The organism is Amycolatopsis sp. NPDC088138 (assembly GCF_044741685.1).
Lineage (GTDB): Bacteria > Actinomycetota > Actinomycetes > Mycobacteriales > Pseudonocardiaceae > Amycolatopsis.
The window spans coordinates 726,898-784,568 of sequence record NZ_JBIUTB010000008.1 but is presented as its reverse complement, the minus strand read 5'-3'; the positions used below and the strand labels follow the sequence as shown (position 1 = coordinate 784,568).

The window sequence follows — 57,671 nt, the reverse complement described above, 5'->3', positions numbered from 1 at the left end:
GGACCGGTGAGCGTTGCCGCGTCGGCGTTTCCGACCCGATCGGCGACGTCGGTGCCGGGCGGGCGTCCGGCGCCTCTCCCACCACCCCGCGGCTTTCGAAGTCCGCCAGCGTCCGGAGCACCGACTCGGTCGTCACGCCGGCGTACTCGCCGGCGAGATCGTCAACGATCTCCCCGACTGACCGCCGGGTGTCGCAGCGCCACAGCACCGCCGCCGCGGTCTGGTTGAGCAGGAGCACTCCTTCGGGGAACAGCAGCACCGGACGGCCGCGCACGGCGTCGAACTCCAGCCGCACCCCGCGACGCAATCCGAGCCTGCTGCCGGCGGTCACGCTCATGGCATCCTCGCGTAGTCCACCGCGTCCAGCACGGCCCACAACACGTCGCACTTGAAGGTCAGCGCGCGGATCGCGGCATCCTGCTGCTCGGCGGTGACGCAGTGGTCGAGCACGAGCCGGAGGGTCATGGCGCTGTCCTCGCGTGCCGCGGGGATCCGGCGGTCGAAGTAGGCGAAGCCCTCCAGCCGGATCCAGTCGTAGTGTTCGCGCCACGCGTTCACGCGGTCGGTCATGTGCCCCGGCGAGAACAGTTCGGTGCAGGCGGCCGCGACGCTTTCGATCCACGGCTTCGTGCGGCAGAAGTGCAGGTACCCGTCGACGGCGAACCGCACGCCAGGCAGCACGTGCCGCTCGTCGAGGACCTCGGCCCTGCTCAGCCCGACAGCCTCCGCCAGGACCAGCCACTGCTCCATGCCCCCTTCGCCCGCGCTCGCCCCGTCGTGGAAGACGATCCGGTCGACCCAGGCGCGGCGCACCTCGGGCAGCGGGCACGCCGCGACGATCGCGGCGTTCTTCTGCGGCAGGCACTTCTGGTAGTACCAGCGGTTGGCCACCCACCGGCGCAGATCCGCCTCGGTGCACCCACCTTCGTGCAGCCGGAGGTGGAACGGGTGGTGGGCCCAGTAGCGCTTCTCGAGGCGGAGCAGGGCGTCGGTCAGCTCCGCCTGGCTCAGCGGCCTCGCCACGGCCCGCTCTCGCCGGCGTACGCGGTGACTTCAGGGCGGGTCTCGTAGCACTCGATCACCGGGTCGGTCCACTGGGGAAGGATTCGATCATCCCCCTGCAGCACAACGGTTTCCATCAATACAGGCATACCGGCACTCCTCTTCGAGTAACAGGCTTATGGTCCACGCAGCGGTCCTACTGGTCCGCCTAGTGTTCCGCGACCGTACCTCCACCGGGGCGCGTCGAACAAGAGGCGAACACTCTTGTCACCCCCACGACCCCGCCTTAGACTCAACCGTCGAGCGGTCCAAGAGTACCACTAGATGGACCTACCTCTATTTAGATCATTTCGCCGCCGCGCTTTCCTCAACGAAGAGAGGGCCCAACCGATGGATCGACGCAAATTCCTGACCGGCGCGACGGGAGCCGCCGTGGCGGGGACCGTGCTCGCCGCCACGCCCGCCGTCGCGGCGCCCGCCACGGTGGACACCCCACGCCAGCCCGACGCCTTCGGCCGGCCGGGACGCGACTTCACCAAGGTCGGCGGCGACCTCGGCAACCAGAACCACACGCCCCTGCACCAGATCACCCGGCAGAACGTCAACCGCCTGGGCGGCACCTGGCACGTCAACCTCGAAGGCGGGGACACCTCCCGCGCGCAGCAGAGCACGATCGTCGCCCAGAACGGTGTCCTCTACGTCCAGACCACCCAGCAAAACGTCTTCGCCGTCGACGGCCGCACCGGCGCGGTGCGCTGGAAGACGAACCTCGGCACCGAAACCACCAACATGCGCGGGGTGGCGCTGGGGCAGGGCAAGGTGTTCTCGACCTCGGGCGCCAACATCCTGTACGCGCTCGACCAGAAGACCGGCGCCGTCGCCTGGAAGACCCAGTTGCTGACCGAGGACGCCTCGCAGGGCACTCCCGAGCCGTGCGATCCGGCGAACGGCCAGTGCGGTGGCAGCATCGGCAGCCTCGCCGGCGCGGTCGTCTACTCCGACGGGCTCATCTACGTCGGCATGCAGGGCAGCACCGCCGGGGCCCGCGGCCGGGCCTACGCCCTCGACGCCGCCACCGGAAAGATCGCCTGGACCTTCTGGGCCGTCCCCGGTCCGGGCGAATTCGGCCACGACACCTGGGAAGGCGAATCCTGGAAGACCGGCGGCGCCGTGCCGTGGATCCACCCCGCGGTCGACCCCGAACTGGGCCTCGTCTACTGGACCTTCGGGAACCCCTACCCCCGCACCAACGGCTCGACCCGCGGCGGTGACAACCTCTTCGCCAACACGATCGTCGCGATCGACGCGAAGACCGGAAAGCGGCGTTGGCACTTCCAGTCCGTGCACCACGACATCTGGGACTACGACAACGTCATGGCGCCGGTCCTGATCGACCTGCGCATCGACGGCAGGTTGCGCAAGGTCGTGGTCTACGGCAGCAAGGTCGGCATGTACTACATCCTCGACCGCACCAACGGCAAACCGGTTCAGGGCGTGACCGAACGCCCGGTGCCGCAGGACCCGCGGCACAAGACGTCGCCCACGCAGCCCTTCCCCGCCGGCGATGCGTTCGTCCCGCAGGAACCTCGGCTGGACAACGCGACGCGGCCGGTGCCCTTCTACCCCACCGGCGGTCTGTTCGCGACGCACTGGGACCGTGCGACGATCATCTTCCCCGGCGCCGGTGGCGGCGCCGACTGGGCCCACGTCTCGTTCAACCCCGCGACCGGCTGGGTGTACGTCGGCTACGGCCTCATCAACTCCGCTTACTCGAACACCACCGGCGGGCGCGTCAACACCGCCCGCCCGTACGGCGAGTACTTCGCGGGCGGCATCGCCGCCGTCGATCCGCGCACCAACAAACTGGTGTGGAGCAAGGACAGCGAGTGGTCCCTGGCCCATGGCAACGGCATCCTGACCACCGACGGCGGCGTGATGTTCCAGGGCGGCCCGGACGGCAACCTGGTGGCGATGAACGACGTCGACGGCCGCGAGCTGTGGCGCTTCCAGTGTGGCGCGGGCGTCCACACCAGCCCGATCAGCTATGAGATCGACGGCGACCAGTACCTGGCGGTCTTCGCCGGCGGCAACGGGCTGCCCTACCCCGACATCCCCAAGGGCGACCACCTGTGGGCGTTCAAGCTCGGCGGCAAAGTGGGCCCGGCCCCGACACCCACGCCGCCGTCGAAGCGCAACCAGATTCGCGTTGCCGCGGTGGCCGCCGCGGCCGCGAAGAACACGGTGACACTCGGCCGGATCTGGGACACCGCCGCAGGCGCTCCCGGCGCGGCCGAAAACACGGTGGCGCAGAACGCGATGTCACCGCAGAACCTGACGGTCCCGGTGGGCACGGAGATCACGTTCGTGAACCCTCAGGGCAATGCTTTCGCACACGGCGCGGTCTCGTTCTTCGAGTACGAGTTCGACACCGGCACGCTGATGCCCGGCCAGTCGGCCAAGCACACGTTCACGAAGACGGGCGAGTTCTTCTACAACGATCCGATCTTCCCCCAAAACACGGGCAAGATCGTCGTGGTCTAGCTGTCGGGTACCCATCCACCGCAGCACGTCGCCCTCTCCACCGGAGTGGGCGACGTGCTGCGGTGACGAAGCTCGGTTATCAACGAGTGTGGTCCCGGCGGCGGAAACCGGTCGCGACCCACGCCGCTGTCGCGCGCACATTCGGGACCCTCGACGAAGCAGTTTCCGCATGAGGATCGCGGACGCCACGTCCCGGGGTTGCTCAGGGTCGTGGGCATTCGCGCCCAATACGTCCTGTGCCGAACTAGGACTCCAGTCCGGAATAATGCTTGGCGTTGCGATGCCAGGAATTAGCGGTCTTGCCGCCGTCCCGCCGCCGGCAGAGCGCCATCGCGAACGGGGATCACCCCGGAGCCAGTACCGGCTCCGCCCTGCACACCGTGGTCCTCGCCGGTATCCGGACCGGAGGCGTGGTCCTGACCACCGTGCGCGAGGCGGCGGATCGCGACTACGTGATCTACGTCCTCGAAGACGCCAGCGCGGACGTCGACGCCGAAGTCCACGACGTCCTCACCCGGAAAGTCTTCCCCCAGCAGGGTTACGTCGTCTCGGTCGACGAGTTCGAGGACCTGCTCCCCCAGGGTCAGCGGTCGGCGCGCATGTCCAGCAGCCGGGCCAGGAACCCCGGCGCCTCGGCACCGAGGTGGCGGTGCGCGGCTTGGACGTACTCCGGCACGAGACCGCGACCACGGAGGTGGCCAGGCCGTCCGCGCGAATCTCACCGTCAACCGATGGGGACTCCGCTCGCGACCTTCCCGAGGTCGGTCCAGCCGCCGTGGCCGTCACCGCCCTGCCAGGCGTACACCGTCGCGGCGTTCGTGGCCGGGTCGGCCAGGACGTAGTCCGCGTTGCCGCCGCCGGTGAAGTCGGCGAACGCCACGCGGTCGGCCGTCGTGGTCAGGCCCGTGGCGACCTGGCCGTAGGACAGCCAACCGCCGTGGCCGTCACCGCCCCGGTTCAAGTACACCGACACAGCCCCGGAGGCGGCGACCACCGCGTAGTCGGCGGCGCCGTCACCGTCGAAGTCGGCGAACCGGACCTGAGACGGGTCGGTGGTGGTCCCCGTCGCCACCTGGCCCAGGCCCAGCCAGCCGCCGTGCCCGTCACCACCCCGGTTCAGGATCGCCGACACCGCGCCGTTGCTCCCGATCGTCAGATAGTCCGTCCGGCCGTCACCGTCGAAATCCGCGAACCGGACCCGCGCCGGATCCGTTGTGGTGCCGGTCGCCACCTGTCCCAAGACCGACCAGCCCCCGTGCCCGTCCCCACCGCGGTTCAGGATCGCCGAGACCGCGCCGTTGCTCGCGATCGTCAGATAGTCCGCTCGGCCGTCACCGTCGAAGTCCGCGAACCTCGCCCGCGTGGCACCCGTCGTCGTGCCGCTCGCGATCTGCCCCAGGACCGACCAGCCACCACGGCCGTCGCCGCCCCGGTTCAGGTACGCCGACACCGCACCAGTGCTCGCCACCGTCAGGTAATCCGCGCGGCCGTCACCGTCGAAGTCCGCCCAGCGCACCTTGCCGGAACCGCCGGCTTCGGTGGCCGCGCCGAGCGCGGGGCGGGACGCGATCCAGCCGTCCGTGTACGCCTGGTCCAGCGGCCCGTACAGGCTCTGCGCCATCCGCTGGTAGCCCGCGTCGTTCGGGTGCAGGTTGTCCGCCATCTCCGCCGACGTCAACGCCGGCGGGTCGACGTAGCGGAACCGGTGCCCCGCCTGCTGTTCACTCCCCTGCATCGCCTTCACGCTGCTGTTGAACGACGCCGTCGCGCTCTCCAGGCCCGGCGTGGTCGGGATCAGGCCCAGGAACAGCAGCGCCACGCCGGGCCGGTCCGCGAAGATCCGGTCGGCGAGCGTCCGCAACCGTTGCGGCGCACCGGCGACGTCGATACCGCGGGCCAGGTCGTTGATCCCGACGTGCAGCAGCACGACGTCCGGGCGGTCGAACGCGAGCCAGCCGTCGATCCCCGCCGTCAGCTGGTCGATCGTGTAGCCGCTGTGGCCCTCGTTGGCCGGACCGGGCAGGCTTCCCGACGCCTGCGTCCCGACGAACCGCGCCGAATACCGCGACTGCGCGGCCAGCAGCCGCGACAGCGGCGCCCGGTAGGACGACGTGGTCGCACTGCCCACGCCCCAGGTGATCGAGTCGCCGAGCGGCATGACCCGCACCGCGGGACCGAGTGCGGCGGCGGACGCCGCGGGCACCAGGACGACAGCGGAGGCGAGCAGGGCGAGGACGACGAAGAGACGGCGTAACAAGGGAAACCTCCAGAATCGACAGGGCTTCGCGAGGCGCCGCCGCGCCGTGGGAATTCCGGAAGCACGCTGAGTGCGTTTCAGGTTGAGCAGTTCCGCGTGCCGTGTCAACAGCCGTGACAAATCTTGTCTGGACAACTTGCGATTCCGCTGTCGGCACTGGTCTTTGCGGGGTAACCACAGGGACTCGCAACGGAAAACGTGAGAAGATGGGGCATCCCGGACCACGAGGAAAGGGAACGAGAATGCGGAATACCGTCAAGTCCTTCGGCGTGCTGGCTGCCGCGGTCATGCTTTCCTCCGCGGCCACCGGCACAGCTTGGGCCGACATCCCGTTCGACCAGCCGATCACCGGCAACGCCACCTACTACACCGACGTCGGCTACGGCGCCTGCGGCACGCAGATCGACGCCTCGGCGCAACTGCTGGCCGCTGCGCCGGCCGCGTACTGGACCACGGCCAACCCGAACAACGACCCGCTGTGCCAGGGCGTTTCCGTCCAGGTGTCCTACAACGGCCGGAGCATCACCGTGCCGGTCGTCGACAAGTGCCCGAGCTGTGACAGCACACACGTGGACCTCAGTGCTCCGGCGTTCTCCCGGCTGGCCGACACCGGCCTGGGGACCATCCCGGTGACCTGGTCGTTCGTGCGCTCTTGACCTGGAGGACCCCATGCGTCTCAGGAAGATCCTCGTCACCGCGGCGGTCGTCGTCGCCGCGCTCGGCGGCCTGGCCACGCCGGCGACCGCCGCCGGCACCAAGAAGGGCGTCAGCGCCGCCTCCTTTTCCGGCGTGACGACGGCGTTGAGCGACGTCGGCGCGAAGTGGTTCTACACCTGGGCTTCCGACAAGCAGGGCATCACCGCGCCGGCCGGCACCGAGTTCGTCCCGATGATCTGGGGCAGCGGATCCGTGACCGCGGCGCAGCTCGCGCAGGCGAAGGCGAACGGCACGACGTTGCTTGGCTTCAACGAGCCGGACCTGGCCGGGCAGGCGGCCATGCCCATCGACACCGCGCTGAACCTGTGGCCCCAGCTGCAGAACACCGGGATGCGCCTGGGCGCGCCGGCGGTGGCGTACGGCGGCGACGTCGCCGGCGGCTGGCTCGACCGGTTCATGAGCGGCGTGAAGGCACGCGGCTACCGCGTCGACTTCATCCCGCTGCACTGGTACGGCGGCGACTTCTCGACGGCCGCCGCCGGGCAGCTGCAGTCCTACGTCCAGGCCGTCTACAACCGTTACCACCTCCCGATCTGGGTCACCGAATACGCCCTCATCGACTTCTCCGGCTCGACCCCGCGGTACCCGTCTTCGGCCCAGCAGGCCGACTTCGTCAGCCACTCGACGGCGATGCTCAACGGCCTGTCGTTCGTCGAGCGCTACGCCTGGTTCTCGCTGTCGACGTCGACCACGCCGACCGGGCTCTACACCGGCACCACTCCGAACGCGAGCGGCGTCGCCTACCGGGCCGCCTGAACCGAGGAGGATCATGCTTCCCGTTGCGGTCAAACGTCTTCTGCTGGTCGCCGTGGTGCTCTCGGCGACGCTGACGGCCGGCCCCGCCGTCGCGGCGAGCGACCACACCGTCACCTTCGTCAACCGGTCCGGGCAGACGCTCTGGGTGGGCAGCAGCGTGAACGCCGACGGGTCGGTGAACTTCACCGGCCTGCCCACGCTGGCCGACGGCCAGTCGGCGACGGTGACGATTCCGGAGTCAGCCGAACCGGGTCACTGGCGGGGGAAGTTCTTCGGCCGCCAACGCTGCACAGGTACGTCCGGCCAGGACTTCCACTGCCTCGTCGGCGATTGCGGGACCTACCCCGACCACTGCGCGACCGGCGAACAGCCGGCCAGCCTCGCCGAGTTCAACTTCGATCCCGGCGACGCCCTCGCGCCCTGGTACGACGTCAGCTACGTCAACTCCTTCTCCCTGCCGATCACCATCGAACCCGTCGACGCGACCGTGCCGCCCGGCTCGTCGTCGTGCGGCACCGCCGGCTGCGTGGACGACCTCCTGCCGTTCTGTCCCGCCGCCGATCTCCGGCACGGCCCCGACGGCGCTCCCGTCAACTGTGTCAACCCGAACCGTGACGCGCCGACGAGCTACAGCGACACGATCAAGGCCCACTGCCCAAAGGCCTACGCCTGGTCCAAACAGGACACCGAACCCGGGACCAGACCATGTACCAGTGCGGCTCCTGTCGCGGGTTCACCGTGACCTTCCACAGCGGTCAGTGACCGGGCACGGTCACCGGGCGAAGCGGGAGGTCGCCGATGACGTCGGCGAGCCCGTCCCGGCCGGGAACACCGAGCTTGTCGTAGACGCGCGAAAGCGTGTACTCCACCGTACGCACGCTGACGAACAGGCGTGCGGCGATCTCCTTGTTGGTGCAGTCGGCGTACGCGAGCTGCGCCGCCTCGAGTTCCCGGTCGGTCAACGCGGGCCGCTCCGTTGTGCGCAACCGCCGCAACGTGGCGTCGATCCGGTCCACACGCGGCACATTGCGCAGCGCCTCGAACTGCACGCGAGCCCGTGCCAGCTCGCGCCGGGCTTTCCCGTCTTCACCCGCGTCGGCGTGGCGCGAACCGAGCAGGAGCCGCGCTTCGGCGAGGTCGGCCGGCGCCCACGATGGTTCCAGCAGCTCGACGGCGTCGGCCAGCAGCCCGGGATCGGGTCCGCCGGCGGCGACGGTCGCCGACACCAGCGTCGCCTGCCCCAGGGCCCGCAACGATCCCCAGCACGCCGCCGCGGCGTGCGCATCGTGTGCCGTGCGGCGGGCGGCTTCGCTCCGCCCGGCGGCGTGCGCGGCCAATGCGGCCTGACCTTGCCAGCGGAGGATCGCCGGGTTCACGATCCCCCGGTCGGCCAGCTCCCGCCCGCAAGCGAGAAACGCCCGTTCCGCGGCGTCGAAGTCACCGTCGGCCATCGCCAGCGCGCCCAGCGCGTCGAAGAGCAACGGCCGGTACCGCGAGTCGGTGGCGGCACCGGCGGCAAGTCCGGCGCGCCACGCCATACTTCGCGCCTGGTCGACGGCGCCGCGGCCGAGCCGGACGCGGACCCCGACGGCCGTCGCCCCCAGCCGGGCGTCGTTCCCGGCGGTGCCTTCCAGCACGTGCCGGCTCAGCTCCCACGCCCGGTCGAGGCCGCCGCAGAGCAGCGCACTGTAGGCGCGTACCAGGCCGAACTGGTCGGCCACGTGCTGATCGCCTCGGGCGGCGACTTCGGCGGCGACACCGGTCACGGCGTCGGCCGCCACCAGCTCGCCCGCATACACGAGCACCCACAGCGCCCGCAGGACGCACCGGGCATCACGTCGGCAGGGCGCCGAGACCACCGCGGCTTCCGCTTCCTGGACCGCGAGCGTCCACTCGACCCCGGCGCTCATCCTGGTGAATGCCCGGTCCGCCTCGCAATCGTGGTGCGTCTTCGCGGTCACAGCACCAGTCCCTGCAGGACGCCGAGTTCGCGCCGGCCGCGGATGCCGAGTTTGCGGTACGCGCTCGTGAGGTGGAACTCGACGGTCCGCAGCGTCACGGACTCGGTCTGCGCGATCTGCCGGTTGCTGCGGCCGGCGCGTGCCAGCGCCGCTATCTTCCGTTCCTGCGGGGTCAGCGTCCCGGTGGCCCACGTCCCGCCGATGCAGCCGGCCTGTGCGGCCAGGCGCGTGTACCCCGCCGACCGGGCGGCCCGGCCGACCTCGGCCAGCGCGGTGCGGGCCGCGGCGGGCTTGCCGGCCGCCTCGAGTGCCAGGGCCAGGTCGTACCTGACCCGCAGCAGCTCCCCGGTCGCCTCGGCGTGCCGCAGGTGCGTGGTCGCGGCGAGCAGGGCGCCGGGATCGCGACCGCCGGTGACGGCGACCGCGTGCGCCGCGACTCCCACGGCACGGGCGCTGCCCCAGCGCCGGGCCGCCGCGAACTCCTGGTTCGCGAGCGCGGACGCGATCTCGGGGCGGCCGAGTTCGTGTTCGCAGATCGCTTGGCGCGACCGCCACGGGAGCACGGCGGGGTTGACGACGCCGAACTCCGCGAGGAGCCGGCCGCACTCCCGGAAGTCGTCACGGGCGAAGGTGTACTTCCCGGTGGCGATGTGCAGTTCGCCGCGCGCCATCAGCAGTTCGGGGCCGTCCGCGGCGTCCGCCAGGGGGCCGCCGAACCCGTTGCCGAACAGCACGGACCGCGCACCCTCCAGGTCCCCGAGGTCGATCATCGCCGCCACCCGCCACGCGACCGTGACGCCCGTCAGCTGCGGATAGACACCACGTTCGCTCACCTCGGCCAGCGTGGTCGCGGCCTCCGCCGGCGCGCCGCTCAGCCAGGTGAGCCGCGCTCGCAGGACGGTCAGCGCGTCGCGGTGGCGGGCCACGGCATCCGGCCTGCACGACCGCAACGCCTGCCGGGCTTCCGCCACGGCCCGGCCGGTCTCACCGGCGTAGGCCAAGGCCAGGAGCGAGTACCAGAGGGATCCGGTCTCTTCCCGGCCAGGCGAGGCGAGCAGGGTGTTCGCCAGCCGGACGGCCTCCTCGCGGTCGACGCCTCGGTTCGCGAGCTGGATCGCGGCCATGGCGTGCCGGCGCTGTACGGGCAGCTTCTGCCGTTCGAGACCGGCGCAGACCGGGGTGTCGGCCCGCGGCCCGCCCGCGGCGTAGACGAGGTCACCGAGCTCCGGACCGGTGGCGCCGGTGCTCTGGTCGAGGGCGGCCTCGGTGGCGGTCCGGACGGTCTCGTCCGCCTCACGCCACCGCCCTTGCCCGAGCAGCCGGCGCCGCCGATGGCGCACGGCGCCCAGCTGTTCCGGGCCGGACTTCGAGGTCTCGGCTACGCCCATCACGCGACTCATTTCGTCACACAACGCACATCGACGGACACCGAACGTCCGCTCCGGGACTCTAAGCGCAGGTCAACGGGCTGTCAACGATGTCGAGCCCGGCTGATTCCGATCATCCGGCCCGCTCAGGACGCCGCGTTGACGAGGTCCAGCGCGCTCTGCTGGCGAGCGGCGTCGATCTTGTCCACCGGGCCGGACCACCGCAGGCCGTACTGGTCGAGAGCGTTGCGATCGGACGAGTACGCCCGGTCGGCCTGCCGGTGCAGGTAGGTCGTGTACGGGTGATCGCTCAACGCCGCGTTCAGCGCCGCCAGCCCGCGGACGTCGGCGCCCTTGAACGACGGGCCGTCGCCGCCGCAGTCCCCGCTCTCGCACGGGTCGCGCAGGATGCCGTCCGCCGTGTTGAGCGACGTCGACGTGGTGTTGGCGTCGCCCAGCCGGCGCGCGGTCGAGAGCACCCCGGCGTCGCCGGTCGCGCGGTTCAGCTCGGTCAGTGCGTTGATCAGCACACCCTGGTTGTACGACCAGACCGTACTGCCGTTGTTGCGGCAGGTCCCCATGTCGATCCCGTCGTTGACCAGCGACGAGCCGTTCACCAGGCCGGTGCCCTGGAACCACGTCCACCCGCTCTTCGCCCGGTTCAGATACGTGCTGTCGCCGCCGATCCGGTTGTGCAGCGCGGCGTTGAGCTGGATGTAGAGCGAGTTCGGGATGGCGTTCTTGGTCTTGCGCGCGGTGTTCCACCAGACACCGCCTCCGCACGTGCTGTCCCAGTAGGACGCCATGTGGTCCGCGTCGGCGCGGGCGGTGGACAGATAACGGCTGTCGCCGGTCAGGTCGTAGGCCGCCACCCACGCCAGGCCCCACCACCCCGTATCGTCGAGGTAGTCGTTGCGGAACTGGCCCTGGGCCGCGTTGACGTTCTTGTCGTAGGTGCGCCCGATCGCGTACCGGTAGCTGCCCAAGCCGGTGACCTGGGCGTTGCGGATCAGGGCCGTGAGCGCGTTCGCCGCGTTCCACCAGCCGGTGGTGTCGAACAGGCCGGTCGTGTTGTTGTAGAACATCATCTGGGCGGTGGCCGCGGCGGTCCGGCGGTCGGCCGCGTTCCAGGTGGTCCGGGCCCACGCCGTGCAGCCGATGTCGGCTCGGTCCCCCGCCTTCCCGCACGCCCGCAGCGCGCCGACGCCGGAGTTGTTCCAGTCGTCCACGTTGTACATGAAGGTGCGCCAGCCGGCGTTGGCCGCCGGGATCTTCGTGTCGCCGAGCCTGCTGCCCGAAGCCCACGTGCGGCCGCCGTCGAAGGACCGGTCGAGCCAGACCTCGTCGCCCGCGGTCCCGTTCCCGATCGACGCCCAGCCCATCGCGTCCGAGTCGTCGAAGTGCAGGACGATCGTCCGCGAGAACAGCGTCGCCGACAACGGTTTCCGGTCGCCGGGCGAGTTCGCCGGGTCGGCGCCGTCGCAGAGTTTGTTGCAGACGGCGGCCTGCGTGGTGGCCGGCGCCGAGGGAGTCGCGGACGGCGCCGTCACCGGTGCGAGCAGGCCCGCCAGCAACGCACCGGCGGTGAGGATCGTCTTCACGTTCGTGCCTCCAGTCGCGCGTCGACAAGGCGTCCGGCCGAAGCCGCGACGAACCGCGTCGAAATCATTTCCGGCATGACGAATCGTCGCCGTCGAATGCGAATCGGCCTCGATGTGGGCCGTATTCAGATTGAGCCCTGGGCCCGGCGACTGTCAACAGATCACCGCAATTTGGTCTAGACAACTTGGGATCGCTCGGCATTGCGGTCCTACCACAGTGACAGCCGGCTCGGCCCGGAACATGATGCAGCGACGCAGACAGGAGGTTCCGTGGGCCGGATTCGCCGGGCACCGACACAGACCGACATCGCCAAGGCCGCGGGGGTCTCGCAGGCGACCGTCTCGGTCACGCTGAGCGGCAGCCGAGCGGGGGTGCACTTGTCCGAGGCGACGCGCGCCCGCGTCCTGGCGGTGGCCGAGTCGCTCGGCTACGTGCCGGATCCACCCGTGGCGAAATCGGCGGAAACGCGCAACAGCCTTTTCGGCATCTACACCTTCGCCCCGACCTTTCCCGTCCGGTTCTCCGACGCCTACCGCCCCATTCTTTCCGGAATCGAAGAGGCCGCGACCGACCTCGGACACGACCTGCTCCTGTTCACCGGTTCCGGCACCCGCGGAGCCGCGCACGCGCGCATCCGCTCCACCCGCCTCGCCGACGGCTGTCTCTTCCTCGGCCGTCACGTGCCCCCGGCGCCGGTCGCGCGGCTGATCGAGGACGGCTTCCCGCTCGTCCACATCGGACGCCGCGACGAGCTGAACGGACGGATCCCCTACGTAGGTGCCGATTACGTGTCGGCGTCGAAGGCGGTCGCCGACCGGCTCATCGGCCTGGGGCATCGCCGCTTCCGCTACGTCCGGGAGGCGGACGAGGCGCCGTCCTCCACGGATCGGGAGCGGGGTGTCCTCGAAGCCCTCGCTGCTGCCGGCCTGAACCTGCGGGACGTTGTCGTGCGCCTCGGCGACGACGGGTTGGATCCGCGACGGATCCGGCACTGGCAGGACAGCGGGGTCACCGCGGTCGTGGTCGAGGAAACCGACACGAACGCGGCCTTCACCGCCGTCGCCGACGCGCTGCGCACCGGCGGGGTGGCCGTTCCCGGAGAACTTTCGCTCGCCGTTCTCGGACGGCCACCCCGCGACACGCGTCCGGTGGTCACCGGTTTCGAGGTGCCCCGCCGGGAGATGGGCAGGCAGCGGTACGCCTGCTCACCGACCTGGCGGGCCCCGGTGCCCGCAGGTCGCCCGCCCAGGTCCTGCTCAGCTGTCCCCCGGTCGCCGGCGCGACCGTCGGCCCGGCGCCCGGCAGCACGTGACCGGTCAGCAGGTGAGGTTCCCGCCCGGGCTCACCCCGAGGACGCCGGCGAACTTCTTGTACAGGTCGACGCGGTGCTGCACCTGGGCGGGCGCCTTGCCGTCGCACTCGACGGCTCCGTTGATGGTGCGGATCGTCTGCCCGAACCCCTTGCCGTAGATGATCGCGCCGTGGGAGGTGATGGTGCTGGCACCCTTCGAGCCGTTCCAGAACCACAACGCGCTCTTCCAGCTCACCGTCGCGTTGGTCGCGACGAGGTCCGGGCTGTGCAGCAGGTCGATCTTGAGGAAGTCCCCCGCGGCCTTGTAGTCGAAGTTCCAGCTCAGCTGCAACGGGCCGCGACCGTAGTAGGCGGCGGTACCGGCCGGGCACCCGTAGGACTGGCTCGTGTCGCAGTAGTGCGGGTAGTTCGCGGTGTTCGTTTCCCTGATGTAGACGAGCCCGCCGGTTTCGTGGCTGACGTTGGCCAGAAACGCGGCCGCCTCCTGCTTCTTCACCGTGTCGGACCCGGTCGTCGCGAAGGCCGGGAACGCGCTCATCGCGCTCGTGAGCCCGCTGTAGGTGTAGAACGAGTTCCGGCTCGGGAACATCTGCTTGAACTGGCTCTCCGAGACAACGAACGTCGCGGCCGACGCCGTCACGGGCGCCACCGTGGCCGCGACAGCACCCGCGAAGACCGCGATCACCGCAGCCCGGAGAACACGACTCAGCTTCATCACACGCATTCCTTTCGGGATATTGTCCTCAGTAGACGGTCACGCCGTACGCGTTGAGCGCTTCGGTGACCGGCTGGTAGAACGACTGCCCGCCACTGGCGCAGTCGCCGCTGCCGCCCGAAGTCAGGCCCAGCGCGGTGTTCCCCGCGAACAGCGGTCCGCCGCTGTCACCGCCCTGGACGCAGACCGTCGTCGAAATCATGCCGGTGACGGTGGTGCCGTCGACGTAGTTCACCGTGACGTTCAGGGCTTTGACCGTGCCCGGTGCAGCCCGGTGGTGCTGCCGCTGCGGCCGACCGTCTGACCGACGACCGCATTGCCCGCGGTGGCGATGTCGCGCTGCGTCCCGTCGTACAGGTTCACCTCGCCGGGCCGGCTGATGCTGCTCGTGTACTGGAACAGCGAGTAGTCGTTGCCCGGGAAACTGGTTCCCACCCGGGACGCTATTACCTGGCCGCTCGAGGTGGCCCAGGTACTCGCGACGTTGCCGCAGTGACCGGCGGTCAGCAGGTAGCCGGCGCTGGAGCCGGGCTTCTTGACGTTGAAGCCGAGCGAGCAGCGGACGCCGCCACCGAGGATGGCGTCGCCACCGGCGATGGTGGTCCGGAACGAGCCGGCGACCTGCTCCAGCCGCGCCGCGTCGCCGAGGCCCGCGACCACGGTCTTCAGCCGGGCGAGCGTCGTCCCGGTCACGGTTGCGTCGGCCGACACGACCACCTGGTTGCCGACCGGGTCGATGCCCCAGGAGGTGCCGGGGATCGTCGCCTCGCGGCTCAGCGTCGCCGTGCCGGCCTCGAGCGTCGCGGCACTGTGCTTGACGACGCGAACTCGCACGCCGGCCGCCTTCGCCTTCTCAGCCGCCGCCGCGTCGGTCACCGTGACGACGAGCTGCCCGGATTCGTCCACGTAGGAGCCCGCGGTCGCGTCACCGGCGAAGGCGCCCATCCGGAAGGCATCAGGGGCGGCTTGCGCGGTGGGCCCGCAGACGACGACGCCCACCGCCAAGGCGATGATCGACGTGAGCTTGACAGCGGTGGCGGATCTTCTCATCGGGTCTCCTCACCGGCCACAACAGGTGCCGGCACTCCGCCGGAACCCGGGCCAGGGTCACCCGTTCACCATAAAAGGTCCAGACCACTAATGATATTAGTCCAGCGGACACGGGTCACCGGCCCGAACACGATCTTGGCCGTCCTGGTCCCGATCACCACCGACGCCAGGAAACCCTCGACATGAATTCGACCGCGGTTCCGAGCCGACGCCCGTCCTTCGTCGCCTCGGCAACCGTGGTCATCTCGGCGCCGGCGGTCGCAATCGGCGTGTGCGCCGCGCTGGCGGCACCCGTGACTGCCCCGGGCAGCACGCCGGCGCTGCCGTGAGTAACGCCGCTGCTGTTGTACATCAGCCCGAACAGGCCCTTAGGTAAGGGACAACCCCGAACCGAGCGGAACGACGTCAGCTTCGGCCAGGGTCGACGTCACGCTTCCCGGTCAGCAGCCGCCTCAGCCGTTCCCACTGCAAAGCTCGTGCACAGTCTCTCCAAAGCCACAGCAAACTGCTGTCGCAGCCACCCGAAGCGAAGAGCGCCCCAGCCGTTATCGCCTGCTTGGGAAAAATTGTCTTGGATGCAGCCATTCGAGTGAATACCGCACCGTGGGCCCAACCGCCTGCCCCAGCAGGCCGTGAGTGCCTCGACCGCCCCGAGACGACCATCCGACGAGAGGACCCACATCGATGACACCGACTCGACGCGCGGCTCAGCCCCTGTGACCACAAGTGCCAGGTACCGCTTCCCCGATCTGCGTCCTGGTCGTACCGAGCGTGGCTCGACGTTCGTCCGGCACCGCCCGCATCAGGCGCGAGGATTGTCTTCTTCACGCGAAGCTCACACTTACCGTATCCGCCAAGTCAACGACAAAAGCGTGAGATCCGTGCCAAAGAGCGGACCGGCCGCAGGTTTCGAAAGGAACCGATGATCAAACTTCCGATTCACCCCACAGCCGCCAGGCTCACCCCTGGATTCATCGAAACGACGGCCCTGTCGCTTGACAGTTTTATCCTCAGAACACCACGGATCTGGACTAATCCACCGATGACGCGGTCCGCCGACCGGGTGACACGGCTTGACCTTCCAACGGAAAGTCCGTTCTAATCCATATCGACCTCGGGGGAGGAGAACATGGGACCACGCGCTTGCCATTTGATGCGATCGAATAATCGCGCCAGGCAGCGATTTCAAAGTAGCTAATCGTTCGACGATGGCCAACCGTCTCACATTCAGCACGGCCGCCAACTATTCGCGACATCACGCGAAATACGTCACCGCGAGGGCCTTGAATGAATTCTTCACATGCACAAGTCGATCTTCCGTTGTCGTTCGCGCAGCGGGCAGTCTGGCATTCCACATCTTCGGAGTCCGTGCGCAGCAGGCTCGGAGAGGCCTGCCGGCTGGACATTCACGGCCACCTGAACCGGACGTCGCTCGTGCTCGCACTGCGACGCACTCTCGAAGAGACATCCGCCCTACGGGTACGCCTGGTCGCCACCGGCACCGGGCCGGCGCAGCAGATCGACCCCCTCAACCTTTGGGACCTGCCGGAAATCGATTTCAGCAGCGAGAACGCGCCGGACGAACACGTAGAAGCGTGGATCCGGGGGCGGCTCGGACGCTCCTACGACCTAGCCCAAGGCCCCCTCTTCGACTTCGCCCTCCTCCGCCTGGCGACCGAGCGGTGGACCCTCTACCTCGGCTATCACCAGCTGGCGCTCGACCCCGAGGGGGTCACGCTGTTCGCCGACCGCTGTGCCGACATCTACGCCGCACTGACCAGCGGCTCCGAGGCGGGACCGACCCCGTTCGGTTCCTTTCCGGACTTCCTGGCCGACGACGCGAATCAGGCCAGATCGACGGAATTCACCCAAGCACAGAACTATTTTTCCCGGCGCAGAACCGACCAGCCGGTTCCAGCTCGCCTGTTGCCACCCGACAACCTCGACCATTCCACCGCGCCCCGCACCCCATCGCGCACGTCCGGCGACGACTGGCACCACATCCCGCCATCGGCGGACTCGCTCTCTTCGACCGGAGCAGAAATTCCGGTTTCGGCTCTCGCGGTCTACGCAGCCCGAATGCAAAACCTCGACGAAGTGGTGGTCGGCCTGGCGGTGGACGGCCGAAGCACGCCGTTGTCACGAACTGTGCCGATGCGGGCGGCAAACATCCTTCCAGTCCGGCTGTCCATTTCGCCCGACGCCACCTGGACCGACCTTCGCACCGTTGCCGTCGACGACCTCGACGAACTCCAGACACATCGGAGTTATCGAGGAGAACACATTCCGCGTGACCCGGGTACCGGGCTGTTCCCCGGACCGGTCGTCGCGGTTCTTCCTCGGCTGTCTCGCGGCTTTACCGGCACGCGCACCTCGCTGCGTCACATCGGAACCGAGCTGACCACCGACCTCTCGCTGCGATGCCGGCCCGCTGATGACGGCGGGCTATCGTTCGCGGTCGAGGCAGGCTTCGAGCACGACGCGGCGATCGTGGCGGACCACCAGAGCAGGCTCGGCCGCCTGCTCACCGAGGCGGTCGCACACCCCGGCGACCTGGTCGGCGATGCCGCCCTGACCACCGAGCGGGACGAAGAGCGCATCATCCGAACCTGGAACGACACGGCGATGCCGTTCCCGGACCTGACCGTTCCGGAGCTGTTCGAAAAGCGAGTCGCCGAAGCACCGGACGCCGTGGCCGTCGACGCAGACACCGATACGATGTCGTACGCACAGTTGAGCCTCCGCAGCGCTCAGCTCGCCCGAAGCCTTTCCGGCGCCGGGGTGCAGCCCGGAGACGCGGTCGGTGTGCTGATGAAGCGTTCCGCCGAGCTGGTGGTGACGCTGCTCGCCGTCGCCAGGTCCGGCGCCGCCTGCGTGCCCCTGGATCTTCGTTACCCGGTGGAACGGATGCGCGCGATCCTCGACCACGTCGGCGCCGCGCTGGTGGTCGTCGACGAGACGACCGTGGCCCACGAGGTGACCTCCGGACGGCAGGTGCTCCGCGCCGGCGCCTCCGGGCACACCGGCTCCGGATCCCTTCCGGACGGAACCTCTGACCCCGGCGCACCACTGCACATCATCCACACCTCCGGCTCGACGGGGGTGCCGAAGGGGGTCCGGATCACGCACCGGAACGTCGTCAAGCTCGCCCTCGATCGAGTCTGGCGGGGCGGTACCGGCCACCGCATGCTGTTCCATTCGCCGCACGCGTGGGACGCGTGCACCTTGGAGGTGCTGGTCCCCTTGCTCGTCGGCGGACGAGTGGTGGTGCTTTCGGAAGACGTCAACGCGGTGGCGCTGAGGAGGCTCATCGGCGCGGGACGCGTCACGGTTCTCTGGCTTACCGCCGGGCTCTTCGGCGCGCTGGCTGAGGGCGATCCGTCGTGCCTGGCCGGTGCACGTGAGGTTTGGACCGGTGGCGACACGGTATCGCCGCGTGCGGTCGCGCGCGTCATGGCCGCGTGTCCCGATCTCGAGGTGTTCAACGGCTACGGCCCGGTCGAGACCACGGTTTTCGCCACACGCCACGCCATCGGGCCGAAACCGGCCGCGGGTTCCGTGCCGATCGGCACGCCGATGGACAACACGCGGGTCTACGTCCTCGACGAGCGGCTCCGCTTGGTCCCGCCGGGCGCGAGCGGGCAGCTGTACGTGGCTGGTCTCGGCGTTGCCGACGGCTACGCCGGGCAGCCCGGCCTGACCGAAGAACGCTTTCTCCCCGATCCGTTCGGCGCCACGGGCGACCGGATGTACGCCACCGGCGATCTGGCGAAGTGGGACGAGGACGGCAATCTCTCTTTCCTCGGCCGAGCCGACGGCCAGGTGAAGATCAACGGTTTCCGGATCGAGCCGGCCGAGATCGAAGCGGCACTGGAGGCGCACGCCGGCGTCGCCCGGTCCGCGGTGATCGTGCGGAAGTCCGACGACGGCGGCGGACACATCGTGGCCTGCGTCGTGGCGGAACCCACCGCAGTGCTCGACGAAGCGCCGCTCCACGAACACCTTGCCGGGCAGCTGCCGAAGTACATGCTCCCGGCCGAGATCGCGATCTTGGACACCGTCCCGCTGACCGCCCACGGGAAAGTGGACCGTCCGCTCCTGGCGGACATCGTCCTGGACCTCGAGGCCGCGCGGCGCACGGTCCGACAGCTACCGCCACAGCCGGGAACGCCGCAGTACCACGCCCTCTCGGCGGCCGTCAGGGTCACCGGGCCGGTGGACATCAGCTCGCTCCGAACCGCATTGGGCGACGTGGTCGCACGGCACCAGAGCCTGCGCATCCCGCCTGGCCACAACGGCACCCGGCTCGACGTCGTGCACACGACCGAGGCTCACCTGCCCAAGGCGCTGGCGGACGTGTCCCGCCGGAACTTCGAGCCGGAGTCCGAGCTGCCGCTGCGCGCCCACCTGCTCGAGCTGTCGGAAACCGAACACGTTCTCGTGCTGGTGCTCCGCCCAGGCGCCGGCGACCGGACGTCACTGAAGATCGTCGGCGCCGACCTGCGGACCGCCTACTCGGCGAGGCTGACCGGCCGCAGCCCTGACTGGGATCGGCCACTCGTCCGGTACTCGGACTTCCCCCGGTGGCGCACCCGGAATCTGGGCTCCGGCGACGACCCGGGAAGTGCGTTCAGCAGGCAGGTCGCCCATTGGCTCTCGGCCCTCGACGGCCTGCCGGCGGAACTTCCGCTGCCGGCCGATCATCCACGGCCGGCCACGCCGACCCACCGGGCCGGAGAGGCTCGTTTCGAGATCGGCCCCGGCCTGCACCGGGCCCTGCTGACGTTGGCGGACAGGACAGCCTCGACGCTCCCCGTGGTTCTGCAGGCCGCGGTCGCCACCCTGCTGACGCGGGTCGGCGCGGGCGCCGACATACCCCTCGGGACCGCGGTCCCCAGCCGGCCGGACAGCGCGTTCGACGAGGTCGTGGGGTGGTTCACGAACCACGTCGTCCTGCGCATCGACACGTCCGGGGATCCGCTCTTCACCGAACTCCTCGAGCGGGTGCGAACCACGCGGATCGCCGCGGCGGAAAACGCCGACGTTCCGTTACGGTTCCTGGCCGAGCGGCTCGGCAGGCGCGACCCCCTGTTCCAGGTACTGCTCGACGTCGCGGAGACCACCGACCCAGTGACTGATCTGGACGGTGCGCGGGCCGAGGCGCTGAGCGTCACCGCGGGCCACACGCCCTTCGATCTCACCTTCGCCTTCCGCGGCAAGCAATGCGACGGCGAAGCACCCGGCGGGATCAGCGGTGTGGTGGAGTTCAGCCGGGACCTGTTCACCTACGACACAGCGCGAGCCCTCGCACAGGGATCGGTTCGGCTTCTCCGAGCGGTGACCGCACAGCCGGGCTGCCACCTCAGCGAGATCGTCCTCGAGCCGGACAGCCACACCGAGCAGCCGTACGCTTCGCGGGCCGAGATCGAGCAAGGTCTGGCCGACCTCTGGACCGATCTGCTCGACGTCCCGGTGGATTCCGCCGACGCGTCGTTCTGGGAACTGGGCGGGCATTCCCTGCTCGGCGTCACACTGATCGCCCGGATCCGCGAACGGTTCGGAGTGCGCCTGCCGCTGCGCGACCTGTTCCGCCAGCCACACCTCGGCCGCCTGGCCGAATTCATCGGCGCGGCCAAGACCGAGGACGCCGCCATCGCGGTGCGCGGTGACAAGCGGCCGGAGCCTGCGGTCTCCAGTTTCCAGCAACGCATCTGGCTCGCCGAGAAGCTCCTGCCGGAAGACGGTCTCTACAACGTGCCTATGGCCTGGCGGGTGTCCGGCCGACTCGCGCCCGAACGCCTGGCGTCGGCGCTGGCCAAGGTCGTCGAACGCCACGAGGCCCTGCGGACGACCTTCGCCGAACGCGGCGGTGCGCTCCGGCAGGTCGTCGGCCGGCCGTGGAAACCGGAGATCGGTTCGCACTTCTGCGATTCCGAAGACGGCCTCGCCGACCGGCTCCGCGCCGAAGCCGACCAGCCCTTCGACCTCGCCGCCGGCCCTCTGATGAGGGTCTCGCTCGTCGAGACCCCGGACGGGCAGGTACTGGCGATCACCGTGCACCACATCGTTTTCGACGTCACCTCCGTCCAGGTGCTGCTCGACGAGCTGGATCGGCATTACCGCGACGAGCGCGGTGAGGATCCGCTCCCCCGGCAGTACCGCGACCTTCTCGCGGCCCACCCGGCGGTCGACCCCGCAGGCCTCCGGCGCCGGGTCGACCAGTTGCGTGGCGCCCCCGGCCAGCTGCGGATGGCGGTCCCGGCCCGGCCGGAGTCCCACGGGGTCATCCCCCTAGACCTGCCAGGCGACCTTCTGCGACGGATGCTGCCGGTGCAGTCCGCCATGGGGATGTCGTGGTTCATGGTGGCCGCCGCGGCACTGGCGGCCACCATGCACCGATGGACCGGGACCTGCGACGTGACCTTCGGGTTCCCCGCCGACACGCGGTCCGGTGATGAGTTCGCCGAAGTGATCGGCCCGTGCCTCAACACCGTCGTGGTGCGGTCCACCTGTGACGCCACGACCACCGTCGCCGAGCTGCTGGCCGCGGTCCGTGACGAGGTACTCGCGGCCATCGACGATCGGGACGTTCCCTTCGACGCGATCGTCGACGCGTTGAACCCGCTGCGCAGAAACGGATCTACGCCCTACCTGGACGTGGTACTCGCGCCGCGGACGGAGCCGGCGGAGCCACCGGTCGTCGGCGGCTCCAGCCTGATCCCGCTGGACCTCGTTCGCGGCACCACGGGCTCGGTCGGGAAGTTCACCGTCTCCCTGTCCCTCGTCGTCGCCGGGGACCGGATGTCCGGTGCGCTGCTGTACCGGGGCGACCGGCTTTCCGCCGAGACGGCCTCGGAGCTGGCGCAGCTGTTCGCCTCGATGTTCGACGTCGTGCTCGATGACCGAAATGCCGTGGTGGTCGAAGCCGGTCACCACCACCCGGACGAGGGCGACCGAGTCCCCGCACTGGAGGCCGAAGAGCCAGCCCGCGTACCTGGGAGCACCGTGGAGCAGCGGGTCGCGGCGATCTGGTCGTCGCTGCTGGAACTCGACCGGTGCGATCCGCACGACAACTTCTTCGACGTGGGAGGCAACTCGCTCAAGCTGGTCGCCCTGCACGCCGAACTGTGCCGGGAGTTCTCGGCCGACCTGCCGATCCAGCGGCTGTTCGAGAGCTCCACGGTCCACACCATCGCGCTGGTGCTCGAAGGATCCTCCGGTGACACGACGCGCCCGGACTCCCTCGATGCAGGCCAGCGCGGGACAGCGCGGCGCGATCGACGGCAACGCCGAGCCGGAGGGCGGTGACGGTGCCGATGGAAGACGCGGTCGCGATCATCGGCATGGCCTGCCGGCTCCCCGGCGCGCCCGATGTCCCCGGTTTCTGGACCGCACTGCGGTCGGGCGCCGAAGGCATCACCCACCACCGGCTCGATGACCTGCTGGCCCACGGCGTGGATCCGGACCTGGTCCGGGATCCGCACTTCGTCCCGGCCAGAGGGGTGCTCGCCGGGGCGTACGACTTCGACTGGACGTTCTTCGGGTACAGCCGTGCCGAAGCGGCCGGCATCGATCCGCAGCAGCGGGTCTTCCTCGAATGCGCGTCGGCGGCCATCGACGACGCGGGAATCGACCCCGCGCGCTTCCCGGGCTGGATCGGCGTCTACGCCGGGGCGGACTGGGTCAGCGGCCGGGCCGGCGAAGCCGAGTCGCTCAGCCAGGTGATCGGGCAGGACAAAGACTTCCTGACCACCAGGGTCGCCTACAAGCTCGGCTTCCGCGGACCCGCGATCACCGTGCAGACCGCGTGTTCGACCGGCCTGACCGCGGTCCACATGGCGACGCAGAGCCTGCTCGGGTACGAGTGCGACGCGGCTTTGGCCGGCGGGGTCGCCGTGGGCCCGCGGACCGAACGGGGCTACCTCTACCGCGAAGGCGGAATCCTTTCCCCCGACGGGCATTGCCGCCCCTTCGACGAACACGCGGCCGGGACCGTACCCAGCGAAGGTGTCGGCATCGTCGTCTTGAAGCGGGCTGAAGACGCGCTTCGTGACGGCGACCGGATCGCGGCGATCATCCTCGGCTCGGCCGTGAACAACGATGGCGGAGACAAGATCGGCTACACCGCTCCGGCGATTCCGGGGCAGCGCGACGTGATCCGCCTGGCGCAGAAGGTCGCGGGGGTCGACCCCGCGGACGTCGATCACGTCGAAACGCACGGCACGGCCACCCGGATGGGTGACCCCGTCGAGGTGCAGGCGCTGACCGACGTGTTCGGGCCGGCCTCGGACTCGACGGGCTGGTGCCGGCTCGGCGCGGTCAAGAGCAACATCGGCCACACCGGAGCCGCCTCCGGCGTCGCCGGCCTGATCAAGACGGTACTGATGCTGCAGCACGGCGAGCTCGTGCCGACGCTTCACTACAGCCGCCCGAACCCCATGCTGCAGCTGGAGTCGACGCCGTTCCGGGTCTGCACGGAACGGCAGCCGTGGCCGGATCGAGGCACGCCGCTCGCCGCCGTCAGCGCCTTCGGGGTGGGAGGCACCAACGCCCACGTCATCGTTCAAGGACCGCCCCGTCGTACCCGGCCGGCCTCGGCGACCACGGCGACCGTGCTCGCCGTGTCGTCCGCGTCGGCGGAGGGTCTCGTCCAGATGCGCCGGAACCTCGCGGACCACCTGCGGTCGCGAGCCGGGGTCGTGCTGCCCGAAGCTTCCCGGACGCTGGCCGGCCGCCGGCGGTTCAATCATCGGCAAGCGATCGTCGCGGCGAACGTGGACGAGGCCGCGACAGCCCTGCGAAGCGCAACGGCGGCCGCTTCGCCGGAGCCGGTCGGCCGGGTCGCGTTCCTCTTCCCGGGCCAGGGGACGTTGCGCGGCCCAGCGGGCGCCGCCGTCCACCGGCTGTTCACCGGCTTCGCGGAACCCTTCGACGAGGTTGCCGACGCGGTCCGGGAGCTGGGCGGTCCCGACCTGGCGCCGGTGGTGTCGGAGACCGGCGAATCCCCGGAGTGGTTCGCCGACACCGTGCACCAACAGCTGGGCCTGTTCGCCCTCGGCTACGCACTCGGCCGTCAGCTCGGTGCCTGGGGCATCGAACCGGCAGCCATGCTGGGCAACAGCATCGGCGAATACGCCGCGGCCGCGCTGGCCGGGTTATGGAGCCCGGCGGACGCCGTAGCGCTCGTCTACGAGCGAGCACGCGCGATGCGGGACACCGAACCCGGGCTGATGGCAGCGGTCGATGCCGGAGCCGGCGAGGTCCGTCGCCGGCTGGGTCCCGAGAGCGCGGTCACGATCGCGGTCGCCGGTCCCGGCAGGGTCGTGCTCTCCGGCGGTGAACCGGCCATGACCGGCCTCCTCGCCGGTCGTGCCTTGACCGGGCTGGAGGTCCGGTTGCTGGAAACCCGGCGGGCGTTCCACTCCCCCTCGATGGACTCCGCGGCGGCCATTGTGCGGAACGCGGCCCGGTCCGTCCCCCACGAGCGACCGGCATCCCGCATGGTGTCCGGGGTGTCCGGTACCTGGGTCGATCCTGATCACCTGGGCGAGGCGGACTACTGGGCCGACCAGGTGCGACGCCCCGTCTTGCTGGACGAAGCGATGAGCGCCCTGCTGACCGCGGAGTGCGATACCTACGTCGAGCTGGGCCCGGGCAGTTCGATGCTGGGCGGTTTTCGCAGGCACCGTGGCTGGACCGTCGGCCGGGCCGCCTTGCCGATGCTCGGCAGGTCCGCGGACGACGCCGAGAGGACGCTCCTGCGGGTCCTGGGTTTCCTGTGGGAACGCGGCATCGAGGCGCCGCTGGAGCATCTGCTCGAGGCATCGCGGCCGATCCGGTGCGCCCTGCCGCCGCATCCCTTCGCCGGCCGCGATCCGGATCCCGCCTCGCAGCCGGCGCGCACCACGACAGAGCCCCGGCCTTCCGCGGCAACCCAGGATCCGGTGCTCGAACAGCTGTGGTGCGCGGCGCTCGGCGTGCCGTCGGTGGCGGCTCAAGACGACTTCTTCGCCCTCGGCGGTGAATCGCTCATGGTGGTGAGCCTCATCCACCAGGTCCGCGAGCGCACCGGTGTCACCGTGCCGGTCACCGTCTTCACCGCGACGCCCACGTTCGGCCGGCTGGTCGAGCTGGCGTCGCGAGACGCCCCGGACCCTCCCGGGCTGGTCGAACTCCAGGCCGGTGGCCATGGCAGGCCATTGTTCTTCGTCGCGGACGCGATGGATACCGCCACGAGTTACCGGGAACTCGCGTCCCTGCTGGGCGACCGGCCCGGCTACGGGCTGGAGCCGGTGGCCCGGGCACACCGGATCGAGGACATCGCCCGCCAGCATGTCGAAACCGTCGTCCGAGCTCAGCCATCGGGGCCGTACACGCTCTGCGGCTGGTCGTTCGGTGCCGTTGTGGCGCACGAAGTCGCCTACCAGCTCACCCGGCGCGGCGACCGCGTCGACGCGCTCATCTGCCTCGACGGCTTCGTCTCGCCGAGAGGGCTGCTCCCGGATTTCCCGCTGCTCGTCGAGGGAATCCGCCTGCAGCTCCACGCGGCGCGGGGCACCGGAGCCGTCGGCGAACTCCTGGCCCGGGCGCCCGGGCTCCGCTGGGTGTTCACGGCCAACATCCGGGCCGCGCTGCGGTACCGGCCCCGGCCGGTTCCTTGCCCAGCGGTCCTGTTCGAGGCGGGAGCGCGACGGAGAACGGCGCGACGGCTGACGCGACTGTCCACTTTGTACGGTGGTGGGGTACAGCTCGGCATCGTGGGCGGCGGGCACTGGTCGATGTTGCAGGAGCCGCACGTCCAAGACCTCGCAGCGCGCCTTCGGGAAGCGTTGCCCGTACGAGAAGGAGTGCCGACCGGTGGCTGAGACCACGCTGATCTGCCTGCCGTTCAGCGGAGCGGGAGCCTCGTTCTTCCGCGGCTGGCAAGCCGGCGCGCCGGCGGGATGCACGATCCTGCCGGTGCAACTGCCGGGTCGCGAAGAGCGGTTCGTCGAACCGCTCCTCGCCGACGTCGGTCTTGCTGTCGACGACGTATGGCGCCGGCTGCACACCGACCTCCCGGGCGGGACACGTGTCGCCCTGTTCGGCCACAGCCTGGGCGCGGTGCTTGCCTACGAACTGGCCCACCGGCTCACCGGGGAACGGGAGGTCGCAGGCTTGTTCGTCAGCGGATCCCCCGATCCGTGGAACGGACGGACCGAATGCGCCACCGGACTGGCCGACGACGAGTTCGTGGCGCGGGTCGAGTCGTTCGCCGGTTACACCCACCCCGCGCTCGCCGACGCCGAGGTCCGCGAGCTGGTCCTGCCGCTGCTCCGGGCCGACGTCGAAATGCACGAGAACTACCGGCCCTCTCGCGCCGAGCCGCTCGGCGTTCCCGTCACCGTCTTCCGCGGCCGGGACGACGAACTCGTCACGCCGGAGGACAGCGCCGGGTGGCGCCGGGCCACCACCGCGCGGTTCGAGACGGCCGAGCTCGACGGCGGTCACATGTACCTGACGGAGCACCCGGGCGCACTGCTGGCGCTGATCGGCGCCCGCCTCGAGCCGGCGCGGACGCGATGACCGGGCAGCTGGCGGGGAGGACCGCGTTGATCACCGGCGCTGCTCGCGGTCTGGGCCGTGCCTGCGCCGTCGCGTTCGCACGCGAGGGCGCGGATCTGGCGCTGGTCGACGTGGCGAGGGACCTGCCCGAGGTGCCGTACCCGCTCGGGTCGGAGAGCCAGCTGGAGTTCACCGCTGAGCTCTGCCGGGACGCGGGGGCCTGTGTGCTCGTCGGGCACGCCGACGTCCGGGACTCGGCCGCGCTCGCATCCGTGGTGACCGATACCTGGGCCCGGTTCGGCGCGCTCGACGTCCTGGTCAACAACGCTGGTATCGCGGCTCCGTCGGGAAAGGCGGTCCACGAAATCGACGAGGACGAGTGGCGGGTGATGATCGACGTGGACCTGTCGGGCGCTTGGCGGGCGATCCGCGCCGTCGGCGAACACATGATCCGACGGCGATCCGGGAGCATCATCAACATCGCTTCCACCGCGGGCCAGGTGGGCTACCGGCATTTCGCGGGGTACGTGGCGGCAAAACACGGCCTGATCGGCCTCACCAAGGCCGCCGCGCTGGACTACGCGCCGCACCAGGTCCGGGTCAACGCCCTGTGCCCCGGCTCGGTCCGCGACGACCCCGAACACGAAAGCCGGATGCTGGCCGAGATCGCCCGGGCCCTGGACGTCGTGGTCGCCGAGCACGAAGCGACGTTCGTTCAGGCACAGCCCATGAACTCCCTGATCGAGCCGGCGGAGGTGGCCCGAGCCGCCGTGTGGCTCGCCGGCGCGGATTCGCGCCAGATGACCGGCGGCGTCCTGACCATCGACGGCGGCTTCACCGCCCGCTGATCTGGAGAGCGCAAACGTGCAGACTTCCCACGCCTACTGCCTGCGGCTGGCCGGCCCCGCCGACACGCAGAGCCTCGGCCGGCGATTCGACGAGGCCATCCTCCACTGGTGGGGCGCGAACCCGCAGCTCAAACCACGATTGTGGAGCGAACCGGTCCGCGGCGCGGCGGACGGAACCCTGGCCACAGCACGGCTCCGGCGCGAGCTGTACCGGCCGCTGGGCGAAGGCGTTCCGCCGCTGCGCGCGGTGGCGCTGCACTATGGCGACGGCGCCGCCGATCTTGTGCTGGTCGCGCGTCGATCGGCACTGGACTCCGGGTCGTTGCAGCTGATCGCCGAAGCGGTGACCGGAGCTGTCCCCATCGAGACGCTGAGCCCTTCCGCACCCGTCGAAGCCGTCACGCACACCGATCACGGCCACCTCGACTGGGCGGCCGGAGACGCCGGGGCCGAAGGTCGGGCGGGCGTCGTGGAGACATCCCTTCCCGGTGGTTCCGAGGCCCTCGTGCCGTACCTGGCGGCGGCGGTGAGCCTGGTCGTCAGCCGCTATCGGCACGGGCGGTCCCCTGCCATCAGCGTGCCGGCCATCACCCCGGCCGGCCCCGGCCGCCAGCTCAGCGCGTCGGCGACCGGCACGGTCGTCCAGCTCGACGTCACCCGGTCCGTCACGGAACTGCTCGCCGAGGTGGCTTCGAGCCAGGTGGCGGACGAACTTCCGGCGATCGGTATCCTCGCCGACGCCCTGGACGTGCGGCCCGGCCGGGCCGTGCCCGCGCAGTCGCCACCCTGGCCGCTGACCCTGGTACCCCGGTTGTCCGGCGAGCAGCTCGTACTCGAGGTCCACCACACGCTGAACGAGATCGACACGGCCACCGCACGCCGGTTCGCGGGCCACGTCGCCCACGTCTTCGGCCGGCTGCGAGACCGCGGGGCGGATCTGAGGAGTGACGACGTCGAGCTGCTGGACGCGGCCGAACTGAAGGAAACACTGGCGCTCGGCCGCCCCTCGACATCGGCGCCGCCGTGGCAGCCGCGCCGAATCGACGTCGCGTTCCGGGAGACGGCCACCATGCGGCCCGACGCGATCGCCCTCGCGTTCGAAGATCGGACGATGACCTACCGCGAACTCGACGAGAGCTCGGACCGGATGGCAGCCGGCCTGATCGCGTCCGGCGCGCGGCCGGGCGACCGGATCGGTGTCTGCCTGGACCGGTCGGCGGACTTGGTGGTGGCCCTGCTCGCCGTCCTGAAAGCCGACGCGGTCTACGTGCCGATGGATCCGGCGTACCCGGCCAACCGGCTCGGGTTCACCGCAGCGGACGCGGCACTCCGGCTCGTCGTCGGCGACCTGGAGACCTTCCCCGCTGCGGAGGGAACCCGGATCGTCCGGACCGGCGAACTCGCCGCGGCCGCCCGGACCGCGGTACCCGAGCCGCGGCGCGGGCCGGAGGAACCCGCCTACGTCATCTACACCTCCGGCTCGACCGGCCGCCCCAAGGGCGTCGAGGTGCCCCACCGCAACGTCCTCGCGCTGCTCGCCGCCACCCGCACGGACTTCGGGCTCGTCCCCGAGGACACGTGGACGTTGTTCCATTCCAGCGCTTTCGACTTCTCGGTCTGGGAGATCTGGGGCGCGCTCCTCACCGGCGCCCGGCTCGTCGTGGTGCCGTACTGGGTCACCAGGTCACCGGACGACTTCCACGCGCTGCTGGTCCGCGAACGCGTCACCGTCCTCAACCAGACACCCTCGGCCTTCGGCCAGCTCGCCGAGGCCGACCGGCAGCAGGATCGCAAACCGCCGTTGCGGCTGGTCGTCTTCGGTGGTGAGCAGCTGGACACCCGGACGCTGACCGGCTGGTTCGACCGCTACCCGGAGCATCGGTGCCGCCTGGTGAACATGTACGGGATCACCGAGACGACGGTCCACGTCACCGCGCAGACCGTCACCCGCCGCGAAGCGCTCGCCGGTACCCGCTCGGTCGGCAGGCCGATCCCCGGCTGGCACGTCCACGTGCTCGACGAGCGAGGGCGTCCCGTGGCGGCCGGGGTCCCCGGCGAGATCCACGTGGGCGGCGAGGGCGTGGCTCTCGGGTACGCCGGCCGGCCGGGACTCACGGCCGAGCGCTTCGCCGCCGACCCGTTCTGCGGTGGCCGGATGTACCGCAGCGGTGACGCCGGCCGCTTCCTCCCGGACGGGCGGATCGAACACCTCGGCCGGCTCGACAACCAGGTGAAACTGCGCGGATTCCGCATCGAACTCGACGAGATCCGTGCCGTGCTCCTGCAGGATCCGGCGGTCACCGCGGCGGCGGTGGTCCTGGGCGGACCGGACGGCGACGTCGCGCGAACCCGGCTTGACGCCTATGTGGTGCGCACAGGCGACCCGGGCGCCGGCTGGACGGCGGCGCTTCGCGGGCACACCGGGAGACTGCTGCCGGACCACATGATCCCCGCGACCTTCACCGCGGTCCCGGAGCTGCCCCTCACCGTCAACGGCAAGCTCGACACCGCCAGGCTGCCACCGCCGGCCCTCGACCGGGCCGGTCCGCCTTTCCCGCACCGGCCGGTCGCAGGGGAGCCGGACGACCCGGCCGCCATCCTGACCGAAGTCTGGCAGACCGTGCTCGGTGTCCCGGTCGGCTTCGATGACAACTTCTTCCGGCTCGGCGGCAACTCCCTGGCTGCGGTGCGAGTGCGCACCGCGATGCGGGCCCGCGGGCTGCCGGAGCTGGCCCTGCGCCAGCTCTACCTCACGCCGACCGTGCGATCGCTGGCCGCCGTGCTGGCGACGCCGGTCCCCGGGATCCCGACGTCCGAACCCCCGGATCTTCCGGAACGCAGTGAGGAGCATGATGTCCGCTAACCCCGTGGATTCCACCGCACCGCTCGAAGACACCAGTCCGCCGGAGAGCGTGCCGTTGCTGCGCAACGGGAATTTCCAGGCTTTGTGGATCAGCCGGACCTTCGCCGCCATCGGCAAGGAGGCGGCCGACGTCGCCTACCCGCTGCTCATCCTCGCCACCACCGGGTCGGCGATGTACGCCGGCGCGGTCGGCTCCGTCCAGGTGCTCACGGTCGGGCTCGTGTCCATCCCGGCGGGCAGCCTCGCGGACCGGTTCGACCGGCGGAAACTGCTGCTGGCCTGCGACGTCGTCCGGGCCGTTCTGCTCGCCCTGTTCGGCGTATTGATCCTTTTAGGACAGTCGAACATCTTCTTCGTCTTCACGACCGCGATCATCTCTTCGGCATGCCTCGGCATCTCGAACCCGCCGGCACTGGCGGCGATCAAACAGCTCGTGCCACCATCCCAGCTGACCCGGGCGACCGCGCAGAACCAGATCCGGCCGCTGGGCGCGACCGTCGTCGGCTCCCCCATCGGCACCTCGCTGTTCGGTCTCGGTCAGGCGATCCCGTTCCTCGGTACCGCGCTGACTTTCGTGATCTCCGCCCCGCTGCTGCTGTTCATCAAGCGTCCGATGCAACCGCCTGCCACAGCGTCCGGGTCGCGGGGCGGGATGGTCGCAGGCATCCGGCTCATCCGGCGTGAACCGATCATCTTGGTCTGGACCATTTGGATCCTGGGTGCGAACATGGCTTTCGGGCACACCGGGGCGTTCCTCGCGGTGATCGCCACCGGGAAGAGCCATGGCGCGTCGGATCCGCTGATCGGCGCGGCGTTGTCGATCGCGGGCTGCGGCGGGCTCGTGGGCGCGCTGTTCGCCACCTGGGCCATCAAGCGCCTGCGCCCGTCGACGATCCTCCTGTTCGCCGCCTGGGTGGGCCCCGTCGTCGCGATCCTGCTGATCACCCTTCCCGGCACACTCACCCAGGGCATCCTGCTCGCCGTCGTGTTCGTGCGCGGCCCGGTCGCCAATGCGCTGTTCTTCGCCTATGTCGCCGTGCTGGTCCCCGACGAGCTGCAGGGACGGGTGCTCGGTGCCGTCATGTTCGCGGCCTACATCGGGCCGACGATCGGCATCTTCGCCGTCGGCTCGCTCTTCGATCTCGGCGGCCCGACTTGGGTGTTCGTCGCGATGGGCGTCATCTCGGCGCTGGCGGCCCTGCCCACGTTGACCCGTCGCATCCGCAAGCTGCCCGCCCCGGAACAACTGGCCGCGTGACCGATCTCGAAGGAGCTGCGATGTCCGAGCCGTTGCCGACCGAATTCATCCTGAAGCCCGGGCCGGACCCCCACCCGGCCAACGCCGAGCTGCGCTCCCGTTGCCCGGTGCACAAGGTCGACTACCCGGCAGGAGCCGAGGCCTACCTGGTCATGGACTACGAGCACGTCAACAGCGCGTTCAGTGATCCCCGGCTGTCGAAACGGGTCGACAACGCGCCCGGCTGGTACCGCGAGCGCGCACTGGCCAACAGCCCGGTCATGACCCGGAATCTCCTGGTCAGCGATCCGCCCGAGCACACGCGGCTGCGGAAGCTGGTGAGCCGGGCCTTCCTCCCGCGTCGGATCGAAGCGCTGCGGCCCCGGATCCAGGAGATCACCGACGACCTCATCGACTCGTTGCCCGAATCCGGCGAAGTCGACCTGATGGACGCCTTCGCGATCCCGCTACCCCTGACGGTGATCTGCGAATCCCTCGGAGTCCCGTTCGCGGACCGGCCATTGTTCGAGGCGTGGGGCCGGGTGCTGTCCCAGTCACCCAACCAGCTGGGCGACGCAGACCGCCGGCGCAAGGAGGTCAACGACGAGGTCGACGAGTACTTCGGCCGGACGCTGCGGGAGCGACGGGCCGCGCTGGGTGACGACCTGATGAGCGACCTGATCAGGACCGCCGACGCGGACGGGAGGTACACCCCGGAGGAGCTCATCACGACGACGACGTTCCTGATCATCGCCGGCCACAAGACCACGGCCAACCTGATCGGCAACGGAACAGTGCTCCTCCTGACCCACAAGGAACAGTTCGACCTGCTCCGGTCGGACCCGGGGCTGGTGGAAACCGCGGTCGAGGAATTCCTGCGGTACGAGGGTTCGGTGGACCGGGCCTCCCTTCGCGTCACTACGGAAGACGTCCGGCTCGGTGGAGTCGACATCCCGAAACAGAGCTTCGTCCACCTGTCGGTCTGTTCCGCGGACCGCGACCCGGCCGTGTTCGAGGACCCCGACCGGTTCGACATCACCCGCACGCCCAACCACCACATGGCGTTCGGGTTCGGCGCCCACTTCTGCCCGGGTGCTCCGCTCGCCCGGCTCGAAGGGCAAGTCGCCTTCCCGACCCTGCTCCGCCGGCTGCGCGGGCTGGAGCTCACCGTCGCGCCCGAAGAGCTGGCCTGGCTGGAGGACAGTTCCACCAGCCGGGGCGTCGAGACGCTTCCGGTGCGGTTCGAGAAGAAGCTGCCGCGATGACGCGCTACCAGGTCGTGGTCAACCACGAGGAGCAGTACTCGATCTGGCCGGAGCACGAGCCACCGCCCGCCGGCTGGCGCGGTGATGGCACGACCGGCACCAAAGCCGAGTGCCTCGAGCACATCGGCACCGTTTGGACCGACATGCGGCCGCACAGCCTGCGATCCGGACCGACGGCCGACCGGTCCGTCCCGTTCCTGGGAGCCCCGTGATGAGCACCGAGGCCACCGACACGCTCGACGTGGCGGCGCTGATCTTCCGGCAGGCCGCGACGACACCGGACGCCACCGCCGTGGTGTCGGAAGGAACCCGGACGAGCTACCGGGAGTTCGCCGATCGCGCGAGCCGGCTCGCGCACCACCTCCTCGCGATCGGCGCAGGTCCCGGCTCGACTGTGGCCGTGCTCCTCGACCGCTCCGTCGACCAGCTGGTCGCGGCCCTGGCCGTGCTGACTGCGGGGAGCGCCTACCTGCCGCTGGATCCGTCGTATCCGGCACAGCGCCTGTCGATCATGCTCGACGACGCACGCACGCCGCTGCTGGTCACTCGCTCCGATCTGGCCGGCTCGATCCCCGGGCTCCCCCAGACCTCGGTCTTGCTCGACCGCGACTCCCATCTCTTCGCTTCGCAGCCCACGACACCTCCCGGAACGACAGCGGCCCCCGGCGATCTCGCCTACGTGGTCTTCACCTCTGGGTCGACCGGCCGCCCCAAGGGCGCCATGAACACCCGCCAGGGACTGCTCAACCGGCTGCTCTGGAAACAACGGACCTACCGCCTGACCGCCGAGGACGCCGTCCTGCAGAAGACCCCGGTAGGGTTCGACGTCTCGATCTGGGAGACCTTCTGGCCGCTGCTCGCCGGAGCACGCACCGTCGTCGCCCGGCCCGGTGGCCAAGCCGACGCCGGCTACCTGGCCGGGTTGATCGCGGCCGAACACGTCACGCTGGCGCACTTCGTGCCGTCCGTGCTGCGGGTGTTCCTGGACACCGCCGACCTGACGACCTGCGGTTCGCTCCGCCAGGTGCTGGTCGGTGGCGAAACGCTGACAGCCGATCTGCACCGCCGGTTCTTCTCCAGCGGCCTGCGGGCGGGCCTGGACAACCTTTACGGGCCCGCCGAGGCAGTCATCGACGTCACCCACTGGCGCTGCCGTCCGGACTGGCCCGAGCAGGCCGTGCCCATCGGCCGCCCGATCGACAACACACGGATCCATCTGCTGGACGACCGACGCCGGCCGGTACACGAGGGCACCGATGGCGAGGTGTACATCGGCGGTGTCCAGGTCGGGCGCGGCTACCTCGGACGGCCGGGCCTGACAGCGGAGAGATTCGTGCCGGATCCCTTCTCATCCGTCCCCGGCGCCCGGCTGTACCGCACGGGCGACCGCGCCCGGTCCCGGCCGGACGGCACGTACGAATTCCTCGGCAGGCTAGACGACCAGGTGAAGCTGCGCGGCGTGCGCATCGAGCCGGGCGAGGTCGAGGCGGCGCTGACCGCGCAACCGGACGTCCAGGCGTCGGCCGTTAAAGTCCACGGCGTCGGCGAAGACGCCAAACTCATCGCCTACTACGTCGGCGACGCGAACCCGGCGAAGCTGCGCGCGCGGCTGGCGGAAACCCTGCCCGCGCACACAGTTCCGGCGATGTGCGTCCCGATCTCGGAGCTACCGTTGTCGGTGCACGGGAAGCTGGACCGCGGGGCCCTCCCCGAACCGGTGCTCGCGGTCTCCGGCGAGGCGGCCCGGGTCGGACTCGAAGCTGGCTTGGCCGCGATGTGGGGGCAGGTCCTCGGTCTCGACGCGATCGGCCGTGACGTCGACGTCGTCCAGCTCGGCGGGAACTCGTTGCACGCCGCCCGGGTCCTCGCCCGGATCCGGGCCCGCTACGGAACGGACCTGTCGCTGCGGGAGCTGTTCGCCGCTGGGACCGTCCGCGCACTCGCCCGCTTGGTCGACGGACGACGTGCACCCGGATCTGCTCCGGTCCGCGTCCGTGCGGACCCCGAAACGGACGCCACCCTGCTGTCACCGGGGCAGCGGCGGTTGTGGTTCTTGGACCACTTGAGCCCCGCCGCCGGAGTCGCCTACAACGTGCCGGTAACCACTCGGATCCGGGGCCGGCTGGACCTGGCCGCGCTGCAGGGAGCCGTAACTGATGTCGTGCTGCACCACGAACAGCTCCGGACGTCCTTCGTCCTCGACGGGACCAGGCTTCGCACACGGGTCGAAAACCGCGCGCCGACCGTGAGGGTCGTCGACCTCGGCGCCGCCCCGGACGCGGAGCAGGAAGCCCTGCGCCAGGCCGCCGGCCTGGCTCGCGAGCACTTCGACCTCGGGCACGCTCCGCTGGTGCGCTGCGCGATCTTCCGGCTGGGCCCCGAAGACCACCTCATGACGACCGTGCTCCACCACATGGTCGCCGATGGGTGGACAGTCGGCATCTTCGATCGTGAGCTGGCCGGCGCCTACCGGGCGCGGGTCGACAGCACGCGGACCGAACCGGCCGGGCACCCGCTCGGCTACCGCGATTTCGCGCAGTGGCACCGGGAGTTCACGGAATCGGTGGCCGGCGAGGCCGCGCTGGAACACTGGACCGGGCAGCTGGCCGGCGCCCCGGCGGTGCTGGACCTGCCGGCCGATCACGTCCGGCCCGCCGTGCGAAGCCACCGAGGCCGACGTCTCACCCGGACCGCCCCCGCAGGGCTTTCGGAAGCGATCCGAGAGCTGGCCGCCGAAACCCGGACCACGCACTACGCGGTCTGCCTCGCGGCCTTCGGCACCCTGCTGCGGGAAGTGACCGGCAAATCGGACCTCGTGGTCGCTTCCCCCTCGGCCGGACGGCCGGCTCCGGAACTGGAGGACGTGGCGGGGTTCTTCGCCAACACCGTCCTGCTCCGGCTCCGCCCGGACGGAGCCGGCACTTTCCGGGATCTGGTCAGGGCAGTACACCGCACGACACTGGACGCCCTTGAGCACCAGTACGTCCCCTTCGAGGACCTGGTAGGCCGGTTCGCTCCGGCCGGGGACCTTTCCCGGCCACCGCTGGCCCAGGTCGCGTTCGTCCACCAAGGACCGCGACGGCCTCATGCGGCCCTCGCGGGCCTGACCGTCGCCCCCGTGCCGCTGGACAACGGCACCGCGAAGTTCGACCTGACCATCGAAGTCGCCGAAGCCGGCGACGACGTCGAGGTGACCGTCGAGTACTGCACGGACCTGTTCGAGCCCGTCCGTGCCGGAGCTTTGCTCGACCGGTTCGTGACGGTGCTGACGGCGGCCGTCGGCGATCCTGCCCCGGCCGACCGGCAGGTTCTCCCCGCCGAGCCCGCACCGGACCCGCGCTGCCTGCACGAGGTCTTCGCGGACACCGCCGCGCGGTGGCCGGACCGGATCGCGGTCACCGACGGCACCCGGAGCCTGACCTACGCCGAGCTGGACCGCGCAGCCAACTACCTCGCCCACCGGCTGCGCGGCCTGGGAGCCGGACCGGAGCAGCTCGTCGGGCTGTGCGCGGAACGCCGGGCCGAGCTGGTCGTCGGTGTGCTCGCCGTCCTCAAGGCCAGCGCCGCGTACCTGCCCCTGGACCCCCGGCACCCGCCGGCTCGCCTCGACGGGACGCTGACCGACGCGGGATGCCGGCTCCTGCTGGGTGACGCCGAGCTCTGCGCGCCCCTGGTGCGCACCGGACGGGTACTGGTCCCGCTGGATGAGCCCCCGGCCGAGGAACCCAGCGACGCGCCGGCCTCGGACGCGCGTCCCGGCAACGCCGCCTACGTGATCTACACCTCGGGTTCGACCGGCAAGCCCAAAGGCGTGGTCGTGACCCACGCCAATGCCGTCCGGCTGTTCACCGCCACCGAAGCCTCGTTCGCGTTCGGGTCCGGCGACGTGTGGACGCTCTTCCACTCGATCGCTTTCGACTTCTCGGTGTGGGAGCTCTGGGGAGCGCTGCTGTCCGGCGCCCGGCTTGTCGTGGTCTCCCACCTGACCAGCCGGGACCCGGTCGCCTTCCTCGAACTGCTGCAGGCGGAGCGGGTCACCGTGCTCAACCAGACACCGACCGCCTTCCGGCAGCTCGCGAGCGCCGCGGCGGAAGCCGGCCATCCGCCGCTCGCCCTGCGTACCGTCGTCTTCGGTGGTGAAGCCCTCGAACCGGCGACGCTGCGCGGGTGGTTCGAGGGCTACGGCGCCACCCGGCCACGTCTGGTCAACATGTACGGGATCACCGAGACCACCGTGCACGTGACCGTGCGGCCGCTCGGCTTCGACGACCTCACGGGGTCCGGCAGCCCGATCGGCCGGCCGATCGGCGACCTCCGCGTCCACGTCCTCGACGACACCATGGCGGAGCGGCCATCCGGCGTCGAAGGCGAGATGTACGTCGGTGGCCGCGGGGTGTCACGCGGCTACCTGCACCGGGCCGCATTGTCCGCGGAGCGGTTCGTGCCGGACCCGTTCGGTCCACCAGGGGCCCGGCTGTACCGGACCGGGGACCTCGCGGTGCGGCATCCGGACGGCGAGCTGGAGTTCCGCGGCCGGGCGGACGACCAGGTCAAGCTGCACGGTTTCCGCATCGAGCTGGGAGAGATCGAGCGTCTGCTGCTGGACCAGCCGGGCGTCCGTGACGCGGCGTGCGTGCTTCGTGAAGACAGTCTTGGAGCGCCACGGCTCGTCGCGTACCTGGTGCCAGTCCCCGACGGCCCGGCGGACCCGGTCGACGTCCGAGCCGCCCTGCAGAAGTGGCTTCCTGGCCACATGGTCCCGGCGTCCTTCGAGGAGCTGCCGAGTCTTCCGCTCTCCGCCAACGGAAAGCTCGACCGGGCGCGGCTGCCCGTCCCGTCCGGCCAGGGCACTCCTCGCGCCGGATCACGGACCCGGCCGCGGACTCCGGCGGAGCATGCGCTCGCCGAGGTGTGGTCAGAGGTGCTCGGGATCGACGAGCCGGACGTGGGGGACAACTTCTTCGCGGCCGGGGGCGATTCGATCATCGCCATCCGCCTGGGCGTCATGGCCAGGGCCGCGGGGCTGCCGGTCACCATCGAACGGCTCTTCCTGCACCCGACCATCGCCGAGCTCGCCGCCGCCTGCGACCAGGTGCAGGAGGACCCGGTGCCGGCCGTTGAACACACGTTGACGACTTCGCTGCCGGATCTCGATCCGGCCGCAGTGCCGCCCGGCATCGTCGACGCCTATCCCACCGCTGCGATGCAGCTGGGCATCTTGTTCGAGTGCGAGCTCGCCGAAATGACCGGGCTGTACCACGACCTGAGCAGCGTCCACCTGGCCGGGCAGTTCGCCCCGGACGCGCTCGACCGGGCTCTGGCCGCGCTGTGCGCCCGGCACGAGATCCTCCGGACCTCTTTCGACATCGGGGCGTTCCGAGAGCCGATGCAGTTCGTACACCGCGAAGTCCGGGTGCCGGTCACGGTCGAACACCCCGCCGGTGTCCTCGACGAAGAGGGTTACCAGGCGGCGCTTGAGGCGTGGTGGCGCCGAGAGCTCGCCGACCCGTTCGACCTCGGCCGACCGCCGCTCATCCGCTGTCACGTGCTCCTCCGGGAGGACGAGTCCTTCCACCTCTCCGTCTCGGTGCACCACATCGTCATGGACGGCTGGAGTTTCGCGCAGCTGATGACCGACCTGCTACTGGACTACGACCGCGAAGCCGGCGGCTCGTCCGCGGTGCCGGCCGCGCCCGCGGCCCGTTACCGGGACTTCGTCGCCGCCGAGCAAGCCGCCGCCGGCAGCGCCGCCGCCCGCGACTTCTGGCAGGAGCAGATCGGCTCGGCGCCCACCTGCCCGCTCCCGGAGCCGTACGCCGCCGGGACCGGTGACGAGCCGGACTTCACCGCCGTGCTCCCCGCCGAGCTCGAGTCCGGTCTGCGCCGCGTGGCCACGGAACTCGGCCTCCCGCTCAAGAGCGTCTTCTTCGCCGCTCACATGTGGGCGTTGCGGGAGCTCAGCGGCGACCCCGGCGTCACCAGCGGAATGCAGGTCAACGGCCGGCCCGAACGGGAAGGCGCGGACCGGCTGCTGGGCCTGCTGCTGAACATCGTGCCGATCAAGCTTCCCCCGGCCGCGGGCACTTGGGCGGATCTGGTCCGAGCCGGCTTCGCGGCGGAACGGCGGATCCAGCCGTACCGCCGATGCCCGCTCGCCCGGATCCAGGTACTCGCGGGCCGCGATCGGACGCTGTTCGACGTGGTCTTCAACTACACGGACTTCCACGTCTTCGACGACCTCGGCCGGCTGGAAAAGGTGCAGCCGCTCGAATGGTGGTTCTCCGACCGGCACAGCTTCCCGCTCATGGTCGAGGTAACACGTTCACCGCGATCCGGCAGCCGCACCGTCAAGGTGACGGCGAGCGTCGGCAGCCCCGCCGCGGGACTGGGGCCCCGTCTCGGCGAACTCGTTCTCCACGCACTGCGTCAGATCGCCGCCGCGCCGCAGGCGACCGCCCCGGCAGCCGGAAGCAGTGTGGCGGAGCCTTCCGGCCTGAGCCGATCCGAGAGGTGATCCGCGATCGACACGACAACACTGAACTCCTGGTTCCCCCTAGCCAGCGGCACGCCGACCAGCGTCGTCCAGCTGTTTTGCCTGCCGCACGCGGGCGTCGGCGCGAGTACCTACCGGCCGTGGGCCGGCCGGTTTCCCCCCGAGGTGGCAGCCGTTCCCGTCCAGTTTCCCGGACGGGAGGCGCGGTTCGCGGAGCCCGCGGTGCCGTCCGCGGTCGAGCTCGTCGGCCTGCTTCTCGAACCACTGCTCGCCCGCGCCGACCGCCCCTTCGCCCTGTTCGGGCATAGCATGGGCGCGCTGCTGGCGTTCGAACTGGCCCATGCCGCCGCCCGGCGAACGCGACCCCCGGTACACCTGTTCGTCTCCGGGTTCGGCGCACCGCACCTGCCGCCGTCACCGGATCTCCCGCACGTGCACCTGCTGCCCGATCCCGAGCTGACGTCGCACCTCGGCGAACTCGCGGGCACACCGGCCGAGGTGCTCGATCGGCCGGATCTGATGAAGGTGCTCCTCCCCACCATGCGCGCGGACTTCGCGGTGTGCGAGACCTACCGCTGGTCCGGCCGGCCTCCCCTGCCCGTGCCGATCACGGCGCTCGGGGGCGTCGACGACACCACGGCTACCGCCGAACGGCTCGGGGCGTGGGCGGAACTGACCAGCCGGGCCTTCTCCGCACGGCGCTTCTCCGGCGGCCACTTCTACCTGCTGGAGCACACGGACGAGGTCATCCGCACCGTGGCCACCGACCTGATGACGTCCCTCGCGGAAAGGACCTTCCAGTGAACCGTCCTTCGACAGTCCCGGAGACCGGGATCCCTGGTTTCGGCGAAGCCTTCACCGACCACATGGTCACCCTCAGCTGGGCCGCCGACACCGGCTGGACCACTCCGAAAGTGCGTCCGTACGGCGACCTCACCGTGAACCCCGCCATGGTGGGACTCCACTACGGCCAAGTCGTCTTCGAAGGCCTCAAGGCACACCGGCAGACCGACGGATCGATCGCGCTCTTCCGACCGGGAATGCACGCGCACCGCTTCCAGCGCTCCGCCCGTCGCCTGGCGATGCCCGAACTGCCGGAAGACCTGTTCCGGCGCGCTGCCGAGGATCTCGTCCGCGAAGACGGCCACCACCTGCCCGACGATCCCGCGCTCAGCTTGTACCTGCGTCCGGTGCTGTTCGCGGCCGAACCCTGCCTCGCGCTGCGCCCGGCGCGGGAGTACCAGTTCGTGCTGCTCGCCTTCGTCACCGGCGGGTTCTTCGGAACCCGCCCGGAGCCGGTGCCGGTCATGGTCAGCCGGCGCTACAGCCGCGCCGCGCCCGGCGGAACCGGGCATGCCAAGAGCGCGGGCAACTACGCTGCTTCGTATCTCGCGCAGCTCGAGGCCGAAGCCGCCGGCTGCAAGCAGGTCGTCTGGCTCGACGCGGCCGAGCGACGCTGGGTCGAGGAACTGGGTGCGACGAACCTCTTCTTCGTCCGCGGATCGGGACCGGACGCCACGGTCGTCACGCCCACCTTGACCGGCACACTGCTGCCCGGCATCACCAGGGACTCCTTGCTGGTCCTCGCCACGGACCTCGGGTACGCACCAGCGGAAGAGCGGGTTTCCCTCGACCAGTGGCGAACCGAATGCCGCTCGGGCGTCATGACGGAATCGTTCGCCTGCGGCACAGCCGCCGTGGTGACGCCGGTCGGCCGGGTCCACGACGAGGAAGGTGATTGGACCGTCGGAAATGGTGAACCAGGCGACGTCACGGTCGCGCTTCGCGACGCCCTCGTGGCCATTCAGCGAGGTCAAGCACCCGACTTGCACCACTGGATGTCGACTGTCGGGTGAACGAAAGAACGAAAGAACGAAAAGGAGATGAACCATGTCGGATTCACGCACGAAGGACAGCGAGCCCATCGCCAGGGAAGACTCGGTGCGGCACTACTACCGACTGGTGGACCGCGGCGACGTGGAGGGCCTGATCGCACTGTTCGACACCGACGCCGTCTACCACCGGCCGGGGTACCAGCCGTTGCACGGACACGAGGAACTACGCCACTTCTACCTGGAAGACCGCGTGATCCGGGATGGACGCCACGATCTCGACACGGTGATCGCCTCGGACGACGAAGTCGCGGTGCACGGGTCGTTCCGCGGGATGCTCCACGACGGGAACGAGGTCGACGTGCGCTTCGCCGACTTCTTCACTTTCCAGTCCGACGGCAGTTTCTCCCGCCGGGACACATTCTTTTTCGCACCATTGGTGTGATACCGTGAATATATGCTGGTACGCACCATCGGGGACGAACGCCTGCGGTTGACCGTCAGCGGCCTCTGCCTGGGCACGATGAATTTCGGGACCCGTACCGACGAGGCGACTTCACTCGCCATCCTCGACCGGTTCCGTGACGCTGGCGGAACTTTTCTCGACACCGCGAACAACTACAACCAGTGGCTCGACAACGGGGACGGCGGGGAGAGCGAGGCCCTGATCGGGCGCTGGCTCTGCTCACGTAAGGCCGTGAACTCCACGGTGGTCGCCACGAAAGCAGGCGCGCGCACGACCGTATCCGGCGACGTCGGCCGGGAGCATTGGGAGGGGCTCACCTCCGCCGCGATCCGCAAGGCGGCGGAGGGTTCCCTGCATCGGCTGGGCACCGAGCGACTGGACCTCTACTACGCTCACATCGACGAACGCGGAGTGCCGCTCGAAGAGTCCGCCGGCTCGTTCGCCGAACTCGCCGCCGAGGGCGTCGCCGGACTCATCGGCGCCAGCAACATCACCGCGTGGCGGCTCGCCGAAGCACGCCAACTCGCCGTAGGACGCGGTTGGGCGCCGTACACCTGCGTGCAGCAGATGCATACCTACCTGTGGCCACGCCCCGGGCTCGAACAACTGTACGTCGTCGGCGACGAAATGGTGGACTACGTCGGCGCCCACGCCGATGTGACCTTGCTCGGCTACTCTCCCTTGTTCGCGGGCTACTACTCACGCCGGAACCAGCCGCCGTCACACGCGACGAATTTCATCTCGAACTGGCGCCGCCTCGAGGTGGCCGGCACCGCATGGGACCACGAATCAAGCTGGCGGCGTCTGGCCGTGCTCGACGAGGTGTCCGACGAACTGGGCGCAACTCCGAACCAGGTGATTCTCGCCTGGATCCTGGGTAGTGAACCCTCGATCATCCCCATCTTCAGCGTCAGCTCCGTGCCACAACTCGAAGAATGCCTTGGCGCGCTGGAAATTTCCCTGGCTCCAGAGCTTCGCCAACGCCTCGACTCCGCGTAAGCGTCATAGCGACACCCAAAGGCTGCGATCTGGAACTTCGCATTCCCCGATACCCTCTCGGAGGTCGTCATGCCGGCGGCAACCTGTGGGTGCCAAAAACTGTGTCACATCATGCGACCTGCTGATACTCGTGGATCAGTCCACCGAGCCGATCACACCGACGAACCCGCCCGACGCCAGTCATTCGGACAGGAACCAGCACCTGATCGGGCGCTCGTTGGCCCAAAGAGCGATGAGGTCGATGCTGGTTGAAGTGATCGACGTACTCGGCCAACACCTGCTCCAGATGACGCCGGTTGACGACCAGCATCCGATCCAGACACTCGCGACGCACGCTGCCCACCCAACGCTCAGCGATCGCGTTCGCACGCGGTGCTCGAACGGGGCTGCGCAGGATATCGATGCCGACCGACTCGAACACCGCATCGAACGCGGCAGTGAACTTCGCATCGCGGTCACGGATCAGAAACCGCAAGCTCTCCACTCGATCACCAAGCTCCACCAGCAAGTTCTGGATCCGCTGCACCACCCACTCCGCAGTCGGATGAGCCGTCACCCCAACGATGCGCACCCGGCGACGATCGTGCTCCACGACAAACAATACGTACAGCCGACGCAGCAACACTGTGTCCACGTGGAAGAAGTCGACCGCCAAGATGCCCTTGGCCTGGGTCGTGAGGAACTGCTTCCACGTAGGCCCCGATCGGCGCGGCGCCGGGTCCAATCCGGCGTCCTTAAGGATCTTCCAGACCGTCGACGCCGCGATCGCGTGCCCCAGCCCGACAAGTTCGCCGTGGATTCGCCGGTAACCCCACCACGGGTCGTCCCTGGCCATTTCCGCCACCAACCTGCGGATCGCCAGGTCAGCGCGTGGCCGCCCCGGGCGGCGCCGGTAGGTCCACCGGCGTCGCACCAGTGTCGCGTGCCACCGCAGGATCGTGCGCGGCGACACGATCAACCGCAACCGACGCCAGTTCGGCACCAGCCGCACCAGCGCCGCCAATACCGCGCGATCAGCCCAAGACAAATGCGGCCCGCGCCACCTGACGCCGAAGCACGGCGACCTGATGACGCAGCACCAGGATCTCCACGTCTTTGGCGCCATCAGTTCGCGAACAGCACCAGCCACCCGAATACTCGCGCCACCAGCAGATACATCAACCTCATGATCACAGCACGTGATCATGAACCACGGGCATCGTCACTCCATCAACCACCCGCCCACACTCCACGAACCGGCTGGTCAGCACCCACGACAGCGTTTCCGGCGCCCGCAGGCTGCACGGCCGTGACATGCCAGCCGCGCAACCGCAGCGTGCCCAATTCGATCCTGGACTGCTCCGATTCGATCGACCAGGCACCGGCGTCCACCAACCGACAGTTCGCACAGATCGAAGACAACGTCCCAGCGTTGGGCCCGTCCGCGCCGACGAACTGTGTTCGCTACGCCCACCAACGGTATACGTCGCGCATGACCATCACGACTTGTCCGGCAAATCCGTGTCCCGCCACGGACTGCAGTGCGGGAACAAGAGGCACGAGTGCGTGGAGAGCGGCAGCTCTATCGACTCCTTGAAATCGTGCACGCAGCACCCGGACGTCCACACCAGCAGCCTGTTCGCCGGGCTCCGGGGCGACCGCATGTACTGTTCCAGCCTGGTTCAGGACTGCGCTCGAGACAGTGGTGGACCGGTCATCGGACAGAGACCTTTCCACTCTGGTTGGCGCTCGCGACCGGATGGTCTCGCCATCGACCGCCGAGATGCTTGCCATCACCACACGCTGCTGCTCGGGCGACATGAACGGAAACAAGCGGGTCAGTGCCCGCAGACGAGACGCATGGTCGGTCATGCCCAACGTAGTGGCCATCACCTCGGCCATTTGCTCGACGGAGAGGTACGGGGCCAGTTCAACAAACGATCCGGCCTGCGCATCCTCGGTTTCGAACTCGACGATCATGGTTACGAGCTCGGCGACCTGTTCGGCGGACAGGTGCGGAGCCAGGTCCACCAATCGCAGAATACCGACGTATTCATCAGCGGCCGTTGCGGCAGCCCAAGCCTCGGCCCTCGCCGCCGGGCCGGCCTGGTTATCCACATACGGCAGCAGGCCGAGCAACGCATCGAACCGGGCGAGCCCATCGGTGAAGGTGGTTACCGCGGCCAGGACTTCGACCAAGCGCCCAGCCGGAACCGACGGAACGAGTTCGGCCAACGCGAAAATGCGCAGGGCCTCGTTGGTGATGGCGCAACCGGTCGCCATGGCCTCCCCCAGCACTGTCGGCTGCTGATCGACGGGCAGGAGCGGAAGCAGACTGACCAAAGCCTGAACCCGGACCACTTCATCTTCGATGCCCTCGGCGGTGGTCAGCGTTCGGGTCAGCGCCTTCGGTCGCTGCTCATCCGACAGGTGCGGGAGCATTCCCACCAGCACCTGAACGCGTGCCGCCTCATCGAACATCTCATCAGCGGCGGCTAGGACGTCGACGTGGCGCCCAGGCGGAAGGTGGGGGGCGAGCCTGGCCAAGGCGCCTGCGCGCTGCGATTCACTGCGGACGGAAAGTGCCGCGGTCAGTGCCAGGGCAAACACATCATGCCGCTGAGTCGCAAGCGCATGCGGCAGCAATTCGGCCAGTATGCGTGCCCGAGCGGCCTCGTCGGCCACGGCGACAGCTTGAGGGAGCACACGGTCCAGTACGGTAACCCGCCGTTTTGCCGGCAACTGCGGAAGGACCTCGGCCAGCGGCAGAACGTAGTACGAGCCAAAAGTGACCGCGATGGCAGCGGCGAGCGCCTGGGCCACTACCTCGAGCTGTTCACCCGCAGGAAGGTTCAGATCGAATCGCGCCGCCACCACCGGAGCACGGTCCTCACCGAAGACGATGGAGGCGATGACGTCGAGCAGCTTGCGGTGCCTGTTCGCCACGTGCTGAGTCATCTGGACGAGCACTCGGAGCCGCTCCGGCCCCTCAGCAGTGGCAGCGGCGAGTGCCTCGGCGAACTTGTCACCCGGTACGTGTGGCATGAGCTCCCTCAAAGCCCCGGCCCGGCGATTTGTGTCGGCGATGGTGACCGCATCGGCGAAAGCATCGATGAGCCTGGCAGCACGCTCTTCCACGGCGAGGTGAGGAATCAGGTCAGCAAGCGTCCGGACGCGAGCAGAGGCGTCTGAGACCGCCGTGAGCTCTGTCAGTACCTCGGTCAGCACCAGAGCTTGCTGCTCCACGGAAATATACCGGAAGATCGCGGCAAGAGCGTCCGAGCGAGTTTCTGCCGTGGGAAGCCGGCGGGCGTGGGCCAGCGCGCGATCCACAGTCCAAACCTGATGCCGCACCAAACTCTGCAACAGCACGATCGGGACGTTCGTGGTATGACTGACAACAGAGGCAGCGATCAACCAGTAGCGCAGCTCGCCGGCCAAGCTTGGCGCAGGGCGGTCGGCATCCAGGGCGAGTTCGGTCTGGTACTGGCAATCCTGCCGTGCGGTGGCGACATCAGCGAGATACTGGTCGATGGTGTCCACGGCATCATGCGCGGCAAACCAAAGGTTCGTCGCGCGATTCCGCCCGATGGGCCGCTCAACCCGCAGCAGACGATGCAAATCCGCGCCTCGGCCGGCACGGACGAGATGCCGGGCGAGGTGACGCAATGCATAGCCGCCGTCACGGGCCGCCAGACCCGGATCATCGGCCAGAAGGGCCAGATCGCCATCCCAGCCGCCGAACAACCCGACGTAGTATTCGATGATGCGCTGGTGCGCGAGGGTTGTGGCGGACCGCAACAACTCCGACCACATCCAGCTGCGGTCCGCATCTCGGTCGTGCTGCAGGATGCCGGTGAGCAACTCCCGCATGCTCGCATGGTAGATCGCAAAGCCCCGTGACTTGGCGTGCTCGGCCTTGGGCGAGCCCTCGGATGCCGAGAGCGACGTGTGCCTTGTGGCCGCCAGGAACGGTCTGAGGACGCCGTGACACCACAGCCTCACCGCGGACTCTCCCACTCCCGACACAGCGGTCAACATTCCGGTCGAAAGCGGTTCTCCGGCGACCGCCAAAGTGGCGAGCAACGGGAGAATCTCGTCGTGCCAACGCGGATGGCCGCTCCACTGCTCCAACGACGATGTGTAGTAGGAAGTCAGATCGGCAGGTAAACTGTCCAGCTGTCCCGGATCACGCAATCCGTATCGGATCTCATCCAGGACGTAACGCAGATACACCCAGACCCCACCGCACCGCTCGGCGAGATCGGCCCCGAACTGCTGTCGCGTCAAGCCAGCCAGTTTCAGGCGCCTGACGAAGTCTTCGTCGCGCAGCACAGCGTCAAGGTGCTGCGCGACGTCCTCATGGTTACGCGGGTCTTCAGCCTCGATACGCATGATCCGGGACGGCCGAGCAGGAGGGAGAACAAATCCTGTGCGGTAGGTCCCGACCACGAACACGCCCACCGGCAAGTCGACCGGCAAGCCCCAGGGCTGCATCCCGTCAGCCTGCTCGGTCTCGTTCGCGCCGTCCACGACGAGCACGAGAGGCTTGCCTTCTTCTCGGGCACAACGAGCAGCCCTGCCCAGGATGCGCTCGAACCCCTCCGGCGTGAACGCCCGTTCGGGTAACATCCGACCGGGCGCCGAATCCCACAGCTCATAACGTTTTACCAGTTGACCGGCCAGGTTCTGCAGTCCGACCTGGGTCGTGCCGCCCCGGCTGACCCGGGAGAAGTGCCCGATCCAGGCACGCTCGCGAACCAGATGTGCTGCCAGAGCGGACTTACCCAGTCCGGCCTGGGCTTCAATCCACAGATAGCCACATCGCCGCCGCTGAACGAACTGGTCGATCTCGGCGATCAACCACTCACGACCGGTGAATCGATGGTCGAGGACCGCTGCCAGCACAGGCTCCAGATCACAGACCGCATCGTCGAGCGGTACCGACACCGCACCGGCAACCGTTACCGTGATCGGGCCGTTGATCGCGCCTGCCTGCACCGCCAAACCGAAGACGTCGCCGCTGATCGAATTGTCGACACTGCGAAGAGGTACCGCCGAACGGTTTTCGTCCTCAGACCGTGCATTCATCCCCAGCCCCCTGATCGTGGCACGTTCTGACCAGCCTAAGTCATCTTGCGGCGATATGCCTCAGACGCCATCGACGGCGACCGGAAAGCAAGACAGGAGTCGCGCTAGGGCGCGGATCTGAGCAAGCATCCGGGCACGCGGTGCACAGACTTGTTTTCACGGACGAGTCGTCTACACCTGTGTCCGGAGGATGTTGAGCGACAGCTGGCACGGCCCCGAACTGCAGCTCGCGGGCCGGATCCGCGAGGACGACCTCCTGAATGCCGTGTGGCTTCTACGCGGACCGGATCTCCGGGCCCGACCGGCAAGCCATCCTGGAGGCGTCGTATTGGCCGAACTGAGGTTCACCCCGGGTAGTGGACACCGAGTTAGCAGGACCCGTCGTCCTGCTGAAAGGATGTCCTCATGCCTCCTCGCAAGCGCCGGTCGTACACGGCCGAGTACAAGGTCGAGGCTGCTCACCGCGTGATCGATTCCGGTCGGACGATCTCCGAGATCGCCCGTGAGCTCGGGATCGATGCGGGCATGTTGAGTGTCTGGGTCAAAGATGAACGACGCCGGATCACCGCGGCCGAGGTCCATGGCGACAAACCCCTGGAGGCGGCCGAGCGGGCCGAACATCGCCGGGACTGCCGGCGTCACCTCGCCGCAGCGCACGTGGTTCTCGGTCCGGCGGATGGCGCGGCTGCTGGGCGTGTCGACGTCGGGTTATTACGCGCACGCGAAACGCGTCGCGGCGACGGTGCCGACACCGCGGCACCAACGCCGCGCCGATCTCGCGGTGAAGATCACCGAGGCGCACCAGGACTCCCGCGGCACCTATGGGTCGCCGCGGATCACCGCCGAGCTGCGTGATCAGGGCGAGGTGGTCACGGCGAAGACCGTCGCCAAGATCATGGCCTCGATCGGGATCGAGGGCATCAGTCCGCGCACGTTCAAGGTGAAGACGACGGTGGTCGATCCGGCCGCGTCGTTCCCGCCGGACCTGGTCGACCGGCACTTCGACCGGGGCCGGCCAGACGAGGTCTGGTTAACCGACATCACGTATCTGACGTGCGGTGAGGACGAGATGTTCTTGTGCGCGGTCCGGGACGGACACTCCCGGAAAGAGTTGGGCTACAGCATCTCTGCCCATATCAGCGCTGCGATGGTCACCGACGCCATCGAGGCTGCTGTGGCCGTCCGTGGTGGCAGATGTCGTGGGACGATTCTACATTCCGACCATGGCGGGGACTTCACGGCGCATCTGACGGCGGAGGCGTGCTTCGGTCACGGGCTGCGCCGGTCGATGGGCGCGACCGGGATCTGCCGGGACAACAGCCCGGCAGAGACGTTCTGGTCGACGTTCAAACACGAGCACTACTACCGGCACGTGTACGCCACGAAGTCGGAACTCGTTGCCGCAGTTGACAATTGGGTTCGTTTCTACAAAAATGTGCGGCGGCACTCCGCGATCGGGATGCTCAGCCCCGACAACTTCGAGCAGTCACTCCGCACGGCTGCCTGAATCCTCGTTAGCCCCTGTCCACCGTTCGGGGTGAACCTCAAGGAACCCGCAGCCACAGCCGCCTCAATGCGGCATCTGCGCTCCGGAAAACCCGCAGCCGATCAAGGCGCTCGCCGAACGGTTGCACCAGGCCGAAGCGAACGACAAGATGTCCGACGGCGTCCTCCGTGCGGAGTGGCGGAGGCTTCGAGAAGCCAGTACCACCCAAGTCGGCGTCCACAACCAGGTCACTGGAAACGTCACCGGCAAGGTCGTGCAAGCCGACGACGTCCACGGCAACATCAATCTGTGACCTCCTCGGCTGCTCGGGTCCGGCGTGCACGCGCAGACAGTCGATGCCAACGCCGACACGTGGTGAAGCGCATTTAGTAATTGCGCAGACCAGTGGTGTCCATCGCGCTGTCGTGCACGCCCACGTGGCTGAACGGCCCCGTGAAATAAGCTTCACGGAAGGAGGCTCCTGCGGCGAAGAGCGTGTGCTGGAACGACGCGCCACTGTTGAAGTAACAGTGCGAAAAGTCCGCTCTGATCGTGAACTTCGCCTGATCGAACTTCGGGCTCGCCGAGAAGTAGGTTCCGCTGAAGTTCGTGATCTGACCGGTGAAGCGCGCTCTGCTGAAGTCGACCTCGTCGATCCAGCAGTCCGACGCGTCGAAGTCGACCAGAGTCGTCCCTGTGAGGTCGCCGGTCAACCCCGGCCAGTACTGCTTGCCGAACTTGTCGTCGGTCTCGCGGTTCCCGTGAAGCGAATAGTATGTCCTCGCCGTGACATCGTTGGGTTCGGTGAGGTGCTTCTTGACGATCTGCTGCGCCGTAGCGCGCACTCTGCGTTCATCGTCAACCTACTGCAGCCGGTCGTCGACACGAAGGCACGAGCACAGCACGTCAACGACGAATTGGCGAAGCTCCGGCGATCCTGGTCACGACGTTGCTGCTGGACAGGCATTCGACTGCATGCCCCAATCCGGTCATGGCAGAGCCCGTGGTCCGCTCGTGCAGGTGGACGTCTCCGTAGACGACGCCGGCCTGGAAGCTGGTGCCGTAGACCGCGCCCGTAACTCTGTTATGCGATTGTCGTTCTGCGTCCTGCGGCATGGTCGGCTCCCCTAACTCGGCGCTGAACCTACCGCACCCTCATCCTGCAGGCGGGAACCGGAGATTCAGAGACCGTCCTACTACCTGGTAAAGGCCAGGCTGCCGGCGACGAATGCCCTTCAGGACTTGACACACGGGTCTGCAGCGAGGCAGAGCCCGCACCTGGCGGACCGTGCCCGTAGGTCAGGACTTCAGGACATAGTTCGCGTTGGCACGTCGTTGAAGCAACGCCGTTAAGCTATGAAGCCTATACGACGCATCGGGAGGGTTGATGACGGAACTCGATGCCGCACCTGACCCCCGCAGGGATGACGGCGCACCGTCTCCGGCATCGACGGTGCGCAACGCAGTGTCCGCCGAAACGGTTTCCGGTTCGGTCGTGACGGCCGGGACCATCAGCGGCGGGATTCACTACCACCTCCCACCGACCTCCGAGATGCCTTCTGCCGTCGGTGCTCCTATTAGCGGCATGACGGCGGATGAGCTCGGAGTTCATCCAGCCGTAGAACCTCGCGGTGGACAGCAGACGCTAACCGCATACATCGAGCGAGCGCATGACGTCGAACTTCGTGCGGCAGCCCGTGCCGCAGGTGGTCCGGAAGCCCGGTCCGGAATCGTGGTCCTGGTGAGCGACTCGACGTCGGGTAAGACTCGAGCATGCTTCGAGGCTCTCCATCGACCCATCGACGGTCCCGCGACAGCAAGTCTTGCCAAAGCTGGGTGGCGTCTGTGGCCCTCGCTCAACCCTCTCGCCCCCGAGCAGTTCCTTGCGGAACTACCTCTCGTAGGCCCCAAGACAGTCGTCTGGCTGAACGAAGCCCAGAGGTATCTGCTCGACCCGTCTCCCGACCTCGCACGAGCGATCGCTGACGGGCTCAGGCGCCTGCTCGTCGACCGCGGCCGCGCTCCTATCTTGGTCCTCGGCACGCTGTGGCCTGCATATCGCCACGAAATCATGCGCAGACCGCAACAGTCGATCGATCGTCACGACTCTGCACGAGCGTTGATTCGCGGACACACGCTCCGCGTCCCGGACAGGTTCGGCGGCGACGAACTCACTGCCGCACGGTCGAGCTCGGACCATCGGCTGCGGGAAGCCGTCCAGCGAGCCGAGGACGGGGCGGTCGTACAAGAATTGGCGGGCGCGCCGGACCTCGTCGATCGCTATATCTGGCTGACCACTCCCGCGTGTGCCGTCATTCATGCCGCCATGGACGCGCGCCGCCTTGGTCACTCCGAATGGCTCCCTGCGCTGCTGCTCGAGCACGCAGCCCTGGCCAATCTGGATGAACGCGAGCGACGCGAGCACCTGCTGGACTCCGGCTGGTTCGACGACGCACTGACCGAACTTACCGCGGCCCACGTCGCCAAAGGCAGGCTCCTCATCCCATCCCCCGACTCCCATCCTCGCGTGTACCGCCTCGCGGACTACATCGACCAGTACGGCCGCCGCAGCCGAAACAGGATCATGCCACCAGCCGGCTTCTGGGATGCCACCATGCGGTATTCAGACAGTCCCGCCGACCTGGCAGCTCTCGCGGACAGTGCCAGGAATCGGCTCCGCTTCCGGCTGGCGGCGGACCTGCTGGACCGATCAAGCGCCGCAGGCTACGGGCCGGCTCTGATCGCGCTGGAGAGAATGCGGGCAGGAGCGAACCGCCCCATGCCCGAACGCATCCTGGTTGAACGTGCGGCTTCTACGAACGACGCGACTTCGGTCAGTCGGCTCGCGCAGCTACGAGAATCCGCTGGCGATCACGGCACCGCAGAACGTCTCGGCCATCTTGCTGTCGAGATGGGGCATTCCGACGCGCTGGTCGAAGTAGCACGGGTACGTCGCTCTCGAGGGCATATCGCAGACGCCGACCGATTCGTACGCGGTGCGGCCGCTGCCGGCAACATACCCGCACTCGTGGAACTCGCACACACGCACGAACGCGCCAACCGTCACGACGAGGCCGAAGCCACGCTTCGACATGTCGCCGGCAACGACCACCCGTCAGTCCTGCGAATCCGGGCTCGGGTGCACCACCGCAAAGGCGACCACGATAAGGCCATCACATTCCTCAAGGGTGCCGTAGCCGCGGGCGACTCCGAGGCCCTCGAAGAACTGGCACTCCTGCACGAGGAGTCCGGTGACACGGAGACCTCCGAGCGACTCGCCCATCTCGCGGCCAACGCAGGCTGCACGCGCATCTTGAACGAATTGACACAGAGACGAGAACGCACGGGTGAGCACGACAGCGCGATCCGACTCGCCCGGCAAGCTGCCGACGCGGGGCATCCGTCAATCTTGGGTGAACTCGGCCGAACGCGAGAGGCAGCGGGCAGGGCTCATGCCGAAGAGCTCCTTCGATCGGCCGCACACGCCGGCGACCAGCTGGCTCAGCGCGACTGGATCAAGCGATGCGAATCCAGGGGCAATCCCGCCGAGGCCGAGCAAACTGTTCGACTGGCTGTACTCGCAGGAGGCACCGTTGCAGCGACAACGCTGATAGACCTACGCTGCGATAAGGGAGACTACGACGGCGCCGAGCGTGTTTTGTCCCTCGTCGAAGGCACCGACCGACGCGAAGCACTCCGGACGCTGGCTCGATGGCAGGAGGCGGCAGGCCGGTATCGAGAGGCCGAACGACTTGCTCGCATCGCGGCTGATGCGGGTGACCTGGCAGTACTCTCCGGCATAGCCTTGCTCCGTAAAGGGAAGAGAAGACCGTTCAGCACTGGAGACCTGAAAGACTTGGTGATGGTCGCCGGAAGCACCCGCGCTCTGGCTGCACTAATCACGCTGCTTGTCGAGCAGGGCGATCGCGACGAGGCTCGGCGGCTGGCACTCGCCGCAGCGGCGGGAGGACACCCTGACGGACTGGTGGCCCTGCTTTCGTCGCAGAGTGAAGACGACGCCGATCACCTCGCACTACAAGCTGCCGACCTCGGCTCATTCAAGCCCCTCAGCCGGCTTGCCCGGAAACGATGGAGCGGCGGCGACCGCAGAGCGGCAGAGCGCATTGCCCGGGAGTGCGCCGACGGCGGCTCGCCGGACGCGTTGCTCCAATTTGCACGACACCTCCAACATCTCTCAGCATGGCGCCAACTCTCCGAGTTCGGGCTGGAACCGGATGGCTCCACTTCGATGCCATGGGAGTACAAGCCCTGAAGGGGGCCGAGACCTCTGGGCTTTCCGCCGCTCGTCCCCGCTTCGACTCCGGCACCGATTGCGGTCCCCATCAGGTGATGTACTGCCGCCACCGCTGATGTTTCCGTCATTTGTATCGTCCGGTCAGGGCGTCGTCGCGGCCGGCCCCGGTCCACGCAGTAGGCGCCGCCCCGGAGCCAAGCCGCAACTCGGCAGCCAGCTTGGCCCACATCGGCGAAACGCCGGCCGCCCACTCTGACGACTGTCACCGCGCCCAGCGTGACCCCACCTCGGTCACTCGTAGACCAGGCACTGGCAGCCAACGATCGCAAGCGTCCGCTTTGCCCGTCGGCTGGGCCAGCAGGACGCCACGGTCACATCGCCCTGAACGTGACAGTTCGCGGACATCGCGTGCCCGGCGGGCGGTCTGCGGCGATACTGACCGAAATCGCGACGACAAGGCTAGGAGCAGGATGACGGGCGAGGTCGAACTACCGCCATACCGGGCCGTGCTGGTTGTGGACGCCAAGGGGTTCGGCGGCCACTCCGACCGAGGTCAGGCGGTTCTCGCGGAGGAGATTCCCGGTGTGCTGGCGCTGGCTTTCGAACGCGCGGGACTGGCACACGTCTGGGGTGATGCGCTCTTCCCGCACGGTACCGGCGACGGATTCGGACTCGGGTTCGCCACGCGGCACCTGCCGACGGTGGTGATGCGGCTCTTCGACACGCTGCAGGATGTCCTGGCGGAACGAGACGCCCGGTCGTCCGGCCCCGGTCACGCGCGCATGCGGATGCGGGCAAGCTTGAACGTCGGTCCCGTTCTGGCCCCCGGCCGTGGCTCAGCCGCCGCTGTCGGCGGCGCGGTGATCACCACTCACCGGCTGCTCGATGCACCTGAGGTCCGCGACCTCCTCACACGTTCCGACCCCGGACAGACATTCCTCGCAGTGGCGTTGTCCGAGCGGGTATACGAAGACGTCGTCTTGACGGAGTACGCGCCGCTCCCACCGTCGCTGGTGGTGGCACAGGCTGTGACGGTGAAGGAGTACTCGGGCACCGTCCGCTTGTACGTACCATGCCCTAGCGGCGACCTCCTGCGCCACGGCTTGGGCGCCGTCCCCAGGCCGGCGCCGAAGGCCGACCCGCAGTCTCAAGTACCGGCGACGACAAACGTGATCAGCGGCGGCGAGTTCGGCACGGCGATCCAGGTGGGCCACCTCCACGGCGGGTTCCACCACGGTCCCGACCGGGTAAACTGACCGGGACGCCGGCGCGGTCCGGGAAGATGACCAGGTGACACAGAACTCGGCTTCGGGCAAGGTCGCCGGTCCGGTGATCCAGGCTGCCCCGTGCACGTCGGCAACGGCGAACCAGTGCGCAGTTACTACCTGACGCGGGTCGAGTCGTTCGCTCCCCTCCCTTTGATCGACCGCGACGAGGAACTCGCCGAACTGGCCAGGTTCTGCACTTCGCCCGGCACCGCGGGGACCGACGTGTGGTGGCGTGCGGACGCCTGGTCGGGCAAGTCGGCATTGCCGAGCACACATTCGTCCTCGATCCGCCCCCTGGAGTCCGGATAATCGCGTTCTTCATCACGCGCAGCCAGCCCGATCAGAGCGATCGCCGTGCATTCGTGGACAACCTTCTCGAGCAGCTCTGCGCGCTCCGAGGGACTCCGCTCCCCGGGTCACCGAGTCGACCAAGGAGGTCGGCATGCTCGGGCTTCTGGCCGAAGTGGCGCAGGACTGCAGCTGGCGCGGTGAACGGCTCGCGCTGGTCGTTGATGGGCTGGACGAAGACCTTGGCCTTGATGGCAGCCCCGATGCGCACAGCATCGCCGCCCTGCTCCCGATGAGACCACCCGCGGGGATGCGCGTGATCGTCTCCTGGCGCGACAACCCGGCTCTACCTGACGACGTGCCTGACCGCCATCCGCTTCGCGAACCGGCAATCGTCCGCCGGCTCACCCCATCCGAAGATGGCTCGTAAGGTGCGCGACGCCAAAGAACCCGATCTCAAACGCCTACTCCGCGGCTCTTCGATCGAGCAGGACCTGCTCGGGCTGCTTACAGCGACCGCCGGCGGCCTCACGACGCCGGACCTGGCCGAATTGACAGGCTTTCTCGGAGTGGCAGATCGAGGACAGCCTGCACACCGCGAGCGGCCGCAGCTTCGCCCGTCGGCCGCCCGAACGCCGCCAGTCCGGTCTCGACGTCCATGTGCTGACGCACGAACAGCTCCTGGCCGACGCTCGGTCGATGCTGGGTTCTAGGCTAACCTGCTACCGACAGCGTCTGCTCGACTGGGCCGACGACTACGCCGCGAGGCGATGGCCGCCGGAGACCCCGACTACCTCCTCCGCGATTACTTCGCGATGCTGCGTGCAGATAAGGCAGCCTGCGCCGAATCCGGCTCCAGGTAGCCGCTGGCGCGACAGTGAACGACCTGGCTCCCGGCCCCAGCCACGGCTAAGTTGAACCCATGCCCGAACCCATCCTGGTCGCCATCGCCGCTACACTCGCCGCGAAGAGCGCGACCAGCCTGTACGACCTGGTGAAACGCAAGTTCGCGAAGGATCCGGCCGGCACCGCCGCCCTCGAGGCGGCCGTGACGGCTCAGGACGACCCGCAACCGGTCAAGGCACTCGCCGAACGACTGCACCAAGCCGAATCCGACGACAAGGCGTTCGCCGACGCCCTCCGGACGGAGTGGCAAAGGCTCCCGGACATCGACCGCACTCACGGCGGCGTCCACAACCAGGTCACGGGAAACGTCACCGGCAAAGTGGTGCAAGCGCGCGACATCCACGGCAACATCAACCTCTGAAACGCTGGACCGCACAGCGAAGTACCGGCGAGACCCCTGCCGGCTCGAATAGGCTGCGGATATGTGGAAGGCACCGGTCAACGGCAGGGAGGCGCTGCCCACGACACCAGCCACGGGGGCCCGGCGCTCGCGGACCACTCGCGACTCGCTGTCGAGCTGGCGCCGATCGCGATCGCGCCGCCGATAACGTCCGACCCGGCCGCGGACCGCGAGGCGACGGTCTTCGGAACCTTGGTGCTCGAGCCCGGCCTCCGCCGAGCTGCCGAGCATGAGGACTTACCGGACGACCGTCTCCAGCGTAGCTCGCACACCGACCTCGTCGGGCGACCAGTAGCGCCGCGCGATGCGTATCGCGGTCGACACGTCCCGGGCACGCTCCGGGCGCACGGAATTGTCGGTGGTGGCGCTTACGCTGTCGGGGAGGGCTCCGCTCAGCGGGACCGGCAGGTCACAACACCGCTTTACGCTGCACCGGGTACTAGTCCCCCACGACGCCGACGACCGCGCCCACCGGGGACGTGACACCCCGCCAACCCACCACAACACCGGCCGCGCGCCGCCCAGCTCCGGCACCAGCATCAAGGGCGAGCACCCCGCTCGGACCGGCGACCGCCAGCTCAAACGCGCGTTCTTCCTGGCCGCGTTCGCCGCGTTGTCCGACCCGACCGGCAGTGCCTACTACGACAGGAAGAGGGCCGAGGGGAAGAAGCGCAACGCCGCCCTCATCTGTCTGGCCCGCCGACGCTGCGACGTCCTCTACGCGATGCTGCGCAATGACACCCACTACCGCCACCCCGAACCCGCTCCCGCTGCGGCTTGACAACCACATAGGGACACCCCCCGAAGGGGCACCGGTTCGGCACCGCCGGCCGGTTGTTCCGCTGCCATAGCCACACAACGGCCCTTGAAGGCGAATAGGTCCTCTGGGACATCGTTTTGCCGGCTGCCTCGCCTGCACGGCACCCCGATGACCAGGGCCCACCGACTTCCAGAGGATCCGGCGCATCTGTGGTGCCCTCGGGCACGTCGGGCTGTTCCCGAAGTGCCGCAACGGACTGTCGACGTCACCCGTGCGAGCTACGTGAAGGTGTCCACCGAATGGTGATGCCTCCAGAGCTCCTGATCCGTAGCTTTCGCTGCGTAAGTCTTTACGCGCAACGCTTTCGTACCAGGAGTACATCATGTCCCGTAGGACATCCGCGGCTCTCGT

General features: G+C 68.8%; 37 protein-coding genes and 5 pseudogenes (2 of these 42 only partly in view). 27 read left to right on the top strand and 15 right to left on the bottom strand.

Annotated features, from left to right (window positions below; genetic code table 11):
• The 3 genes and pseudogenes from pqqE to pqqC all read right to left on the bottom strand — a co-directional run.
• On the bottom strand, positions 1 to 40 hold the 5' end (the start) of the coding sequence (gene pqqE, locus ACIOD2_RS44265) for a pyrroloquinoline quinone biosynthesis protein PqqE (protein WP_400551626.1). It extends 1,046 nt beyond the left edge of the window; the window shows 40 of its 1,086 coding nt (coding positions 1-40); its start codon is at positions 38 to 40; its stop codon lies off the left edge, out of view.
• A 57-nt stretch (positions 41 to 97) separates the two neighbouring features.
• Positions 98 to 337, bottom strand: a pseudogene (gene pqqD, locus ACIOD2_RS44260) (pyrroloquinoline quinone biosynthesis peptide chaperone PqqD); the annotation flags it as partial.
• Positions 334 to 1,023 carry a pyrroloquinoline-quinone synthase PqqC gene (gene pqqC / locus ACIOD2_RS44255; RefSeq protein WP_400551573.1) on the bottom strand — a complete coding sequence of 230 codons (690 nt, stop codon included), beginning with the start codon at positions 1,021 to 1,023 and terminating at the stop codon, positions 334 to 336. The gene pqqC and the pseudogene pqqD, both read right to left, overlap by 4 nt.
• 369 nt (positions 1,024 to 1,392) lie before the next feature.
• Between pqqC and ACIOD2_RS44250 the strand changes: the two genes are divergently transcribed.
• Positions 1,393 to 3,543: a PQQ-binding-like beta-propeller repeat protein gene (locus tag ACIOD2_RS44250; RefSeq protein WP_400551572.1), complete on the top strand. Its 2,151-nt coding sequence runs from the start codon at positions 1,393 to 1,395 to the stop codon at positions 3,541 to 3,543.
• 269 nt (positions 3,544 to 3,812) lie between these two features.
• Positions 3,813 to 4,088 (top strand): annotated as a pseudogene (locus tag ACIOD2_RS44245) (cysteine hydrolase family protein); the annotation flags it as partial.
• Positions 4,089 to 4,267: 179 nt separating this feature from the next.
• Here the strand turns inward: ACIOD2_RS44245 and ACIOD2_RS44240 are convergent.
• Complete coding sequence (locus ACIOD2_RS44240) at positions 4,268 to 5,800, bottom strand: FG-GAP-like repeat-containing protein (RefSeq protein WP_400551571.1); 1,533 nt, start codon at positions 5,798 to 5,800, stop codon at positions 4,268 to 4,270.
• Between the two features lie 242 nt (positions 5,801 to 6,042).
• Between ACIOD2_RS44240 and ACIOD2_RS44235 the strand changes: the two genes are divergently transcribed.
• The 3 genes from ACIOD2_RS44235 to ACIOD2_RS44225 are packed head-to-tail and all read left to right on the top strand — an operon-like array spanning position 6,043 to position 8,015.
• Positions 6,043 to 6,456 carry a cysteine/serine endopeptidase inhibitor gene (locus tag ACIOD2_RS44235; protein WP_400551570.1) on the top strand — a complete coding sequence of 138 codons (414 nt, stop codon included), beginning with the start codon at positions 6,043 to 6,045 and terminating at the stop codon, positions 6,454 to 6,456.
• 13 nt (positions 6,457 to 6,469) lie between these two features.
• Positions 6,470 to 7,273 carry a glycoside hydrolase family protein gene (locus ACIOD2_RS44230; RefSeq protein WP_400551569.1) on the top strand — a complete coding sequence of 268 codons (804 nt, stop codon included), beginning with the start codon at positions 6,470 to 6,472 and terminating at the stop codon, positions 7,271 to 7,273.
• Between the two features lie 13 nt (positions 7,274 to 7,286).
• Positions 7,287 to 8,015 carry a thaumatin family protein gene (locus ACIOD2_RS44225; protein ID WP_400551568.1) on the top strand — a complete coding sequence of 243 codons (729 nt, stop codon included), beginning with the start codon at positions 7,287 to 7,289 and terminating at the stop codon, positions 8,013 to 8,015.
• A 13-nt stretch (positions 8,016 to 8,028) separates the two neighbouring features.
• On the opposite strand, the gene ACIOD2_RS44220 is transcribed toward ACIOD2_RS44225, so the two are convergent.
• From ACIOD2_RS44220 to ACIOD2_RS44210, 3 genes are all read right to left on the bottom strand, one after another.
• Positions 8,029 to 9,183: a LuxR C-terminal-related transcriptional regulator gene (locus ACIOD2_RS44220; protein ID WP_400551567.1), complete on the bottom strand. Its 1,155-nt coding sequence runs from the start codon at positions 9,181 to 9,183 to the stop codon at positions 8,029 to 8,031.
• Positions 9,184 to 9,230: 47 nt separating this feature from the next.
• A complete protein-coding gene (locus tag ACIOD2_RS44215; RefSeq protein ID WP_400551566.1) occupies positions 9,231 to 10,622 on the bottom strand; it encodes a LuxR C-terminal-related transcriptional regulator in 1,392 nt (463 codons plus the stop codon).
• A 125-nt stretch (positions 10,623 to 10,747) separates the two neighbouring features.
• On the bottom strand, positions 10,748 to 12,202 hold the full coding sequence (locus tag ACIOD2_RS44210; protein WP_400551565.1) for a glycoside hydrolase family 76 protein: 1,455 nt from the start codon (positions 12,200 to 12,202) through the stop codon (positions 10,748 to 10,750).
• A gap of 270 nt (positions 12,203 to 12,472) precedes the next feature.
• Here ACIOD2_RS44210 and ACIOD2_RS44205 point away from each other — a divergent pair.
• Positions 12,473 to 13,336 (top strand): annotated as a pseudogene (locus tag ACIOD2_RS44205) (LacI family DNA-binding transcriptional regulator); the annotation flags it as partial.
• A 183-nt stretch (positions 13,337 to 13,519) separates the two neighbouring features.
• Here the strand turns inward: ACIOD2_RS44205 and ACIOD2_RS44200 are convergent.
• From ACIOD2_RS44200 to ACIOD2_RS44185, 4 genes are all read right to left on the bottom strand, one after another.
• On the bottom strand, positions 13,520 to 14,230 hold the full coding sequence (locus tag ACIOD2_RS44200) for a chitinase (RefSeq protein ID WP_400551564.1): 711 nt from the start codon (positions 14,228 to 14,230) through the stop codon (positions 13,520 to 13,522).
• A gap of 28 nt (positions 14,231 to 14,258) precedes the next feature.
• Positions 14,259 to 14,465, bottom strand: coding sequence for a trypsin-like serine protease (locus tag ACIOD2_RS44195; protein WP_400551563.1), 207 nt, complete (start codon positions 14,463 to 14,465; stop codon positions 14,259 to 14,261).
• Between the two features lie 8 nt (positions 14,466 to 14,473).
• Positions 14,474 to 15,280, bottom strand: a complete 807-nt coding sequence (locus tag ACIOD2_RS44190; protein ID WP_400551562.1) for a S1 family peptidase — start codon at positions 15,278 to 15,280, stop codon at positions 14,474 to 14,476.
• A gap of 154 nt (positions 15,281 to 15,434) precedes the next feature.
• Positions 15,435 to 15,632 carry a hypothetical protein gene (locus ACIOD2_RS44185; protein ID WP_400551560.1) on the bottom strand — a complete coding sequence of 66 codons (198 nt, stop codon included), beginning with the start codon at positions 15,630 to 15,632 and terminating at the stop codon, positions 15,435 to 15,437.
• Between the two features lie 935 nt (positions 15,633 to 16,567).
• Between ACIOD2_RS44185 and ACIOD2_RS44180 the strand changes: the two genes are divergently transcribed.
• The 13 genes from ACIOD2_RS44180 to ACIOD2_RS44120 all read left to right on the top strand — a co-directional run bounded on the left by ACIOD2_RS44180 (position 16,568) and on the right by ACIOD2_RS44120 (position 42,827).
• Positions 16,568 to 22,588, top strand: coding sequence for an amino acid adenylation domain-containing protein (locus ACIOD2_RS44180; RefSeq protein ID WP_400551558.1), 6,021 nt, complete (start codon positions 16,568 to 16,570; stop codon positions 22,586 to 22,588).
• On the top strand, positions 22,585 to 26,145 hold the full coding sequence (locus ACIOD2_RS44175; protein WP_400551557.1) for a type I polyketide synthase: 3,561 nt from the start codon (positions 22,585 to 22,587) through the stop codon (positions 26,143 to 26,145). Before ACIOD2_RS44180 ends, ACIOD2_RS44175 begins: the two co-directional genes overlap by 4 nt.
• Positions 26,138 to 26,845, top strand: coding sequence for a thioesterase II family protein (locus tag ACIOD2_RS44170; protein WP_400551555.1), 708 nt, complete (start codon positions 26,138 to 26,140; stop codon positions 26,843 to 26,845). The genes ACIOD2_RS44175 and ACIOD2_RS44170 overlap by 8 nt, the downstream gene beginning before the upstream one ends.
• Positions 26,842 to 27,672, top strand: a complete 831-nt coding sequence (locus ACIOD2_RS44165) for an SDR family oxidoreductase (RefSeq protein WP_400551553.1) — start codon at positions 26,842 to 26,844, stop codon at positions 27,670 to 27,672. The genes ACIOD2_RS44170 and ACIOD2_RS44165 overlap by 4 nt, the downstream gene beginning before the upstream one ends.
• A gap of 16 nt (positions 27,673 to 27,688) precedes the next feature.
• Positions 27,689 to 30,535 carry an amino acid adenylation domain-containing protein gene (locus tag ACIOD2_RS44160; RefSeq protein WP_400551551.1) on the top strand — a complete coding sequence of 949 codons (2,847 nt, stop codon included), beginning with the start codon at positions 27,689 to 27,691 and terminating at the stop codon, positions 30,533 to 30,535.
• 4 nt (positions 30,536 to 30,539) lie between these two features.
• Complete coding sequence (locus ACIOD2_RS44155; RefSeq protein WP_400551549.1) at positions 30,540 to 31,793, top strand: MFS transporter; 1,254 nt, start codon at positions 30,540 to 30,542, stop codon at positions 31,791 to 31,793.
• A gap of 20 nt (positions 31,794 to 31,813) precedes the next feature.
• Positions 31,814 to 33,037 carry a cytochrome P450 gene (locus ACIOD2_RS44150; RefSeq protein ID WP_400551547.1) on the top strand — a complete coding sequence of 408 codons (1,224 nt, stop codon included), beginning with the start codon at positions 31,814 to 31,816 and terminating at the stop codon, positions 33,035 to 33,037.
• Positions 33,034 to 33,249 (top strand): MbtH family protein, encoded by a 216-nt coding sequence (locus ACIOD2_RS44145; RefSeq protein ID WP_400551545.1) that lies wholly within the window; start codon positions 33,034 to 33,036, stop codon positions 33,247 to 33,249. Before ACIOD2_RS44150 ends, ACIOD2_RS44145 begins: the two co-directional genes overlap by 4 nt.
• Positions 33,249 to 39,551 carry an amino acid adenylation domain-containing protein gene (locus ACIOD2_RS44140; RefSeq protein ID WP_400551543.1) on the top strand — a complete coding sequence of 2,101 codons (6,303 nt, stop codon included), beginning with the start codon at positions 33,249 to 33,251 and terminating at the stop codon, positions 39,549 to 39,551. Before ACIOD2_RS44145 ends, ACIOD2_RS44140 begins: the two co-directional genes overlap by 1 nt.
• A 6-nt stretch (positions 39,552 to 39,557) precedes the next feature.
• On the top strand, positions 39,558 to 40,334 hold the full coding sequence (locus ACIOD2_RS44135) for a thioesterase II family protein (protein ID WP_400551625.1): 777 nt from the start codon (positions 39,558 to 39,560) through the stop codon (positions 40,332 to 40,334).
• Positions 40,331 to 41,386, top strand: coding sequence for a branched-chain amino acid aminotransferase (locus ACIOD2_RS44130; protein ID WP_400551541.1), 1,056 nt, complete (start codon positions 40,331 to 40,333; stop codon positions 41,384 to 41,386). Before ACIOD2_RS44135 ends, ACIOD2_RS44130 begins: the two co-directional genes overlap by 4 nt.
• Positions 41,387 to 41,471: 85 nt before the next feature.
• A complete protein-coding gene (locus tag ACIOD2_RS44125) occupies positions 41,472 to 41,807 on the top strand; it encodes a nuclear transport factor 2 family protein (protein WP_400551539.1) in 336 nt (111 codons plus the stop codon).
• A 12-nt stretch (positions 41,808 to 41,819) separates the two neighbouring features.
• Positions 41,820 to 42,827, top strand: coding sequence for an aldo/keto reductase (locus ACIOD2_RS44120; RefSeq protein ID WP_400551538.1), 1,008 nt, complete (start codon positions 41,820 to 41,822; stop codon positions 42,825 to 42,827).
• Between the two features lie 109 nt (positions 42,828 to 42,936).
• On the opposite strand, the gene ACIOD2_RS44115 is transcribed toward ACIOD2_RS44120, so the two are convergent.
• Both ACIOD2_RS44115 and ACIOD2_RS44110 read right to left on the bottom strand, forming a co-directional pair.
• The gene (locus tag ACIOD2_RS44115; protein WP_400551536.1) at positions 42,937 to 43,830 is read right to left on the bottom strand and encodes an integrase core domain-containing protein; all 894 of its coding nucleotides are present in this window, start codon (positions 43,828 to 43,830) and stop codon (positions 42,937 to 42,939) included.
• Between the two features lie 440 nt (positions 43,831 to 44,270).
• Positions 44,271 to 47,897, bottom strand: coding sequence for a hypothetical protein (locus ACIOD2_RS44110; protein ID WP_400551534.1), 3,627 nt, complete (start codon positions 47,895 to 47,897; stop codon positions 44,271 to 44,273).
• 405 nt (positions 47,898 to 48,302) lie between these two features.
• On the opposite strand from ACIOD2_RS44110, the pseudogene ACIOD2_RS44105 reads away from it, so the two are divergent.
• Positions 48,303 to 48,488: pseudogene (locus tag ACIOD2_RS44105) on the top strand (transposase); the annotation flags it as partial.
• The gene (locus ACIOD2_RS44100) at positions 48,445 to 49,404 is read left to right on the top strand and encodes an IS3 family transposase (RefSeq protein ID WP_400551532.1); all 960 of its coding nucleotides are present in this window, start codon (positions 48,445 to 48,447) and stop codon (positions 49,402 to 49,404) included. The pseudogene ACIOD2_RS44105 and the gene ACIOD2_RS44100, both read left to right, overlap by 44 nt.
• A 37-nt stretch (positions 49,405 to 49,441) precedes the next feature.
• Here the strand turns inward: ACIOD2_RS44100 and ACIOD2_RS44095 are convergent, their stop codons facing one another.
• Positions 49,442 to 49,678: a hypothetical protein gene (locus tag ACIOD2_RS44095; protein WP_400551530.1), complete on the bottom strand. Its 237-nt coding sequence runs from the start codon at positions 49,676 to 49,678 to the stop codon at positions 49,442 to 49,444.
• Between the two features lie 91 nt (positions 49,679 to 49,769).
• Positions 49,770 to 50,228, bottom strand: coding sequence for a pentapeptide repeat-containing protein (locus ACIOD2_RS44090; RefSeq protein WP_400551529.1), 459 nt, complete (start codon positions 50,226 to 50,228; stop codon positions 49,770 to 49,772).
• 542 nt (positions 50,229 to 50,770) lie between these two features.
• Between ACIOD2_RS44090 and ACIOD2_RS44085 the strand changes: the two genes are divergently transcribed.
• The 6 genes and pseudogenes from ACIOD2_RS44085 to ACIOD2_RS44060 form a co-directional block, all read left to right on the top strand.
• Positions 50,771 to 53,656 (top strand): hypothetical protein, encoded by a 2,886-nt coding sequence (locus tag ACIOD2_RS44085; RefSeq protein ID WP_400551527.1) that lies wholly within the window; start codon positions 50,771 to 50,773, stop codon positions 53,654 to 53,656.
• Positions 53,657 to 54,108: 452 nt separating this feature from the next.
• Positions 54,109 to 54,894 carry a hypothetical protein gene (locus ACIOD2_RS44080; RefSeq protein ID WP_400551525.1) on the top strand — a complete coding sequence of 262 codons (786 nt, stop codon included), beginning with the start codon at positions 54,109 to 54,111 and terminating at the stop codon, positions 54,892 to 54,894.
• A gap of 454 nt (positions 54,895 to 55,348) precedes the next feature.
• Positions 55,349 to 55,624, top strand: a complete 276-nt coding sequence (locus ACIOD2_RS44075) for a hypothetical protein (protein WP_400551523.1) — start codon at positions 55,349 to 55,351, stop codon at positions 55,622 to 55,624.
• Positions 55,625 to 56,116: 492 nt separating this feature from the next.
• A complete protein-coding gene (locus ACIOD2_RS44070; RefSeq protein WP_400551521.1) occupies positions 56,117 to 56,461 on the top strand; it encodes a hypothetical protein in 345 nt (114 codons plus the stop codon).
• Between the two features lie 547 nt (positions 56,462 to 57,008).
• Positions 57,009 to 57,281, top strand: a pseudogene (locus ACIOD2_RS44065) (IS110 family transposase); the annotation flags it as partial.
• Between the two features lie 361 nt (positions 57,282 to 57,642).
• Positions 57,643 to 57,671 carry the beginning of an alpha/beta fold hydrolase gene (locus tag ACIOD2_RS44060; protein WP_400551520.1) on the top strand. The gene runs 850 nt beyond the window's last position, so only the first 29 of its 879 coding nucleotides appear in the window; it begins with the start codon at positions 57,643 to 57,645; its stop codon lies beyond the right edge, outside the window.

What these genes read in the sequence shown, in the direction of transcription:
- ACIOD2_RS44180 (WP_400551558.1), top strand. Translation starts at nt 16,568, where the DNA reads ATGAATTCTTCACATGCACAAGTCGATCTTCCGTTGTCGTTCGCGCAG.
- ACIOD2_RS44225 (WP_400551568.1), top strand. Translation starts at nt 7,287, where the DNA reads ATGCTTCCCGTTGCGGTCAAACGTCTTCTGCTGGTCGCCGTGGTGCTC.
- ACIOD2_RS44075 (WP_400551523.1), top strand. Translation starts at nt 55,349, where the DNA reads ATGCTCGGGCTTCTGGCCGAAGTGGCGCAGGACTGCAGCTGGCGCGGT.
- ACIOD2_RS44150 (WP_400551547.1), top strand. Translation starts at nt 31,814, where the DNA reads ATGTCCGAGCCGTTGCCGACCGAATTCATCCTGAAGCCCGGGCCGGAC.
- ACIOD2_RS44070 (WP_400551521.1), top strand. Translation starts at nt 56,117, where the DNA reads ATGCCCGAACCCATCCTGGTCGCCATCGCCGCTACACTCGCCGCGAAG.
- ACIOD2_RS44230 (WP_400551569.1), top strand. Translation starts at nt 6,470, where the DNA reads ATGCGTCTCAGGAAGATCCTCGTCACCGCGGCGGTCGTCGTCGCCGCG.
- ACIOD2_RS44250 (WP_400551572.1), top strand. Translation starts at nt 1,393, where the DNA reads ATGGATCGACGCAAATTCCTGACCGGCGCGACGGGAGCCGCCGTGGCG.
- ACIOD2_RS44220 (WP_400551567.1), bottom strand. Translation starts at nt 9,183, where the DNA reads ATGAGCGCCGGGGTCGAGTGGACGCTCGCGGTCCAGGAAGCGGAAGCC.
- ACIOD2_RS44185 (WP_400551560.1), bottom strand. Translation starts at nt 15,632, where the DNA reads ATGTACAACAGCAGCGGCGTTACTCACGGCAGCGCCGGCGTGCTGCCC.
- ACIOD2_RS44235 (WP_400551570.1), top strand. Translation starts at nt 6,043, where the DNA reads ATGCGGAATACCGTCAAGTCCTTCGGCGTGCTGGCTGCCGCGGTCATG.
- ACIOD2_RS44100 (WP_400551532.1), top strand. Translation starts at nt 48,445, where the DNA reads ATGAACGACGCCGGATCACCGCGGCCGAGGTCCATGGCGACAAACCCC.
- ACIOD2_RS44145 (WP_400551545.1), top strand. Translation starts at nt 33,034, where the DNA reads ATGACGCGCTACCAGGTCGTGGTCAACCACGAGGAGCAGTACTCGATC.
- ACIOD2_RS44110 (WP_400551534.1), bottom strand. Translation starts at nt 47,897, where the DNA reads ATGAATGCACGGTCTGAGGACGAAAACCGTTCGGCGGTACCTCTTCGC.
- ACIOD2_RS44120 (WP_400551538.1), top strand. Translation starts at nt 41,820, where the DNA reads ATGCTGGTACGCACCATCGGGGACGAACGCCTGCGGTTGACCGTCAGC.
- ACIOD2_RS44085 (WP_400551527.1), top strand. Translation starts at nt 50,771, where the DNA reads ATGACGGAACTCGATGCCGCACCTGACCCCCGCAGGGATGACGGCGCA.
- ACIOD2_RS44080 (WP_400551525.1), top strand. Translation starts at nt 54,109, where the DNA reads ATGACGGGCGAGGTCGAACTACCGCCATACCGGGCCGTGCTGGTTGTG.
- ACIOD2_RS44215 (WP_400551566.1), bottom strand. Translation starts at nt 10,622, where the DNA reads ATGGGCGTAGCCGAGACCTCGAAGTCCGGCCCGGAACAGCTGGGCGCC.
- ACIOD2_RS44200 (WP_400551564.1), bottom strand. Translation starts at nt 14,230, where the DNA reads ATGAAGCTGAGTCGTGTTCTCCGGGCTGCGGTGATCGCGGTCTTCGCG.
- ACIOD2_RS44190 (WP_400551562.1), bottom strand. Translation starts at nt 15,280, where the DNA reads ATGAGAAGATCCGCCACCGCTGTCAAGCTCACGTCGATCATCGCCTTG.
- ACIOD2_RS44165 (WP_400551553.1), top strand. Translation starts at nt 26,842, where the DNA reads ATGACCGGGCAGCTGGCGGGGAGGACCGCGTTGATCACCGGCGCTGCT.
- ACIOD2_RS44140 (WP_400551543.1), top strand. Translation starts at nt 33,249, where the DNA reads ATGAGCACCGAGGCCACCGACACGCTCGACGTGGCGGCGCTGATCTTC.